54 protein-coding genes are annotated in these 54,731 nt (G+C 34.0%); 22 read left to right on the top strand and 32 right to left on the bottom strand.

The annotated features are described in order from the left end of the window. From IJL02_RS02690 to mcrB, 21 genes are all read right to left on the bottom strand, one after another. Positions 1-227 (bottom strand): nickel-dependent hydrogenase large subunit (locus IJL02_RS02690; protein WP_292808757.1); only part of this gene is annotated, 227 nt, incomplete at its 3' end. Between the two features lies 1 nt (position 228). Beyond that, on the bottom strand, positions 229-1,155 hold the full coding sequence (locus tag IJL02_RS02685; RefSeq protein ID WP_292808755.1) for a F420-nonreducing hydrogenase: 927 nt from the start codon (positions 1,153-1,155) through the stop codon (positions 229-231). A gap of 15 nt (positions 1,156-1,170) precedes the next feature. Next, the gene (locus tag IJL02_RS02680) at positions 1,171-1,596 is read right to left on the bottom strand and encodes a hydrogenase iron-sulfur subunit (RefSeq protein ID WP_292805691.1); all 426 of its coding nucleotides are present in this window, start codon (positions 1,594-1,596) and stop codon (positions 1,171-1,173) included. A gap of 320 nt (positions 1,597-1,916) precedes the next feature. Further along, the gene (locus tag IJL02_RS02675) at positions 1,917-3,167 is read right to left on the bottom strand and encodes a SufD family Fe-S cluster assembly protein (RefSeq protein WP_292808753.1); all 1,251 of its coding nucleotides are present in this window, start codon (positions 3,165-3,167) and stop codon (positions 1,917-1,919) included. Continuing rightward, on the bottom strand, positions 3,136-3,891 hold the full coding sequence (locus IJL02_RS02670) for an ABC transporter ATP-binding protein (protein ID WP_292808751.1): 756 nt from the start codon (positions 3,889-3,891) through the stop codon (positions 3,136-3,138). Before IJL02_RS02670 ends, IJL02_RS02675 begins: the two co-directional genes overlap by 32 nt. Positions 3,892-4,034: 143 nt before the next feature. Further along, on the bottom strand, positions 4,035-4,304 hold the full coding sequence (locus tag IJL02_RS02665; RefSeq protein WP_292808749.1) for a PRC-barrel domain-containing protein: 270 nt from the start codon (positions 4,302-4,304) through the stop codon (positions 4,035-4,037). A 55-nt stretch (positions 4,305-4,359) separates the two neighbouring features. After that, the gene (locus IJL02_RS02660; protein WP_292808747.1) at positions 4,360-4,968 is read right to left on the bottom strand and encodes an NTP transferase domain-containing protein; all 609 of its coding nucleotides are present in this window, start codon (positions 4,966-4,968) and stop codon (positions 4,360-4,362) included. Positions 4,969-4,986: 18 nt separating this feature from the next. Beyond that, positions 4,987-6,456 (bottom strand): methanogenesis marker 14 protein, encoded by a 1,470-nt coding sequence (locus IJL02_RS02655; RefSeq protein WP_292808745.1) that lies wholly within the window; start codon positions 6,454-6,456, stop codon positions 4,987-4,989. A 140-nt stretch (positions 6,457-6,596) separates the two neighbouring features. Then, positions 6,597-7,529, bottom strand: coding sequence for a tetrahydromethanopterin S-methyltransferase subunit H (gene mtrH / locus IJL02_RS02650; RefSeq protein ID WP_292808743.1), 933 nt, complete (start codon positions 7,527-7,529; stop codon positions 6,597-6,599). Positions 7,530-7,542: 13 nt separating this feature from the next. Next, positions 7,543-7,794 carry a tetrahydromethanopterin S-methyltransferase subunit MtrG gene (gene mtrG / locus IJL02_RS02645; RefSeq protein WP_292808741.1) on the bottom strand — a complete coding sequence of 84 codons (252 nt, stop codon included), beginning with the start codon at positions 7,792-7,794 and terminating at the stop codon, positions 7,543-7,545. Between the two features lie 10 nt (positions 7,795-7,804). Continuing rightward, positions 7,805-8,011 (bottom strand): tetrahydromethanopterin S-methyltransferase subunit F, encoded by a 207-nt coding sequence (locus IJL02_RS02640; RefSeq protein WP_292808739.1) that lies wholly within the window; start codon positions 8,009-8,011, stop codon positions 7,805-7,807. 13 nt (positions 8,012-8,024) lie between these two features. Next, a complete protein-coding gene (gene mtrA / locus IJL02_RS02635) occupies positions 8,025-8,744 on the bottom strand; it encodes a tetrahydromethanopterin S-methyltransferase subunit A (protein ID WP_292808737.1) in 720 nt (239 codons plus the stop codon). Beyond that, on the bottom strand, positions 8,745-9,074 hold the full coding sequence (mtrB, locus tag IJL02_RS02630; RefSeq protein WP_292808735.1) for a tetrahydromethanopterin S-methyltransferase subunit MtrB: 330 nt from the start codon (positions 9,072-9,074) through the stop codon (positions 8,745-8,747). It lies immediately after the preceding gene. A gap of 17 nt (positions 9,075-9,091) precedes the next feature. After that, positions 9,092-9,907, bottom strand: a complete 816-nt coding sequence (gene mtrC, locus IJL02_RS02625) for a tetrahydromethanopterin S-methyltransferase subunit MtrC (protein ID WP_292808733.1) — start codon at positions 9,905-9,907, stop codon at positions 9,092-9,094. Position 9,908: 1 nt separating this feature from the next. Next, positions 9,909-10,610, bottom strand: coding sequence for a tetrahydromethanopterin S-methyltransferase subunit D (gene mtrD / locus IJL02_RS02620; RefSeq protein WP_292808731.1), 702 nt, complete (start codon positions 10,608-10,610; stop codon positions 9,909-9,911). 13 nt (positions 10,611-10,623) lie between these two features. Then, a complete protein-coding gene (gene mtrE / locus IJL02_RS02615; protein ID WP_292808729.1) occupies positions 10,624-11,505 on the bottom strand; it encodes a tetrahydromethanopterin S-methyltransferase subunit E in 882 nt (293 codons plus the stop codon). Between the two features lie 222 nt (positions 11,506-11,727). Beyond that, complete coding sequence (gene mcrA / locus IJL02_RS02610) at positions 11,728-13,383, bottom strand: coenzyme-B sulfoethylthiotransferase subunit alpha (protein WP_292808727.1); 1,656 nt, start codon at positions 13,381-13,383, stop codon at positions 11,728-11,730. Between the two features lie 5 nt (positions 13,384-13,388). Beyond that, positions 13,389-14,147 (bottom strand): coenzyme-B sulfoethylthiotransferase subunit gamma, encoded by a 759-nt coding sequence (mcrG, locus tag IJL02_RS02605; protein ID WP_292808725.1) that lies wholly within the window; start codon positions 14,145-14,147, stop codon positions 13,389-13,391. Positions 14,148-14,149: 2 nt separating this feature from the next. Then, positions 14,150-14,749 (bottom strand): methyl-coenzyme M reductase I operon protein C, encoded by a 600-nt coding sequence (mcrC, locus tag IJL02_RS02600; RefSeq protein WP_292808759.1) that lies wholly within the window; start codon positions 14,747-14,749, stop codon positions 14,150-14,152. Between the two features lie 7 nt (positions 14,750-14,756). Next, entirely contained in the window at positions 14,757-15,206 is a 450-nt protein-coding gene (gene mcrD / locus IJL02_RS02595; RefSeq protein WP_292808723.1) for a methyl-coenzyme M reductase operon protein D, read from the bottom strand. 35 nt (positions 15,207-15,241) lie between these two features. Further along, complete coding sequence (mcrB, locus tag IJL02_RS02590; protein WP_292808721.1) at positions 15,242-16,573, bottom strand: coenzyme-B sulfoethylthiotransferase subunit beta; 1,332 nt, start codon at positions 16,571-16,573, stop codon at positions 15,242-15,244. Positions 16,574-17,058: 485 nt separating this feature from the next. Between mcrB and mmp10 the strand changes: the two genes are divergently transcribed. Next, positions 17,059-18,303 carry a methyl coenzyme M reductase-arginine methyltransferase Mmp10 gene (mmp10, locus tag IJL02_RS02585; RefSeq protein ID WP_292808719.1) on the top strand — a complete coding sequence of 415 codons (1,245 nt, stop codon included), beginning with the start codon at positions 17,059-17,061 and terminating at the stop codon, positions 18,301-18,303. A 12-nt stretch (positions 18,304-18,315) separates the two neighbouring features. Here mmp10 and IJL02_RS02580 read toward each other — a convergent pair whose 3' ends face one another. Next, entirely contained in the window at positions 18,316-19,239 is a 924-nt protein-coding gene (locus IJL02_RS02580; protein WP_292808716.1) for a methanogenesis marker 7 protein, read from the bottom strand. A 53-nt stretch (positions 19,240-19,292) separates the two neighbouring features. Next, positions 19,293-19,811 (bottom strand): hypothetical protein, encoded by a 519-nt coding sequence (locus IJL02_RS02575; protein ID WP_292808714.1) that lies wholly within the window; start codon positions 19,809-19,811, stop codon positions 19,293-19,295. Positions 19,812-19,849: 38 nt separating this feature from the next. Here IJL02_RS02575 and comB point away from each other — a divergent pair, with 38 nt between their 5' ends. From comB to IJL02_RS02550, 5 genes are all read left to right on the top strand, one after another. Continuing rightward, entirely contained in the window at positions 19,850-20,533 is a 684-nt protein-coding gene (comB, locus tag IJL02_RS02570; protein ID WP_292808712.1) for a 2-phosphosulfolactate phosphatase, read from the top strand. Between the two features lie 68 nt (positions 20,534-20,601). Next, positions 20,602-21,771 (top strand): TraB/GumN family protein, encoded by a 1,170-nt coding sequence (locus IJL02_RS02565; protein ID WP_292808710.1) that lies wholly within the window; start codon positions 20,602-20,604, stop codon positions 21,769-21,771. A 65-nt stretch (positions 21,772-21,836) separates the two neighbouring features. Next, complete coding sequence (locus IJL02_RS02560) at positions 21,837-22,049, top strand: DUF1922 domain-containing protein (protein ID WP_292808708.1); 213 nt, start codon at positions 21,837-21,839, stop codon at positions 22,047-22,049. A gap of 20 nt (positions 22,050-22,069) precedes the next feature. Continuing rightward, the gene (locus IJL02_RS02555) at positions 22,070-23,389 is read left to right on the top strand and encodes a hemolysin family protein (RefSeq protein ID WP_292808706.1); all 1,320 of its coding nucleotides are present in this window, start codon (positions 22,070-22,072) and stop codon (positions 23,387-23,389) included. Further along, positions 23,389-24,333, top strand: a complete 945-nt coding sequence (locus IJL02_RS02550; protein ID WP_292808704.1) for a calcium/sodium antiporter — start codon at positions 23,389-23,391, stop codon at positions 24,331-24,333. Before IJL02_RS02555 ends, IJL02_RS02550 begins: the two co-directional genes overlap by 1 nt. On the opposite strand, the gene IJL02_RS02545 is transcribed toward IJL02_RS02550, so the two are convergent. Next, positions 24,292-25,167: a TIGR00269 family protein gene (locus IJL02_RS02545; protein ID WP_292808702.1), complete on the bottom strand. Its 876-nt coding sequence runs from the start codon at positions 25,165-25,167 to the stop codon at positions 24,292-24,294. The two genes, IJL02_RS02550 and IJL02_RS02545, sit on opposite strands and share 42 nt — an antisense overlap. Positions 25,168-25,219: 52 nt before the next feature. Between IJL02_RS02545 and IJL02_RS02540 the strand changes: the two genes are divergently transcribed. Next, complete coding sequence (locus IJL02_RS02540) at positions 25,220-25,525, top strand: MTH1187 family thiamine-binding protein (protein ID WP_292808700.1); 306 nt, start codon at positions 25,220-25,222, stop codon at positions 25,523-25,525. Between the two features lie 18 nt (positions 25,526-25,543). On the opposite strand, the gene IJL02_RS02535 is transcribed toward IJL02_RS02540, so the two are convergent. Further along, positions 25,544-26,650, bottom strand: coding sequence for a DegT/DnrJ/EryC1/StrS aminotransferase family protein (locus IJL02_RS02535; RefSeq protein WP_292808698.1), 1,107 nt, complete (start codon positions 26,648-26,650; stop codon positions 25,544-25,546). A 99-nt stretch (positions 26,651-26,749) separates the two neighbouring features. Here IJL02_RS02535 and IJL02_RS02530 point away from each other — a divergent pair, with 99 nt between their 5' ends. The 5 genes from IJL02_RS02530 (at position 26,750) to cofG (ending at position 31,375) form a co-directional block, all read left to right on the top strand. Continuing rightward, positions 26,750-27,916, top strand: a complete 1,167-nt coding sequence (locus IJL02_RS02530; protein ID WP_292808696.1) for a tRNA (guanine(10)-N(2))-dimethyltransferase — start codon at positions 26,750-26,752, stop codon at positions 27,914-27,916. A gap of 281 nt (positions 27,917-28,197) precedes the next feature. Continuing rightward, the gene (locus tag IJL02_RS02525; RefSeq protein WP_292808694.1) at positions 28,198-28,674 is read left to right on the top strand and encodes an Lrp/AsnC family transcriptional regulator; all 477 of its coding nucleotides are present in this window, start codon (positions 28,198-28,200) and stop codon (positions 28,672-28,674) included. 216 nt (positions 28,675-28,890) lie between these two features. After that, positions 28,891-29,832, top strand: a complete 942-nt coding sequence (mptA, locus tag IJL02_RS02520; RefSeq protein WP_292808692.1) for a GTP cyclohydrolase MptA — start codon at positions 28,891-28,893, stop codon at positions 29,830-29,832. 11 nt (positions 29,833-29,843) lie between these two features. Continuing rightward, complete coding sequence (locus IJL02_RS02515) at positions 29,844-30,284, top strand: DUF2120 family protein (protein WP_292808689.1); 441 nt, start codon at positions 29,844-29,846, stop codon at positions 30,282-30,284. Between the two features lie 2 nt (positions 30,285-30,286). Next, positions 30,287-31,375, top strand: a complete 1,089-nt coding sequence (gene cofG, locus IJL02_RS02510) for a 7,8-didemethyl-8-hydroxy-5-deazariboflavin synthase subunit CofG (RefSeq protein WP_292808687.1) — start codon at positions 30,287-30,289, stop codon at positions 31,373-31,375. Here cofG and IJL02_RS02505 read toward each other — a convergent pair. Beyond that, on the bottom strand, positions 31,362-32,090 hold the full coding sequence (locus tag IJL02_RS02505; RefSeq protein ID WP_292808685.1) for a class I SAM-dependent methyltransferase family protein: 729 nt from the start codon (positions 32,088-32,090) through the stop codon (positions 31,362-31,364). The genes cofG and IJL02_RS02505 overlap by 14 nt on opposite strands. Positions 32,091-32,274: 184 nt before the next feature. On the opposite strand from IJL02_RS02505, the gene psmB reads away from it, so the two are divergent. The 5 genes from psmB to IJL02_RS02480 all read left to right on the top strand — a co-directional run bounded on the left by psmB (position 32,275) and on the right by IJL02_RS02480 (position 39,605). Continuing rightward, positions 32,275-32,889, top strand: a complete 615-nt coding sequence (gene psmB, locus IJL02_RS02500) for an archaeal proteasome endopeptidase complex subunit beta (RefSeq protein WP_292808683.1) — start codon at positions 32,275-32,277, stop codon at positions 32,887-32,889. Positions 32,890-33,024: 135 nt separating this feature from the next. Continuing rightward, entirely contained in the window at positions 33,025-34,938 is a 1,914-nt protein-coding gene (locus tag IJL02_RS02495) for a beta-CASP ribonuclease aCPSF1 (RefSeq protein ID WP_292808681.1), read from the top strand. A 101-nt stretch (positions 34,939-35,039) separates the two neighbouring features. Continuing rightward, on the top strand, positions 35,040-36,059 hold the full coding sequence (gene purM / locus IJL02_RS02490; RefSeq protein WP_292808679.1) for a phosphoribosylformylglycinamidine cyclo-ligase: 1,020 nt from the start codon (positions 35,040-35,042) through the stop codon (positions 36,057-36,059). Positions 36,060-36,085: 26 nt separating this feature from the next. Next, complete coding sequence (comC, locus tag IJL02_RS02485; protein ID WP_292808677.1) at positions 36,086-37,114, top strand: L-sulfolactate dehydrogenase; 1,029 nt, start codon at positions 36,086-36,088, stop codon at positions 37,112-37,114. 217 nt (positions 37,115-37,331) lie between these two features. Continuing rightward, positions 37,332-39,605 (top strand): hypothetical protein, encoded by a 2,274-nt coding sequence (locus IJL02_RS02480; RefSeq protein WP_292808675.1) that lies wholly within the window; start codon positions 37,332-37,334, stop codon positions 39,603-39,605. A gap of 21 nt (positions 39,606-39,626) precedes the next feature. Here the strand turns inward: IJL02_RS02480 and IJL02_RS02475 are convergent, their stop codons facing one another. From IJL02_RS02475 to IJL02_RS02455, 5 genes are read right to left on the bottom strand one after another with little or no spacing between them, the layout of a single operon-like run. Next, positions 39,627-41,417, bottom strand: coding sequence for a DNA-directed DNA polymerase (locus IJL02_RS02475; protein WP_292808673.1), 1,791 nt, complete (start codon positions 41,415-41,417; stop codon positions 39,627-39,629). Next, a complete protein-coding gene (locus IJL02_RS02470; RefSeq protein WP_292808671.1) occupies positions 41,418-42,422 on the bottom strand; it encodes an AI-2E family transporter in 1,005 nt (334 codons plus the stop codon). 13 nt (positions 42,423-42,435) lie between these two features. After that, positions 42,436-43,236 (bottom strand): dihydroorotate dehydrogenase electron transfer subunit, encoded by an 801-nt coding sequence (locus IJL02_RS02465; protein WP_292808669.1) that lies wholly within the window; start codon positions 43,234-43,236, stop codon positions 42,436-42,438. Between the two features lie 2 nt (positions 43,237-43,238). Beyond that, on the bottom strand, positions 43,239-44,150 hold the full coding sequence (locus tag IJL02_RS02460) for a dihydroorotate dehydrogenase (protein ID WP_292808667.1): 912 nt from the start codon (positions 44,148-44,150) through the stop codon (positions 43,239-43,241). Positions 44,151-44,174: 24 nt separating this feature from the next. Beyond that, positions 44,175-44,714: a glycosyl transferase gene (locus tag IJL02_RS02455; RefSeq protein ID WP_292808664.1), complete on the bottom strand. Its 540-nt coding sequence runs from the start codon at positions 44,712-44,714 to the stop codon at positions 44,175-44,177. Positions 44,715-44,821: 107 nt separating this feature from the next. On the opposite strand from IJL02_RS02455, the gene IJL02_RS02450 reads away from it, so the two are divergent. The 5 genes from IJL02_RS02450 to IJL02_RS02430 all read left to right on the top strand — a co-directional run bounded on the left by IJL02_RS02450 (position 44,822) and on the right by IJL02_RS02430 (position 53,843). Next, positions 44,822-45,973, top strand: coding sequence for an NOP5/NOP56 family protein (locus IJL02_RS02450; protein WP_292808662.1), 1,152 nt, complete (start codon positions 44,822-44,824; stop codon positions 45,971-45,973). Between the two features lie 3 nt (positions 45,974-45,976). Further along, positions 45,977-46,618 carry a fibrillarin-like rRNA/tRNA 2'-O-methyltransferase gene (locus IJL02_RS02445; RefSeq protein WP_292808660.1) on the top strand — a complete coding sequence of 214 codons (642 nt, stop codon included), beginning with the start codon at positions 45,977-45,979 and terminating at the stop codon, positions 46,616-46,618. Positions 46,619-47,021: 403 nt separating this feature from the next. Then, positions 47,022-52,907, top strand: a complete 5,886-nt coding sequence (locus IJL02_RS02440) for a right-handed parallel beta-helix repeat-containing protein (protein ID WP_292808659.1) — start codon at positions 47,022-47,024, stop codon at positions 52,905-52,907. Positions 52,908-53,134: 227 nt separating this feature from the next. Further along, positions 53,135-53,440: a hypothetical protein gene (locus IJL02_RS02435; protein WP_292808658.1), complete on the top strand. Its 306-nt coding sequence runs from the start codon at positions 53,135-53,137 to the stop codon at positions 53,438-53,440. Positions 53,441-53,585: 145 nt separating this feature from the next. Next, positions 53,586-53,843: a transposase gene (locus IJL02_RS02430; protein ID WP_292808656.1), complete on the top strand. Its 258-nt coding sequence runs from the start codon at positions 53,586-53,588 to the stop codon at positions 53,841-53,843. 345 nt (positions 53,844-54,188) lie between these two features. Here the strand turns inward: IJL02_RS02430 and IJL02_RS02425 are convergent. After that, positions 54,189-54,731: transposase (locus tag IJL02_RS02425; RefSeq protein ID WP_292808654.1), on the bottom strand; the 543-nt coding region annotated here is incomplete at its 5' end.

Genomic DNA, 54,731 nt, shown 5'->3' with positions numbered 1-54,731 from the left:
ACTGCTTTAGCAGCTGCTAAGTGGTGTTGTACATCACAAATACCACAAATACGAGGTACTAATCTTGGTAATTCTTCTACAGGACGACCTGTTAAGAATTTTTCGAAACCTCTGAATTCCATAACGTGTAATCTTGTTTCTTGTACATTTCCAGCATCGTCAAGATGTACTGTAATTTTAGCGTGTCCTTCAATACGAGTGACAGGCTCCATAGTAAGTTTAACCATTTTATTCTCCTCCTTTCTGCATTTTAATTGGTACTAAAGCAGCAGGTAATGTGTAAGTATAGAAAGTACCTACAATATCATCTAATTGATCTGCGACAGTTTCAGGGTCTACAGTTTTATCTTCTTGTACACCGTAGTCAGATGCAATCGCACTGATCATTTTTGCTCCTTGGTCTAATACTTTAGCAGTAGGACCGTAACATCCTCTACATTGGATACCAATGGAAGGACATTCTGCACCACATAATGATACGGTTGCAGGACCCATACATACTAAACCTTGAGTAATTAAACATAAATCAGGTTCAGGAGCACCTAATTCAAATTGTCTTTTAATGAAGTCCATAGCTAAACCTGCAGGTGGTTTTTCTCTAGGACATACTTCACAAAGGTTGGTTGAAGGTAATTCGATTGTTTCGCCTCTTAATAATGTTAAAATAGCTTCTGCTACAACATCAGAACGAGGTGGGCAACCTGGAATCATTAAGTCAATATCCATAACTTCACCAATAGGTCTTACTCTGCTTTCGAGATGAGGTACATCTTCGTGAGGAATAATTCCTTCAGGGTTTACAGTAGATACAGAGTTAATGTATGCTTCTTCTTCTAATTCTTCAACAGTCCATAAGTTTCCGAGACCTGGAATACCTCCGTAACATGAACAGGTTCCGTAAGCGATAACCATATTAGCTTTTTCGTTTAACATTTCGGCTAATTCTCTGTTTTCATCGTTTCTTACTCCACCTTCGACAATAATAATGTCTAATTCAGGTACTTCATCATATTTAGTATCCATGAGTACAGGGGAAAATTCAAAATCTGCAAATTCCATTACATCAATTAAGGATTCGTGGAAATCCGCAATGGATAAGTGGCAACCGGAACATCCGCCGAACCACATAGTTCCTATTTTTACTTTATCTGCCATATTCATTCCTCCAATCTATCTTTCAGCATCTAATTGTTGTTTTAATGGAGCTGGACCTAAATCTTTGATTCTGTTAACCATCATTTTAACAGATTCAGAGAATTTTTCACCTTCGGATGCGGAAATCCAGTCGTGGTGAACTCTTTCTTTTCCAATTCCCATATCTTCGACTAATTTATAAATTAATCTCATTCTACGATCTAATTTGTAGTTACCTGCATCATAGTGGCAGTCACCCATGTGACATCCAGCTACAAATACACCGTCAGCACCTTCTTGGAATGCTTTTAAAACAAATTGTGGATCAATTCTTCCAGAACACATTACACGAATAACTCTAATATTCGGTGGGTATTGCATCCTTGCAGTACCAGCTGTGTCTGCTCCTCCATAGGAACACCAGTTGCAACAAAACATTACAATTTTTACATCATCAGCCATAGAGTTTCTCCTCCTCTATAAATATTTTTTTCCGTCTTTAGAAAAATTTAAATCTTTCTAAATCCAATTTTAAAGTTTTTTAAAAAATTTTAAAATTTTTCTTTTAAGGAATACTGTTTAGGTATGCCTTAAAATCACAATTTATGTACTTAATGAGCTAGCTCAGCAGAACATTATGTACTGATTAATATATTTCATTAATAATTAATATAAAGGTTACTTAGAAACTAAAGCCAAAAGGTTTATATACTATAAAACAAGAATTCTTGAGAATGAAGTTAAATCAAAAAAACAAGAAAAAAAGGAAAAAATAGATGGAATTACATTCCATCAAGACTCATATCAATCATATTTTGAGTTTGTTGAGCTAATTCATCAGGAAGCCCAGTAATATCCATGTTTAAAAATCCTCTTACAATCATGGATTCCGCATCTTCTTCGGAAATACCCCTTGAAGTTAGGTAATTAATCTCATCTTCATCAATTTTACCTACAGCAGCCTCGTGAGATAATTCTAAGTTTGCAGAACTAGCTTCAAGTTCAGGAACTGCATAAATTAAACTGTCATCAGATAAAACTAATCCACTACATTCCAAGTGTCCCCTAACACCAGGAACAGCTCCGGACAAATGACCTCGGGCATAAATTTTAGATTCATCCTGAGCAACAGCTCTTGAAATAACTTCAGCACGGGCCCCTTCAGCATTAAGTAAAGCTCTAGAACCCACATCAATGATAGAATCTTTTTTACCGCCCTGAATAGATTGGAAAATAGCTCTTGAGTTTTTACCATCACAATAAGCAGTAGGATAAGATTGTAAAGTACTTACAGGACTGGTTAAAATATAATTATTGATATAAGTTGAGTTATCACCTAATTTGATTCCAGTTCTTGGGCGCACTTCAACTTGTTCAGCCCAATTATGAACCATAGTGAATGTTATTTTAGCACCAGGTTTTAAATACATCTCAGATACGCCAACGTGCATTGCAGAAGACACATCATCACCAGTTGCACAACCGGTAATCAAGTGAAGTTCAGAGTTTTCCTCAGCAATAATTACATTGTGTGCAGTTTGCATAATATCCTCATCACTGATAAACATACAAGCCTGAACAGGCATTACTTCACAGGTATTAGGAAGAGATCTTACAAAATAACCGCTTTTAACACCATCTTTTTGCTCTCTTAAAGCAGTTTTAGCAGTGTATTTATCAGCATCAGGTTTAACAACATTCCACAAGTAATCTTCAAGCCAATTATATTTTTCCAATGCAATTCCAATATTCATCACTTCAATGGAATCAGACATAGTGTTATTTGTAAAAATATTACTTTGGTCAACTTGTAAAAAGGAACCTGACCTGTTTTTTTCGTCAGTATCAACACCTACTTTTAAAAGATCTGATTTGGTCTGTTTATTTAAATCATTCAAATCATCAATCATGTCCAAAGCATTAACAGTTTCATCAGTGAAGTTTTCAATAGTTACATCAGCACCGATTGCTGCTTTTTTATCTTTTGCTCTTTCAGCATCTTCATAAACATTGCGCACACTCAACACATCCATTAAAACCGTTTTTTCTAATATCTTCTAAAATTTCAGACGGGTTTCCAGAACAGGAAATGACCCCATCAATTAAAACATGCGCTTTATCAGCACTAACAAAATTTAAAATATAACCTAAATGAGTAATTAAAAGTCCACTTCTTTTTCTACTGCGTTGTGGTTTATCTTTATCCAATAAAGTACCAATTTCAGAAGCTAATAATTCTACATTTTCAATATCCACACCGGAATCAGGTTCATCAAACATGGTGAAATCCGGCATTTGAGCAAGCAACTGCAAAATTTCGGAACGTTTAACTTCCCCTCCGGAAAATCCTAAATTGACATCACGATTTAAGAACTCATCACTGAATTTAAGTTGTCTAGCCAATTCTTGCATTCTAGGATTTAATTCATCACTAACATCCTGATTAGAAATGATTTTCAATAAATCTCCTACTGAAACTCCCCTAATTGCAGGAGGTGTTTGAAAACTTACTCCAATACCTAATTTAACTCTTTCTGCAGTGGATAACCCAGTAATATCCTGACCTTTAAATTTGATAGTGCCGTTAACAATTTTATAATTTGGAAAACCCAAAATTGTTAAAAATAAAGTACTTTTACCTGCACCATTAGGTCCTAAAAGAACATGAGTTTCTCCTTCAGCAATAGAGAGATTGATATCCTTTAAAACTTTTTTACCGGCCACTTCAACCGCCAAATTTTCTATTTCAAGCAACATATAATCACCTTAAAAAATAAAATATGAATTTGTTTTATAATAATATAATTATAATTAACTAACTATAAATAGTTAACAATGGTTCTGGTAGATGAAAATAATTTAAAAAAAATTAAATAAAATAAAAAGAGTAATAACTGAAATTATTCAGTTACAATAATGAATTCGCCGACTTTTTCAACTTTAGCAAAAGGAACTAATAACAAGTCACCATTTCTTTTAGCACCTTTTACATGGATATTACGGTCACTTTCAACCCTAATAGCAATATCCACAATTTTACCAGTTTTTTCATTGATAATTAGCTCATCCAATACACCGAGGATACGTGCATTGTTGGTAGCTACTTGATAATTTTTAATTTCACTCCATAATTTTTCTTCTCTTTTTGGAATTGGTTGTTTATTTTCCATTTAATCACCTAATAAATATTAAATCTAGTTATATAAATATTTAATTTCATTATATTTAAATATAATATTCTTTGTATAATTTTTCCGCAACCTGACTATCTAAAAGTGTATTAATATTTAATGCCAATTCTCTTTTAGGAATAATTAACTGATCTTCATCCTGCACAATATTAATGCTTCTTAAAACATTTAACCCTGAAGGAACATAACCGTTAAACTCATAAGAGTAATTTAAACCTAAATCCTTAAAGATTTCAACCGGAACTAAAGTAGATAATGCATCTTTATCTGATTTGGAATAGTACTCCAAAACATAATCAATAGTTTCAGTTGAAATAAACGGTAAATCTGCATTAATAAAAAGTAAGGTATCTTCACTGGATTTTTTTTCAAAGAAATCCAAAATAAAAGATAAGTCAGTGAGATAATCATCTCCTGATGTATCCAATATTTCAAAATCCTGATTTAGTGAATTCAAATATTTTGTAGTTTCACTAGTGTGATGGCTAACAGCGATAACAATTTTATCGATTAATTTGGATTCATTTAGATTGTCAATTACGTATTTAATTAAAGGTTTATCACATAATTTGAAAAGAGGTTTTTCGCAGGGAACTTCAAGACGAGTTCCCATACCTCCAGCCATCAAAATTGCATAAATCATGGATAACTCCATAATTAATTAAGCGAATTTTCCGCCAGCCATTTTCATACGGTCTTTAAGGATGCATCTTCCTCCTTGTTTACCTCCAATAGGAACTTTAGGAGTACCCATTGAATTCATACAACGAGCCATAATAGCAGAACCTAATGCAAGACCGTCTTCTACAAATACGATATTTTCAAACTTATCCTGAACCGCCTCTAAAATAAGTTGTGGTTTTCTTCCAGTAATACCTGCCCTACCAGTAATTCCTAAAGCGGAACCTGGAACGATAACATTTTCCTTAAACGCAACATCCAAACATCTTGTAACGATATTTGTACTTACATAATCAAGAGTTGAAAGCAATGTAGGAAGACCATAGTCACTATAGAATTGTGCACCCACTTCCATCAGTTCAGGTAATTTATCACCATTAAATCCAACATCACAACCAATCAAGGTTGTTCCGGCATTTTGAGCTGCTTCAGGATTTACAGGAACAGTACCGAATCTTTCAACATCCATAGGAACTTTAGTAATATTAATTAATTTATGAGCTTCAAGAGCATTGGCTTCAGCCTGCTTGTGGTCCGCTTTTTTCATTGCCTTATCAGAATAAATATCTAAAGCAGCACCGTTTTTCTTATCAATCAAACCTGAACCTCTAGCTAAAGAGTCACTTACAACACCTGCAAGACCTAAAAAGTTTCCAACAGTGTTTGCATAAGGTTCATTATCATTAACTATACGACCAGCCAATGTTGAACCGAAATCCAGTGAAACACAAGGATTTCTATAATCCACTTCAGTCCATTTAGCACCTAATTTAATTCCAGCAGTTACAAGTTCCCCCTCCATCTCATTTGCAACAGTTTCCTTACCTTCAGGAGGAACTACACTTACAACAGCACCGTCAAACATGATGTTTTCTAAAAGAGTGTGCTTGTGTAATTTCTCAGGAAGTTGTGATACACTCATTGCAGGAGACATTTTACGTGGAGGAATATCTGCTTCAAGACAACCATCTGCAAGTGCAATAATTAGTTGACCTGCCTCTTCAGCAGTTGCAAAACCTGCAGTTACCCCAGTTGACCTTACAACAAAGTCCAAATCCTTATCCTTATCAACATTACACTTTCTAAGAGATTCCAAAACAGTGTCTCTAATGAGTTCAGTAACAGCTTCTTTTGAAAGCTCAATTCCCCAAACTGTTTTACCAAATACATCTTCAGTTGGTTTAGGTGGCCTAATGTCCCTTGTCATTTTAACAGTTTTATTAAGCAAATAAGATTCACTAGTATTCAAATTTGTCGCCATGACAATACATTTGGTAGTAGTATTTCCCAACTCAACAGAAGCAGTAACATAAAAAACGTCCGGTTTTTTAACAGCACCAGGACTTGCAGGACCCGCTTGCTGTGCAGTTAAAGAACCTAAATTACCCTCCTTAGAATGAGCAATAATAGGTTTAGGACCTCTATTAAAAATTTTACTTAAAAAAGACATTTTATAACCTCAATTAAAACTTAGTTATAAATATCTTTTTATAATAATATAAATTTTATTAAATAATTTCAAAAAAAGTAGTTAAAAAAAATAGAAAAAAATGATTAGATGAATTAATCATCTAATCGGGACCCTTTTATCTATAATAAGTTGTTAATTGGGTGGTCTTCAACAGGTTCAGTACCGATATCTTTTGCTGCTTCAGCAATCATGATATCAGCCATACCACATGCAGGGAATGCAAGTTTGGAGTTTTCGATAGGTCCGAAAAGAACGAAGTCTCCACCAGCCATTTGTTGTACGATGTTTGAACCGATATCACAAACAGGCCATGCTTCTTTGTGTTCTTTTTTGTATCCTCTTAACCAGTCCCATGCAGATGGAACGTTGTGAATACCAGATCCTACTGGGTATCCCCATTTAGCTTTTACAGCGTAAGAGGTTCTTACAGCAGGTCCTGCACCTTGACCTAATGGAGTAACTGCTACGTCCATCCATGGTTTGGTAATTCCACATTCGTCAGCCATTTCAAGAATACCTTGGTCGATAACAGATCCACCAGTTTCCCAAATTTCGATTTTTCCTTCTACACCAGGAGTCATTGGGTTGAATCCTAAGAGAATGGATGCATCGATGTCGGAATTTTTAACTGCTTCAATTTCACCAGGTTCTGCAGCCATACTTAAAGAGTTGTAAACAGCCCTTTCAGCTAAACCTACTTCTTGTACATATTCTACACCTGCAATTTTTGCTGCAGCTGCGGTTGAATCTATAAGGAAAGGTTTGTCACAAACTTCACCTACAAATTCTAAGTATTTAACCATAGCAGTGTCAGTAGCACCGAAAGTTTGTACAACACAAGGGTTTCCAGTTACATCAGACATTTCTTCCATGGTTTTAATTCTTTCTTCAGCAGCATCTTTATCAAAGATACCTTCTTTTTCATCACTAATAATATTGTGTCCGCCGTAAAAGATGGTTCCTGCTAAAACGGTAGGGTATTCACCAGGTTGTCCTCCCATTTTTACTCCAGCAATATCTACGACGAGTTGTTCTTTATCAAATCTAAACATAAGTATAAACCTCCTATAATAGGGCAGCCAATAAGGTAGATAACATTGAAGTTATACCGAATTTAATAGCCATAATTAAAATTAATAATCCAATTATAATACCATACAATATACCAACATCTCTACCAGTTTGTTGGCCTAAACGTTGATAATATTCCCCAACAGTAAAATCAACTTTTTCTTCTGCATCGTCTAATTTTGCAAGAATTTGATTGACATCGTCTGCGGAGACCATTACTTGAGGTATTGAATTTTCATCACTCATAATAACACCTCTAAAATCCTGCTAATTTCGCAATAAATGGAATAATTACGATTAATAATAATGCAATAGCCATTCCATATGCAAAACCTTTAAATCTAGTTGCATGTAAACCGGCAAATAATTTACCTTCTCTTGCAAGGAGTTTTGAACTATATTCCGCATCATCAGCAGCATTTTTCATACTACTTATGTTTGGTTTGTTTGAAATTTGTACCATAATTATACCCCCTCTAGATCATAACCAAGAATAAAAATCCGACAACTAAAGTAAATGCTAGACCAATCATTATACCTTGAACTTTACCGGAATAATTTCCAGCCAAATTCCTTTGGACAGCACCAACCATATCGATTTTAGTGTTAATATCCCTGATTCTTGCTTCAATAAGAGCAGTTTCAGCAGATACCACTTTCATTTCTTCTCCATCGTCTTCGTCGCCACCGTCTTCATCGACAGAAATGACCATAGCTTCTTCTTCAAAAGCGCCCGGATCTTTTTCTACACATTCTTTGATTTTAGCATTAATCGCTCCAGTATCTTCAGTATCGATTAAATCTACAATTTCTAATTGGTTTTGGAATCTTTCAATACCGTCGAGTGGAATATTTTCTACAAAAGGAATAGCTCCTGTTGCTCCAATAATTTTCTTTTTATCTGGATCTGCACCGTTTTCATGTAATGCTTTAATACTTTGACCAGTAATGTGTCCTTGTACTTCAGCACCAGTAACGATTAAGAAACGGATGTTAGGATTTGAAATAATGTTTGCAACTACTTTTTCTATTCCTAAATTTTCTGTTTTACATGGACCTGCGATTGCTGCGCCAGATAATTCTGCTTCAATGTGAGAAGCAAGAGTTGTAACTGCAACAGGGCTTTCAGGATCACCTACAATGTAATCCCCACTAATAACCGGCCAGCCATCTGCAGGAGCTTTTTTATCAGCCATCTATAATACCCCCAATACGCTTAAGAAAGGTAATGCAGCAAATATGATGAAAGATGCTAATAAAAATCCATATACCATGTTAGTTAACAATCCTGCAGTAACATAAGAACCTTCCCTTCCAGGGAATGATCCAGCAGGACTTGTATATGGGTCTAATGAAGCCATTAATTCATCAGCAGCCAATTCCACTTTTGCTACTTGTTCATTTACATCATCCATAGATAGAAGTATAACTCCTCCACCTAAAGATGATCCGATGACCCCAGTTGCAGGGTCTAATGCGAAATTCATTTCAGGTATAACCTGTACCATAGGTAACATTTGAGCCATATTTAATTCCTCCTATTCTATTGCTCCACTTTAGGCCATAATCCAGCCCATCTAGTTGATGCTGCATCGTTGATAGAAGCCATTACGAATGCTCTGAATGATACAATCCATCCAATTAAACCTACGATGAAAACAACTGCACAACCTAATCCTCCACCAATAACAGATAAAAGACCGACAATAGTCATGGATAAGAATGCAGTAGAACATGCACATTTGAGAGTTCTTAATTGGTCTTCGTTAGGTCCTAAACATGCGTTGAATGGGTGTTGGATAGCCATAGTACACATGATAAATAATACAGCAATTAAACCAGTAGCAACAACATTTTCATATATTGCAAGCATTTCGTATGAACCTGCAATAGTAACAGCAAATCCTAAAATTGATAAGGTAGCAGCACCAGCAATCTCAACAGTACATTGAAGCATAATTGGGATTTTCATACCTACAATTTTGGTTGCGACAATAGCAATAATAGCACCAATTATTACAGCAATAACTAAACCAGCAACTGGTCCTATAATTGGCATGTCAAACTTAGCAGCTAAAGCAAGACCTGATAATGCTGCAATTACACCAACAGATAAAGACATATAACCAATAGAAGGTACACCAGTACCTAAACCGTAACTTGCTACTCTACGGATAGCATCTGCTCCCCAAATAATAGCGAGAACTGCTCCAATAGCAGCAAGAGTTGGGCCTACAATATTGCCTAAAAAGCCTGATAAGTAAATACAAAGTAATCCTCCAACGATACCGACAGCAAGTAACATAGTTGAGCTTACTGCACCTGCAGCTGCACCGTCAGCACTTCCACCAGCAGACATCTTAGATACCTCCAGTTAAAATAATACAAAATATTCCGACAACGATAGATGCGATAGCACAAGCAATAGCTCCAGTACCAATTCTTTTGAATTTTGGATCGTGCATACCTTCAATGGTACCACCAATGTTATATGAAGCAATTACAGAGTTGATAAAGAACACACCTACACCTAAAATAGCAGCTAAACCGATACAAATAGTAGGATCTAATGCAAGTATACTTTCTTGAAGAGCGTCGTAAATACCGTAGTAGACTAATCCACCACCAAAACCACCAAGAAGTCCTCCAATAAGACCACTTACAAATGAAGTGAGAGGTACACCGTGACCTTCGGTACCAGGGGTTTTGTAAGCTTCTTGATTACGTTTGGTAATCCAGTCTACAGGTACTTTGGATGCTGCTGGAACAATACCTACACCGAAGATGTAGATTATGTTTGCAATGAGCATGGTAATACCCATCATGATCATAGCACCAATAGCTCCACCTATACCTACTATATAGAATGGTTCACCTGTCATAGTTGCAGCAGTAATTAATCCTGTTAAACCTGCACCAGCAGCTAACATAGCAGTACCAGTACCTACACCAGTAGCTGTAGCCATAGCCGCAGGAGCTCCTCCTACAGGAATAAAGTGCACACCTGCACCAATCATAATACCGCCTATTGCGATGAATAAAATTAAGAATAGTGGACTCATAATCGAAACCTCCTTATTCTTCATCATATGGTCCATATTTGGTTCTTGCGAATACTTCTAATCTGTCATCTAATACAATTAATAAGATGATGATTATAATACCAACAATGATACCACCATAAACTCCAAAGACTACTGTATTCCAGAAACTAAAGAATACAACGAGACCGAAACAGAAACCAGTTAATGGTCCACCGAATTTAGCACAGAAGTTTACTACATCCATTGAGTTTTTAGCACCTAATGGAGCTTTAGTAACAATATCCCCTTGAATAGCTACAGGAGTTCCTCCACCAAATTCGAATTTTTGATACTCACTTTCAGCACCATAGTGAACGTCCCCAGTTGAAGAACCGATAGCACCTAAAGCAATACCCCAAAGCATTGCTAAGAGTGGTAATGGGAATACGTGTAACGGATCACTAAATCCTAATGGAATGGTCATTAAGTAAGAAATTCCAACAATACAAAAACTAGTTATAAATCCGTGACCTGCGATAGGTCCTAAAGATTGTGTTAATACATCCATAAATAATGGTTGTTCAAATTGGGATTGTCCGACAATCCTTCCCATGTGGGATGTAACAGTATAAATAGCGTGAACAAAAGCAGCGACACAAGCACCGATTGCAATAGCTACAACAGGTAAAATACCTAAAGACATTACTATGTATGCAATAGCACCAGCAACACCACACCAAACACCATAAGCGACTGGTTCACCAGAAGTCGCCTTGTTTATCATACGGTGTAAATGTCCCATTTGTGGAGCAAGTTGAACTTGAGAGTTAGGGTTACTTTGAGAACCGATATCTGATTCTAAGTCCTCTGCAGCCCCTCCGATAGTAGCAACTGCACCCATTAATGCAACAACACCTAATGTTACAGGGTCCATAATTTTTTTCCTCCATATTATTTTATTAAATTGATCATTTAATAAACGTGAAATTTTGATTTTTGTTCCATACAAAAATCAGTCATACTTGAATTATTACTGCTTTAATATATATTATTTTATTAATTTTTATATAAATGTTTTGGAATTTTTCAAGTAAACTTGAATTTATAAAAATATAGATAGGTGAAAATACACCTATCTACGTGTTTATCTATCTATCTATTTTGCTGGGGTAATAGCAGTTCTTTCACCAGCAGGTTCGAATTCTCTTAATGCACCTTTAGCAAATTCTTCACGTACTTTACTGAAGTCAAAGACTAAGTTTTTGTCAGCAAATGCGATTTTTACTAATGGGTTGAAAGCCCAAGCGTCTCCACGTGCGGAGTGAGGTGCTTGTGAAATACCAGCGTATTCACCTTGGTGACCTACGTTCATTGCGTAGTTAGGATAGTTTGGTCCTCTCATTTCGAGTGGTAATCCTTCATCGTTTCTGATGGAGAATACGTTAGCAGCACCACATTGGTCTTGTAAATCGAAACCGTAGAATCCTAATCTGGAGTGTTGTTCTTTGTGTAAGTACATGGATAAGTACCATGCGCTTAAACCAGTTTGTGCATTACCAGTAGCGAATGCAGTGGAACAACCAGCAGCTGCGGAAATAACGGATGCTCTTTGAGATCCACCGAAGTGAGTTTCGAGTAAAGCTGGGTATTCTTCGTATTGTTCTAATGCGTAGAATGCAACTTCAGTACCTACATCAAGAACAGTGTCCATGTTGTTAGGTGCTTCAGTTAATCCGCCATATTTGTCTTCGACGTAGTCTTTACCGTAGTAGGTGAAGTCGTCTAATACGTTATCAGTGTATGCAGCGGTAGCATATTGGGTGAATCCTACACCACCAGACATGTAAGAACCTAACCAAATTTGGTCGTATAAAGCAGCACCTAAAGCTACTACTTCTAAGGTTGATCTTACAGGGTCATCAGGGTAAGCTCTGGAACCTTGACAGATATCTGCCATGAATCCGAATGGAACTCCACCAAGTTCGTTTTCTGCTCTTGCTCTTCTTACAGGTAAGTAAGTACCCATGTGAATAACTTCTGCGTGTTTGGATGCGTATGCGAAGTCACCAGTAGCTCCTTCACCAGCACATTGGTTGTATGCAGAAATCATTGACATACCAATTTGCATAGCAGACCATCTTGAGGTGTTACCACCGTCACAGACTCTTCCTACAATGGATGGAATTCTTACAGCTTGCCAAATAGCTCCACCAACTTCAGCTTTTAAAGCTTCAGCTTGTTCTTCAGGGAACTCTTTGTTGATGTCTAATACAAATGCAGAGTCGATTTCGTCTGCTAATTCGTCGTCACCAGTGAAAACTTTTACGTAAGAATCTTGTACGATTAGAGGGTCAGTTTCTACCATGTGTTCTTGTACAACTGCAGCACCAGGCATAGCGTGGTTTACAGTTTCAAGGTAGTTAGTAATAGTTTCAGGAGTTACTTCAATACCTAATCTTTTTTCAAGAACATTGTGAGCAGTGTTTAATCCTACAATTACAGTTCTTCTGATATCATCCCAAGCTTGTTGGATAGCTGCGTTGTTGATGTAGTGTAAATCGTCACCTTCAACAAAGGTATCAGTAGTGGATAATTGGTAAGACATTAAAGCTCTTTGACCTAAAGGAGAACCAATGTCTGGGTTGTACATTGGGATTCCTCTTTTCTCAGCGATTTCTTTACCTTCGTTTACAAATGCAGTTTTTCTTTCGGATTGGGTCCAACCACCCATGTTATAGAATTGGGTTGTTTTTTCAGTTGGATCTTCAACGAATTTCTTTTTCATTGCATCTAAGAATTTTTTATCAGCCATGTTAATTACCATCCTATGATTGGATTGAATGCACCAAAGGATCTGGAAACGTGAATTCTTTGACAAACTTTTACAGCGTCTTCATCATCTTTGTATGCTTCACCATCTATTCTGTAAATAGTGGTTTTTGCTCTTAAAGTTTCTTCGTCTAATGGTTCACCTAAGACTACAGGTTCATCTAATTCTTTACCAATTTGGTCTTTAACCATTTCGACTTTACCGGTTTCTTTGTTGAATACTTGTCTTCTGAGCATATCGAACATTAAACCGTTTTCATCTAATCTTAAGGAGTGACCGTGTACACTTCCACCTCTAATACCGGTTCTTGCGGTATCGAAGTATTCAGTTTCTAAGAGATATTTTGAGATTTTTTCGATGTCTCTTTCTCTTGCTTCAACTACTTGTCTTCCGGATAATGTACCGGTATCGATTCCTCTAAATCTGCATAAGTAAGATCTAGCTCTTAAGAAAGGTTGAGCTGGAGCAAAGTACATGGAGTCTACGAATTGAATGTATCTAATTCTGTCTCCTGCTTTTGCACCGTCGATTGGTGCTACTAATTCTCTTACACTGTCATCTGGCTCATCCATTTCATCTAATGGTGGGTGAACTGATTTGTATTCTTCACCTGGAGCTTTATGACCTAATATTTTTACTACGTCTTCATCAGAAATTTCTCTTAACTTTTCTAACTCATATTCTGCGTTAGTGAAGTTTCTTCTGTTTTGAGCAACCTGAGAAGTACCTGGATAAATTTGTACCATAATTATGCATCTCCTAATGCTAATTTAACTTTTCTAATAATTTCATCTAATTTTTCTTGTGAAATTGTTTGACCTCGGATAACCCCTGTAACAATATCATCAATAGTCCCTTGGGTTTTAATATCTTCAAAATCTGGCATGACTTTAGAAGTTTTTACACCAATTTTAGCAAAATCTTCATGGTCAACCGGTGATTCACATATAATAATACAGTGTTTATTAACATTCCTTAGAATTAATCTTGCTTTGTAAATTAAATGATTGGCTACTCCGCCCAAGTGAACAACAAGCAATTTGAAATTTTGTAATTGTTCAACTTCTTTATCAGTGAGTCCGAATAAGGTACCCCCTGCAGCAGGAGCATCACTAGGAACACCAGCACCAGCATTTAAAACCATTGTACTTGTTAAAACATTTGCTTCACGTAAACCGAAAGTAATTTCACAAACTGGCTTAGTGATGTGTCTACGTCCAGGAGACATAGCTACCGCACATACGTCAGTACCACATTCAGCAAAAGTCCCTCTTTGAGCAAGACTTCCACCTTTACCCATACCGCTTGTTTCTCTACAATCTACTACGTGAGTACAGCGTCCTATCATATTAATCTTAGTCATCCTTTTTAATAATGTTCACATGGTCATCGAATGTTGAATATTGATCTGTCATCCCAACTAGTTCATCTGGTAAATCTGCATCACCATATTTAATCCTATCAGAAACTGTTTTTTGTTTTCTAATGTAATTAGATCTATCCTGATTAATATCAAAACCATATGGAATGTGTTTTTCGCAGATTTCTTCGACATCATCAATTGTAGATTCCAAGGTTATTTCAAGAAATATTCTAGCAGTTTTAACTTGTAAAACTACATCTTCCCCATTGACATTAATAACTCTACGTTCCCTATATTTTGGTGGTAAAGTTGCTTCGCCTTTTGGGAATCTTGGACCGTGAATAACAGTTCGTTTTACATCTTCAAGAGATTCCAAGTCATTTAACAACTTTTCAGTTGTGTCACTTCCAAGAACTCTGTGAGGAAATATTTCAATATCCATATTCTAACCTTCGAAAATTAGATAATTTAAATTAATTAGATGTCACCTTTAATTTCATCAGCAGCTTCTGCGACTGCTACGATAGGTTCTCTGAATTCGTCAATTTGACTGTATACTTCTTTAATTAAACCAGAAGTTGCTTCTGGTGAAAAGAGTTGTGTTCCTGCATCTAATGACATTGCAGCAGCTACACAAGGGATACAGAATCCTTTACTGTGTCTAGTTACAACGTGGTTTCCGTTGAAGAGACCAGGACCTCCACCACCGTAAATGGAGTGACTGAAGAAGGAGAATCCTACAGCTACACCTTCTGCTCTACCATAGTCGAGACCAGGTAAACCAGTAGCGAATTCGAGGTTGTCGTTGAAGTATAATAATGTAGATGGAATACCTTGAGCAGCACGAGCAGCACCGACGTTAACCATGGTTGCAGCTACAGCACCAGCAGCAGCATATGCGTTCCATTTAGCTGCATCTTCAGTGTTGTAAATAGCGAAATCAGTTAATTGTTCTCCAGGAGCAATTACACCGTCTGCTTCTGCACGAGCAATAGTTCCTTGTACTACACTACCAACAGTACCTTCTGCACCGTATTCTTTTACTAAGTCATAAACCATATTATCAGCGTTTAAACCTTGGTAAGCTAAACCTAATAAGTGTAATCTTTCAAAGGTACCTAATGCATCAGCCATTTCAAACATAGCAGTTTGTTCGAAAATAGCAGCTAAAGCAGTAGCTTGGAAAGTGTTTTTCAATGTAGCAGCAGCGAAGTCGTTTGCTTTTACATTTCTTAAACCGTAACCTGCACCTTCGAGTTTTTGTGGAATGTCTAACATGGTTGCAATGTTAGAACCTTTGTAGTCTACAGATTGTGGGTATCTACCTAATACTGCAGCTTTTACGAAGTTAGCATCGTAAATGTCCACATCACAAATGTCAATAACAGATTGTACCAAAGCGGAAGCGGATGATAATGGAGCTACAGAATATTCAGCAGCAACATCAATTCTTTGAGTTGGTACTTGTACTAATAACCTTTTTCCTCCAGAAATAGGTGTTACAACAGTATCATCGTCTTCAGAAATTTGGATAATTCCTTTCATTTTTTCTGCGATTGCTTCTGCATTGTCAACAATAGCGAGATCTAATTCTCTTCCTAAAATTCTGGATTTGTCTCCACCAACAGATGCTGTTTTTAAAGATTTTTCGAGTCCTTCTAAGTTTACTGCAACAGTTCTTTTTACACCTTTAACGATGCTTTGAATTGCAGGGTTTCTTAACGGACTGATAGCTTCGATTGGTACGTCAGATGCAATTTCATTGCCTCTATCATCGAATAAATCGATTTTATCATCAAACTTTGCCATTTTTTCCCTCCTAAATAAATAGAGTTTAACTAATATACCACGTCAATGGTAAAATTTTCTTACCAAATTGAGTAAAGCTACAAAGCAAGTTTTTGCAATAGCCATCCATATGGTATACAAATTTTATTTTATATTAGATATAATATAAAGATTACCTCTAAGAACATTTAGAAAAGTTTATAAAGTATAATAAAACGAAAAATTTTTAAGAAAAAAGTGGTCAAAAGTAATACTTTTTATTTTGATTTAAAAATTAAATCAAGGAATATTAATTAATAAAAAGTAGTTAATTATAAAATAAATTAAAATTTAATGTTCAAACAAAAAAATAAAGAATAATTAAATAATAAATCTATAAAAAAAGTAAAATAAAAAATTATTACTTTTAAGACCCAGAGTAATAAATATTACTAAAAGTAATACAAAAAATTAATCAAAAAAATATACTCTATTTATAAATAAAATGAAATAAAAAATAATAAATCATGCAAGTTGTAGCGGATGTAGGAGGAATACCTGGAAAAGATTGCAACGGATTTTGTAAGTATTGCTACTTTAGAAAGGTAAAAGATGTTAAAGAATTTGGCTGTGCTCATTGTTTACCTAATAAAATAGGTTGTGAAAGATGTAGTAAGGGAGTTAGTGAAACTCAAGGAAGGTTCAAGTCTCCTTTTGAAGTGATGAATGCCGTTCAGACTGCTCTAATGATGAGTATGAGGCAGGGTGAAATTATTGCAGACATCAGTGGCGGAGGAGATATAAGTTGTTATCCTCACCTTGAAACATTAACTGCTAATTTAAATCAGTACTCCATCAAATCACGTCTAAGCTACACCTGCGGAAAGGGAATAACTGATAGTGAAATAGCTCCAAGATTAATCAACAATAATGTTGAAGAGGTTTCATTTACTATTTTTTCATCAGACCCGAAACTTAGAAAAGAATGGGTTAAAGACCCAAATCCCACTGAAGCTCTTAAGGCATGCCAAATATTTTGTGAAAATATTAAATTAACCGGAGCTGCAGTAATTATTCCCGGCGTAAATGATGGAGATGTATTGAGACAAACTTGCAACTCTTTAGAAGAGTGGGGTGCAAAAGGAATGCTTTTAATGAGATTTGCCAATACATTTAATGAAGGATTAATATTGGGAAATGAACCCATCCTTAAAAACCATGAATCACAGCCTGTTGAAGAATTTGCAGAACTTGTAAAACAGATTAATAAGGAATATAACTTTAGAGTAAGCGGCACACCATTGTGTGATCCTGAAACTGGCGGACCGTTTGCAATAGCTAAAGACGAAAATGAAATATTTTTACAGTTTATCAAACCAGTAACCGGTGAGGCAACGATAATTACTTCAAAAATTGCAGAACCGTTTATTTCTAAAATATTTAACAAAATGGAAGTTGACAGCGTTAATGTTGTTGCTGTTGAAAAGGAAATTGCATGCCTAATAACAAAAGAAGATTTGGAACAACTGGATTTAAGTGAAATTAAAGAAGCTGTAATTATCCCCGGAAGGTCATTTGTTCACCAACTTGATGCAGAAAGAATATTAAGTGCAGACGGTGTTGACAGACTAGTTGGTCGTGGCCCGGACACATTATCTGTTGATGGGGAACTCAGCATAGACATGACTGATGAAAACGTCATAGAAAGAGAGTTAGAACAATTTAATGATTTGGTGGATGCAATTAATTTCTTCGGAATGAGAAGAATGTAACAAAAAAAAGGATTAGTTTGAATCCTCAACAAGAGAACTCTCACTATTAATTTTTACTAAAATATAATCATACATAAATGATTTTTTAATTTCAGCAAGTTCGGATAACTTTTTACCATCAATGATAACATTAGCAATTGTATCAGCATATTGGTCATAGTTTAATTTTACGCGAACGCCATCCAATTGAGATGTCACTGGCGCTGGAGAAATAACATCTTTAATTTCACGAACTTGATTTTCAATTGCATTTTTTACAACAATGGACGGAACTAATGGTGCATCAAGAGCCATTTCACGTTTTTTATCATTTAAAATTTGTTCAACAGTTTCAACTAATTTGTCTAAAGCCCTTATATCCGGACCTCTCCTGAGTCTTCTTGGAATCCTACCAAGATCTCCCACATAGGCATCAGCACCTGGAAGTTCATCAACATCAATATCCGGTGCTCCGGTTACAATTACTGGAATATCAATATCATCATATAAGAAAGCTTTTTCTTTAATACAATTTTCAAAACTGCCTAAAGCAAAAATTGCCACATCATGCTCTTCAATTAAGCTTTTTTCTTCTTCTGTAATACCTGAAGTTCCTTTACCATCACCACGAGCAAGACCAATCATATTGTCTTTTGCACCATACTCACGCAAATACTCTGAAATATCACATGCTGCATGAGGCAAATGGTGTCTTGCAAGAGTAGGTGAAACAATAGCTATTTCAGAACCTGCCATAGGAGCTACTGATAATTTTGCTAATAATTCTTTGGATTTTTCTTCGATTTTATCAACATCTTCCATTGGAACAGCCATGTTTAACACTAATTCCATTTGTTGAATGCTTTCTTGAAGAATAAATCCTCCCAAATCTTCAATTAGTTCTTTAATTTCTTCACTTTTGTGAACTCCACCATTAAATGTTAATGTTTCATACATATTAACAACTCTCAAAAAATGCAATTATAGTAATATAATATATTAATGTATATCTATATTAAATTTTCTAAAATAGCATATCTTACTTCAACACGTTCAAATGGGTTTCTTGAAATATCCCCATGAGAAGGTATTTCGATTAGGTTTTCACTCTCCAGTACCTTATTTTTTAGATAATCCGGATAGATTACATAATTAAAATCTTTTTGAGATATGTCGAATCCCATATCTACTGCAATATCCTTAAGAAATTCTGAATAAACTTTAACTTTAATATCTCTTTTAAAATTAGAATTCAGATATTTTTTTGAGAGTTTATACTCGCTGAAAAACACTAAAATATCCTCATCAGATAACTCGCATTGGGCAATTTTAGAAACTTTTTTAATACTTTCAAAGATTTGTGAAGGAGTATTGAGTTTTATAGGCAAAGAATCCATATCAACTTTACTTTCAGACAATAAAATAGCTAAATCCCCATCCTCTTTTTTAGGATGTTTATTGACAACATAATCATTAATACCTGCCAGCCTTACAACTTCTTCACACATCGGTGTTGTGACAATTTTCATAATATATTATATATTAAACAATTACTATAAATTACTTCATGAAAGTCACATTAAGTTTAGAAACTACAATGAGTGAAGACATATCAATAATGGTTGATGCCTTGCGTGCAAGCACCACAATAACATTAGCTCTAAATAATTTTGAAAAAATCATACCCTGTTTTACATCACAGGAAGCATTCGAGCTGAAAAATAAAAATGGAGGAGTTCTTGCAGGAGAGCGTGGCGGTGAAAAAATCGAAGGATTTGATATTGGAAATTCACCAACAATTGTGGAAAATTACAAAAGTGATGAAAAAATACTGATTTTAACAACAAGCAACGGTACAAGAATTCTTGAAAAAATGAACTCTACAGTACTTGTCGGATGTCTTGTTAATGCAAGGGCGGTAGCAATTAAATCCGCAAATCTTGCAGAAAGTCATATTGATGTTGTGATGGCAGGAGTTAAAGGAGAATTTGCTCTTGAAGATTTCCTAGCTTCAGGAGAAATTTTATATTGGATTTGTCAAAATTTAAGCGAATATGAATTAAATGACCTTGCAAAAGCAGCAATAATAGCAAGTAGAGATTACAATAAACTAAAAAATGGATTTTACAATTCCAAGTCCGCTAAACGATTAACTAAACTTAACTACAAAAAAGATATTGATTTGTGCTGTAAAAAAAATATCAGCGAAAATGTGGCAATATATCGCAATAATGAGTTGAAACTAATCTAAAGATTAACTTTATATATTTAAATTTCATAATATTAGATAATAAAATTTTAAAAAGAAGTGTTATTTTAATGAAAAGAGAATGTTTGACTATAATCGGCACTGCACACGTTTCTGCAAACAGTGTTGATGAAGTAAAAGATACTATATATGAACAACACCCGGAAGTAGTCGCTATTGAGTTAGATAGAGGCAGATATACCCGTCTTAAAAATGAAATGATGGGTATTGTAGAAGATGATACAATATCAGTTACTCAAATAATAAAAGACAATAAAGTAGGATTATTCTTCACAACAACACTTCTTAGTTACTTCCAATCAAAAATTGGAGAAGATGTTGATGTAAAACCGGGATCTGAAATGGTTGGTGCTATTGAAGCTGCTGAAGACCTGCAAATTCCAATAGCTCTTATCGACAGAGACATCGGCACAACATTACAAAGAGCTTTAAATAAAATGGGCGCTATTGAAAAGGCAAAATTTTTATATGGATTGCTCCTTTCCGTTTTAGGATTTGGTGATGAGGAAGAGGTTGATATTGAAGATTTGAAAAATCCTGAAAACATTGATGATTTAATGGAAATGTTTAAAGATGAAGCACCAAGTGTTTATGAAGTTTTGGTGCATGAACGTGATGCATATCTTGCAGGAAGAATACTTCAAATCCCTCAAGACCATGTAATCGCAGTTGTTGGCGCAGGTCATAAACCTGGAATTGAAAAGTATCTTGACAATCCCGAAACATTACCTCCATTAAGAGATTTGGAAAAAATTGATGAGAAAAACGGAATTCCATGGCTTAAAATATTATTGGCAATGATTCCTATTTTGTTTGTTGTGATATTTTTTCTGGCTTTTTTTAATGGGATAAACATAACCTGGAACATCTACGAATTTATCGCAATAAGTATGATAATGGGATTTATTGGTTCCATACTTTCCGGCTCAAAAATACAATCAGCGCTTGTTGGAGGATTAGTTGCTCCATTAACAATAATACATCCATTACTTGCTGCAGGATGGTTTTCAGGTTTAACTGAAGCCAAATATAGGAAAGTAAAGCAAAGTGATATTAAGAATTTGGCAAAAATCGAAAGTTTTAAAGATTTATGGCACAATAACATATTTAGAATATTATTGGTGGTAATAGGCACTAATTTAGGAGTCAGTATTGCCACATTAGTGATTTTACCATCTAAAGTTTTCATACCTTTATTTATGAAAATATTTGGCGGATAGGTGAAAATTTATATAATATACTGATTAAATAATAATTACTATTAATTTTAAATGGAAAAATTATCATGTATCTTATATTTCGTTGCGACTGCGGTCGAGTATTATATGCTAAAAAAGGAGTGGCAACCAGAAAATGCGTTTGTGGAAAAACATTAAAGGTTAAATCAAGAAGAATATTTAAGAAAGTTGCTACAAGAGAAGAAGCTTCCCTTGCAGTACAGCAAATGCAGGATGAGATATATGGAAATACTGACTTTCAGAGAGCCAGTGATTTATAAGTTTTAACGGTTTGTTAAAAATGATTGGAACGACACTCGAAATAATTATAATATTAATTTTAATAATATTTACAGGTTATTTGTCAATGGCTGAACTGGCTGTTGTATCAATTAGAAAAGCGAAAATGCAGAAATATTTAGAAGAAGGGAATAAAAATGCCCAAATTGTTTTTGATTTATTAGAAGACCCTAATGAATTTTTATCCACTGTTCAAATTGGAATTTCTCTTATTGGTGTTTTAACAGGGGCTTTCGGTGGAGTAACATTGGCCGAACCTCTTTCCAAACTAATCTCATTTATACCATACAGCGAACCAATAAGCGTGGCAATAGTTGTTATCGTAACTACCTATTTGACATTAGTTATCGGAGAAATCGTACCAAAAGTTATTGCATTAAATGACCCTGAAAGAATTTCACTAAAAGTTGCAAAAAGCATGTTGATTCTTGAAAAAGTTTCAAAACCTGTCAGTTTCATTTTAGCCAAATCAAGTAGTTTCCTTTTATGGTTAATGAGAATTGAAAACAGAAATGATGATGTTGTTACCGAAGAAGAAATCGAATTAATGATTAAAGAAGGAAGAGAAGACGGAACAATTGAAAAAGAAGAAGAAGACATTATTAAAAGGGTTTTCAAACTTGATGACCAAAAAGTCGAAAGTATAATGACTCCTAGAAATGAAATTATCTGGATTGATTTGGAAGACGACCGGGATGTCAACAAAGTTAAAATTATTGAAAGTAAAAGGTCAATCTTTCCAATTGCCTCCGGAGAACTTGATGACTTTATTGGAGTTGTTCAGGCAAAAGATATTCTCTCAGCAATGTTTAGTGAAGAAAAATTTGATGTTCATAAAATTGTAAAAGAACCCTTAGTAGTTTCAGAACATTTGGAAACATTAGAATTGCTTAAGGAATTTAAAGAAAACCAAGGATATGTTCATATGTCTCTTGTGGTTGATGAATTTGGAAGTGTTGAGGGATTAATCACTTTAAACGATTTGCTTGAAGGAATTGTAGGTGATATTCCCGGCATTGATGAAGAAGACGAACCTCAAGCAATTCAAAGAGATGACGGAACTTGGTTAATCGATGGAAGATATCCTATTGACAGATTCAAGGAACTGTTTGAATTTAAAGATTCCCTGCCTGATGAAGAAGAAGACAACTATACTACATTAGCTGGATTTATCTTAAGTATAAGCGGTACAATTCCTGATGAGGAAGATAAGTTCGAATGCGGAAGATTTATCTTTGAAATTGTAGATATGGACGGACATCAAATCGATAAAGTTATTGTTACTGATTTAGGACCGCAAGAAAAAGAGGATGAGGAATAATGGATGCATCAATTATCATTCAATTTGTATTATTAATAGTAGGATTTGTATTTCTGATTAAAGGATCTGATTTTTTTGTTGATGGGGCGAGCAGTATCGCTTCAATTTTAAAAATACCTACAATTATTGTCGGTTTAACAATAGTCGCATTTGGAACAAGTGCTCCAGAAGCAGCAGTTTCCATAACTTCCTCATTAACTGGCAGTAATGCGATGGCTGTCAGTAATGTTATAGGTAGTAACCTTTTTAACATGCTAATGGTTATTGGTATTTGCGCACTTCTTGGTGATTTATTAATAGAAAAAAATGTTCTCGAAAAAGATTTACCATTCCTTGTCGCAATTACAGTATTATTCGGTGTATTCATATTTCTGGGATGGAACATTTCATCTATTGAAGGAATTATACTGTTAATTATTTTAATAGGCTACATTATTTATCTTATTCGTAGCACAAAAAATTCAAATAACGCGAATTACGTTGAAAAACCAAAACTAACCCTTCCAAAAAGTATAATTTTTATTGTTATTGGACTTGCCGGAATCATACTTGGTGGAGATTTGGTTGTAAACAGTGCTTCAGATATAGCAATTGCATTCGGAATGAGTGAAACACTGGTTGGTTTAACAATTGTAGCAATAGGTACATCTTTACCAGAACTTGTCACATCACTTACTGCTCTAAAGAAAGGGGAAAATCAGTTAGTTATAGGAAATGTTATTGGTTCAAACATATTCAATATATTATTTGTGCTTGGAGCAAGTAGTGCCATAAGTGCAATTACATTAAGCTCACAAATGCTTATTGATGTTTGTTTCATGGTATTTGTTACAGTACTCTTCTTTATATTCGGTAAAACACAGGACAAATTTGACAGAAAAGAAGGAGCAGTTTTAGTTGCGCTATTCATAATTTATATGATTTTTGCAATCTTGAGAAATTGATTCTTTCATCTCACAAGCCTTGCAAATATTAGATGAAGTCGGCTCACCGCAAATTTCACATTCATTAAGGCTTGTGGATATATCATTTTCAAAAGTTAAAATCTTTTGAAATGATTCCATCACATTATTTTTTATTCCAGGATATTTATCTTCATTAACATTTAAAAATTCCTTAATTTTAGCTCTCAATGACAGATGAGAATATGGACATTCATCTAAATGGATATCTATATCATTCAATACAGCCCACATACCTACCTCTTTTTCAGGCGTATTCCACAGAGGTTTGATTCTTGGAACTAATTTTGGGTGAATTACATCAAGTTCAGGCCCGAACTTTGAAAATTTAATTGTATCTCCCCTTGCAAAACTCATTAAAAAAGATTGTATTTCATCATCCAAATTGTGTCCAGTAGCTATTTTACAAGCACCCAATTCATAAGCTGTTTTATTCAAAATATTTCTTCTAAATACTCCACAAGGAATACAGGCACTTTTAAAATTATGATAAATATCATCTAAACAGAATCCCTCTTCATCCTTAAATGATTTTTGAACCAGTTCGACATCTAGTTCACGGGCATTATTTATGGCAGAATCAATTCCGTGTTGTCTATACCCCTCAATTCCTTCATCAACACTTATTGCTATTAACTCAAAGTCTAAAAATTGCTGATAATTTTTTAATGCATGTAAAGTCAATACACTATCTTTTCCACCAGAAAGTGCAACAGCAATCAATTCATCTTTTTTAATTAAATCATAATCAGAAATTAAATTATTGATTCTTGTAAAAATCTTTTCATTGAATTCTTCTTTGTTTAATCTAACCATCAATAAAGTAATTTATACAATGATAAATAAATAATTTTACCAGGTGAAAAAAATGATAACATGTGATTTTGCAATATTGCCTGTCGGAACAGAAACAACAGAATGTAAAGATTATGTAACTGCTGCAGTCCAATCAATTAAAGATTCAGGACTCAATTATCAGCTAACAGGAATGGGAACTCAGATTGAAGCAGAAAATTTAACTGAACTTTATGAAGCGATAGCAAATGCACAGGAAGCAATATTTGAACTTGGAATCGGAAGAGTCTATACAGTGATAAAAGTAGATGACAGAAGAGACTTGGAAAATAGAACCTTAAACGCTAAAGTCGATACCGTTAATGAAATGTTGAAATAAAAAAAAGAAAGTTAGAATCTAATCTAACTCATTTGAAGCTTTTTTAACAGCTTCAATTACTAAATCTAAATCTTCTTTTGTTAAAGAAGGATGTACTGGAAGAGAAATTACATTGTCTGCTGCAAGTTCTGCATTAGGACAATTTCCTTCGATTCCTAAAGATCTGTAAACTGGCTGATTATATAATGGAATCGGATAATGAATTCCAGTTCCTACACCACAATCATTAATCAAATCAACCCATTCATCCCTATCACCTTTTTCTACTCTAATTGTATATTGGTGATATACATGCTTTGATCCGTCTGCGCAATAAGGAGTGATTACTCCATCAACGTCTTTTAAACCTTCATTTAAATATGCTGCATTTGCAATTCTCTTATCATTAAATTCATCAATTTTATCCAATTGTGCAAGTCCTATTGCTGCTGAAATATCAGTCATTCTGAAGTTATACCCAATTTCGTCATGATGATATCTGACACTTGCACCATGTGCTCTAAACACTCTAGCATTTTCAGCCAATTCTTCATCATTGGTTGTGATGATTCCACCTTCGGAAGTTGTCATATTCTTAGTTGGATAAAAACTGAAACATGCCATGTCCCCAATGCTTCCAACTTTTTCACCATTGCAAGTTGCGCCATGAGCCTGAGCTGCATCTTCAATGACAGTTAATCCATATTTTTCAGCAATATCATTGATTTTTTCCATATCAGCGGATTGACCATACAACTGAACCGGCAAAATTGCTTTAGTATTTTCAGTGATTAAGTCTTCAATAGAGTCTGGATTAATAGTATAAGTTTTTAAATCTATATCGGCAAATACCGGTTTGGCACCGGTGTATAAAATTGAATTTCCACTTGCAATAAATGTAAATGGAGTGGTAATTACCTCATCACCTTCCCCAATACCGCAGGAAAGCAATGCAACATGCAATGCAGCAGTTCCAGAGTTAACAGCTATTCCATATTCTGCTCCAACCCACTCTGCGAATCTTTCTTCAAATTCTTCCACTTTAGGACCTTGAGCAATCATACCTGATTTTAGAACTTCAACCACATTTTCTATTTCTTCGTCGCCGATTATTGGTTTTGCAATAGGAACTTTGATATTTGACACATTCATCACCAATTAGATTTAAATTTACTATACTAATATTTAAATCTAATAATATTTAAAACATTACTTAATTAATCAAAACAATTAAGAGTGAAACAAATGGATGAATATAAAATTAAAAGTATTGAAGAGGGATTGACAAAAATTGAATTTCCGGAATTTGATAAAATTTCATCTGATGCACCTGTATTTTACAATCCCCATATGGAACTAAACAGAGATTTGTCAATACTTGCAATTCAAGTATTCCAAAAACAAGAACAAAGAGAAATAAATATTTGCGATTTGTTTGGAGGTAGCGGAATACGAGGAATACGTTATAAAAATGAAATTGACGGCGTTGGAACTGTATCAATAAATGACATTAGCGAAACTGCAAATCATTATGAAAAGCACAACATTGAGTTGAATAATCTTGAAAATATAGATGTTTTTCAACATGACGCCAGCATGTTTTTAAGAATGAAAAGAGGAGAATTTGATGTTATAGATATTGATCCATTTGGAACACCATCTCCATTTCTTGACTCTGCAGGCTATTGTGCCCGTAGAAAATCACTGTTATGCGTAACTGCAACAGACACCTCTGCATTATGCGGCACTTATAAGGAACCATGTATCCGCAAATATAATGCAAAACCTTACAAAAGTGAATATTGCCATGAAACAGGAATAAGAATATTGGCAGGATTTGTTGCTCTCACACTTGCAAAGTATGCAAAATGCATTGAAGTGAAAATGTCACACAGTACTGAACATTATATGAGATTGTACATTTATGTTAAAAAAGGTTCAAAAAGGACTGACGAATCCTTAAAAAATATCGGTTATATAAGCCATTGTAAAAATTGTCTGCACAGACAGACCAGCAATGGTCTGGCTAGCTCAATTGAGGATACCTGCCCAATATGCGGTGAAAAATTAATTCATGCAGGCCCATTATGGTTAGGTGAAATCCAAGACGGAGAATTTATTCAGAAAATGATTGAAGAGACCGAACACAAAAAAATCAATACTGAAAAAGAAGCTTTGAAACTCCTCAATAGCTGTCTTGTTGAATCTAAAGCCCCTGCTACATTCTTTGATGTGCATAAAATCTGTAAATCCATTAAAGTCAGCGCTCCAAAATTAGATTTGATTTTTGATGAAATGAAAAAAGAAGGATTTGAAGCAATTAAAACACATTACAATCCACTGGGAATAAAAACAGATGCAAATATTAAAGAAATTCAGGAAATAATTTTAAGACTAAATATCTGTGAATGACCCCACATTTTGTTCAACCACACCTTCCATCATAAACCAAATATAAACTGAATAATTTCATAACACATGTTAATATATTTAATATTACTGACTTGAAAATCTGAAATAAAATTGAAAATATTACAATTACTTTACAATAAGTTGAGATTATTAAAAAAATTAAAAAAAATCTAAAAAAATCATAAATACTTTTAAATATTATAAACAATACAATATTTTTATATAAAATAATCCAAATATAATTTGGATATATTGACTAATAATAAATTAGGAGATAACATATGGTAAAAAGTAAAGACAATGTCATAAAACTTGACGATACAGACATTAACATACTCAAAATAATTAATGAAGACGTAAGAACATCATATAGACAAATTTCACGCAGTTTAGATGTATCTGTAGGAACTGTTCATAACCGTATTGACAAAATGGTTAAATCAGGAGTTATTAAAAAATTCTCACCAGTAATTGATCACGAAAAGTTAGGATTTGTCTTAACCACAATCATAGGCGTTAGAGTAAAAGGCGGAAAACTCAAAAACTGGGAGGAAAAAACATTCTTCAATAAAAATGTTGTAGGAATCTATGACGTTACCGGAGAATATGACGCATTTTTAATAGCTAAATTCAGAAACACCAATGAACTAAATTCATTTATTAAAGAGTTATTAAAAGACCCGATTATAGAAAGAACATATACACAAACTGTATTGGATGTTATCAAAGAAGACATGGGCTCTTCAAACATCTTATAAAAAAATCATCATTAAGCGGTTAAATTTAACTGCTTTAAACTATTTTTATTTTATTCGAATATTAAAATAATTCACTATTTTTTATATGAATTTATGTAAAAAACAAATTCCATTAAACAAACAATGAAAACCTGCTGATTTTGAAAATAATATAAATATATAAATAAAAAGATGCGAAAAATATACAATATAATAAAAAAATTTGAGGTAATTAAATTGGCAATATGCTTACCCGACACACAAGACGATGCTCCAAGTATACCTATTAAGTTAACCAGAGTAGGTGTGACCGGAGTTAAGAAATTATTACAATTAGAAAGAACAAATAAAAGACCTATAATACTATTACCTACTTTTGATGCATTTGTAGACTTACCAAATGACCAAAAAGGTGTGCACATGTCCAGAAATCCTGAAGCGATTAGTGAAGTCCTTGAAACTGTAGCTAAGGATTCAACAGTGGACGTCGAATCATTATGTGCAAAAATCGTTGACTGTATGATGACCAAACACGAATATGCAAAACGTGTTGAAATATCAATGACAACAGACTTTATGTTTATGAGAGAGTCTCCAGTAACTAAAAACAAAACTCAAGAAATGGCCAAATTGAAGGCTAAGGCTATAGGATTTAGAGATGAAAACGGCGAAGTTACTATCAGAAAAAGTATCGGCGCAGAAGTTATTGGAATGACTGTCTGTCCTTGTGCACAGGAATCTGTGCGAGAATCAGATAAAAATAAATTATTAGAATTTTTGGATGAAGAAACAACACAAAAAGTGTTGGATACCGTCACATTCGCTTCACATAACCAAAGAGGTGTTGGAACCTTATTAATTGAAGTTCCTGAAGATAAAAATGTTAAAGCGGAAGACATTATTGACATTATCGAAACATCCATGAGTTCTCCAGTATGTGAACTATTAAAAAGGCCTGATGAAAATGCAACAGTTATGAATGCTCACAGAAAACCAGTATTTGTTGAAGACTGTGTAAGAAACATGATGGAAATGATTGCAAACAAATACTCTGATTTCCCTGATGACACATTAATTACTTCCCGTCAGGAAAATCATGAAAGTATTCACAGACACAATGCATTTGCTGAAAAAGTAACTACAATGGGTGAACTTAAAGAAGAACTGAATATTAAATAGGATCTGATTTAATGAAAAAGACATATGAAATTGCAGGACAAGTTATGGGATTCTTTGATGCATTCAAAGGTTCAAGACCTGCAATAGATAATGATAAAATACTAATTGTTAGAGGAAGATCTAGAAAAGTTATCCCTCTTGATGATTTCGATGCTAAACTTACAGAAATTGGTGAAATCCTTGGAGGAACCGAATTAGAACCAAGTTCTGAGAAAATGGAAGAAATCTTAAAAGCAGGTGATAAAAATATCCAAGAAAGCAATATTTCCACCAATTCTGTGGATAATCAAGGATTCATGAGAGTAAAAGAAGAATTAGAATCCATGGGTCTTGTAGTAGAATACAAAATATTCGAACTTCCAAGTTTTGATGTAATTATTGCAATCTGGGAAGATAAAAATGAACTTCCCCCACTTTATGTAGAAGTAACTGTATCAGAACATAAAGGTTAAACATGACAAAAATAACTAAAGAGGATATTCTCCAAATATTAAATGCAAAAGACAGCGAAATAATTAAGTTCATGGCTGAAACTGCAAAGTATAGGGAGAATAATCTTATTACTTTTTCTAAAAATATTTTTATACCATTGACTGAAATCTGCAGAAATGACTGCGGATATTGCAATTTCAAAAAAAATCCAGAAGATCCACAAGCAATAATTCTTAAAACCAAAGAAGAAATTTTAGCTGATTTAAAAGAAGCTGAAAAATATGGTTGCACTGAAGCGTTGTTTGCTTTTGGTGAAGATGCCGACGAAGAAGAAATAGTCCAAATAAAACTTAAAGATTATGGTTACGACAAAATTATTGACTATATTGTTGATGTCTGTCAAATGACTTTAGACGAAACCACTCTTCTCCCACACACTAACGGTGGAAATTTTAGTTTTGATGATTTAAAAAGATTAAAAGAGGTTAATGCATCAATGGGACTTATGCTTGAAAATTCTTCAAAAAGGCTAATGGAATTACCTGCACATAATAAAAGTCCCGGAAAAAACCCTGATTTGAGAATAGAAACAATCGAAAATGCAGGAAAACTCAAAATTCCCTACACAACAGGAATACTGATTGGAATCGGAGAAACAAAAGAAGAAATAGCTGATTCACTATTGACAATCAGAGACATTTACGACAAATATGGGCATATTCAGGAAGTGATTATTCAAAACTTTACACCAATACCAGGTATTGAAATGGAAGATTGGGCAGAACCAAGCTTTTTGGATATGGTAAGAACAGTTATTGCTGGAACTTTACTGTTTAAAGACACTGACGTCAGCATCCAAGTTCCACCTAATTTAAATAACGATACTGCACAAATATTTTTGTTGTGCGGTGCTGATGACTGGGGCGGAGTATCTCCAGTCAGCCCTGATTTTGTAAACATCACATCACCATGGCCTGGGATTGATGAACTTGAAAAATTGACTGAAGATGCGGGATTTGAGTTAATCGAAAGATTATGCGTTTATGAAAAATACATTAACGATGAATGGCTAAACGACTATCTTTTAAATAAAATAGCTAATTTATCCTAACATCAACAACAACATGTTCAACACCAGGAGAATATTTTTTAATTTTAGTCATATTTAACAATTCGACATCCCGGTCTCCCGCTTGCGCCCTGATTCTTTCAAACGGTCTTTTGTTCATTAATTTTTCTGGAACTGTTTCATGATAGTGAAGAATTCCGCCTTTATTTAAACTATCGATTGCTACTTTTAGATAATGATGAGTGGTTTTTACATAACCCATAATGATGCGGTCAGCTTTATATTTTGGAGTGTGTTCCATGCAGTCTCCTAAAATAGGAGTAATATTGTCTAACTTATTCAATTCAATATTTTCACATAGGTAATGATAAGAGTTAGGATTGATTTCAATTGCATAAACCTGTTTGGCATTAGAATGAACTCCAATAGGGATTGAAAAATAACCTATCCCTGCAAACATGTCTATAACAGTTTCATTATCCTCAACCAATTTAGCAATTCTTAATCTTTCATTATTATTTCCTTTTGACCACATTACCTTAGATAAATCCAGTTTGAACAAACAACCATTCTCTTTATTTATTGTCTCAGTTTCGCCTCCAAAAAGAATTCTATAAACCGGTTCACGTTTTGTACCCTGAATGTGGTCTATTTTCATAATAGTTTTAACATTATGCTTTTTAGATAAATTTAAATAATCATCATCGGAATAATTGTTATCTAAAATTAGGATATCCCCAATTTTTTTATATTTCATGTACCCACCTTTGAAAGAAAAGTTTATATATTGAAATAGATAATATTAATATTGTTAGTTTATACTAATAATTGATTCTGATTTTAAATAAAATTTATATAAAAACTATAAATTGTATTTTAATATATTACCTATGAAGTAGTTGAAATAAGAATATTTTAAATACTATATGAGGTGTGTTTAAATGGATGACAAAATATTAGAAGGTACAACAACCGTCGGAATTACTTGTAAAGATGGCGTTGTATTTGCAAGCGAAAGAAGAGCTAGTATGGGAAACTTGGTAGCTCATAAAGTCGCAGAAAAAATATTTAAAATTGACGATCATATTGTAACAACCATAGCTGGTTCTGTTGGAGATGCACAAAGTTTAATGAAAGTCATTGAAGCAGAAGTATCATTATATCAAATGAGAAACAATGACAACATCAGCGTTAAAGCAGCTGCATCCCTAACAGCAAACATATTACGTTCCGGACCAATGTATGTTCAAACATTACTTGGAGGAATGGATGGAGACAAACCATCTCTTTACTCTTTGGACCCTGCGGGTGGTATGATTGAAGACACATACATTTCCACAGGTTCAGGTTCTATCGTTGCTTACGGAGTTCTTGAAGACAGATTTAGAGATGATTTGACAACTGACGAAGGAATTGAAATAGCTATAAGAGCTATCAGAGCTGCTGCTGAACGTGACACATACTCCGGTAACGGATATTTAGTTGCTAAAGTGGATAAAGACGGCTTTGAAATGTTAGATAATGAAAAAATTAATGAGATATTGGATAAGATATAAAGCAAAAGACTAATTTTTCATAACTAACTATTTTTTATATAAAAATGTGTAGATAGTTTATGAAATTCAACTAATTATAGCTAAATGCTTTTCATAAACTATAATAATACACATGACTTTTTTTGAAGGGATTATATGACTTCAGATATTTTAGAAGAAATTAAAAAAGAAATTTTGCAAAAACTACCTAATGAAATTCAGGTTTCCAAAGTGGAATTTGAAGGACCTGAAGTAGTAGTTTATACCAAAAATCCAGAAATTATAACCGAAAACGGCGATTTAATAAGATCACTTGCAAAAGACTTAAGAAAAAGGATTATTATTAGATCAGATAAAAGCGCATTACTTGAACCTGAAGAAACCATTAATAAAGTTCATGAAATAGTTCCTGATGGTGCTGAAATTACAGATATTTACTTTGACACCGTTACTGGCGAAGTGGTAATTACCGCTAAAAAACCAGGACTTGTTATTGGAAAGTATGGTGTTACATCAAGAAATATTGTAAAAAATACCGGTTGGGCTCCAAAAATATTAAGAACCCCACCAATTAGTTCAGACATTATTGGAAAAATAAGAACCATACAAAAGAACAGCAGCAAAGACAGGAAAAAATTATTACAACGTCTCGGACGTCAAATTCACCAAGGAAGCAAATACCCTAATGATTGGGCAAGAGTTACTTCAATGGGAGGATTTAAAGAAGTCGGACGTTCATCAATGCTTTTACAAACACCAAACAGTCGTGTTTTATTAGATTGTGGTGTTAATGTAGCAGCATCAGATAATAAAAATGCATTCCCTTATTTGAATGCACCAGAATTTTCAATTGAAGAATTGGATGCAGTTATTATCTCTCACGCTCACTTAGATCATTGCGGATTTGTACCATACCTTTTCCATTATGGATATGATGGACCGGTTTATTGTACAACTCCAACCAGAGATTTGACAACACTTTTACAATTCGACCATCTGGATATAGCTCACAGAGAGGGTAATCCATTGCCTTTTACATCCAAACATGTAAAACAGGCTATTAAGAATACCATTACTCTGGATTATGGTGAAGTAACAGATATTTCCCCAGACATCAGATTAACCCTACACAATGCAGGACATATCCTAGGTTCAGCAATATCCCATATGCATATTGGAGATGGAGCCCACAACCTAGTTTATACTGGAGACTTTAAATACGAACCATCCAGATTACTTGAACCTGCAACAATCAGATTCCCTCGTGCTGAAACCGTTATTATGGAAAGTACTTATGGTGGAAGAGAAGATGTGCAACCTTCTAGAAACAATGCGGAAAAAGAAATGATGAAAACCATCTACAAAACACTTAAACGTGGTGGAAAAGTATTGGTTCCAGTATTTGCAGTAGGAAGGGCGCAAGAATTAATGGTAGTGCTTGAAGAGTATATGAGACATGGATTGATTGAAGAAGTACCGATTTACATTGATGGAATGATTTGGGAAGCAACTGCAATCCACACTGCAAGACCTGAGTACTTAAGTAAAGATTTAAGAGATCAAATATTCCACATGGGAAGAAATCCGTTTGTATCAGAAATGTTTGAAAAAGTTCAAAACTACGACCAAAGAAAAGAAATTGTTGAAAGCAGAGACCCTGCAATCATCTTATCAACATCAGGTATGTTAACTGGAGGAAACTCCGTAGAATACTTCAAATGGCTATGTGAAGATGAAAGAAATACATTAATCTTTGTAGGTTACCAGTCTGAAGGTTCAATGGGAAGAAGAGTCCAAAAAGGTTGGAAAGAAATTCCTCTTGAAGATGATGACGGTAAGACCAGACAATTCTGCGTAAGAATGGAAGTAAAAACAATTAACGGATTTAGTGGACACTCCAACAGAAGACAATTAATGGAATATGTCAAAAGACTTAATCCTAGACCTGAAAAGGTTATCACATGTCATGGAGACCCATACAAGACTGTGGACTTGGCATCTTCAATCCATAGAAGTTATAAAATTGAAACTAAAACTCCAATTAATTTAGATTGTGTTAGAATACATTAAAAATAATTATATAGTAAATTAAATATAATTAATACTATGAAATGTTGCAAATATTGCAACATTAATTAATTTTATTCTTTAAATAGACAATAGGTGTAAATATGGTTACTTATTCAGAATCCGGTGTTGACATAGACCTTGAAGCAGTTACTGTTTCAAAATTAGCGGACAAACTTAAGTCAACATTATCATGTAGAGATATTATTACCGACAGTGGTCATTATGCTGCTTTAGTTAAATTAGGTGATAAAGCTATTGCAATGAGTACTGATGGTGTTGGAAGTAAAATTTTAATTGCTGAAATGATGAACAAATACGATACAGTTGGTATTGATTGTATTGCTATGGTTGTAAACGATATTTTATGTGTCGGAGCTGAACCAATAGCTTTAGTAGATTACCTTGCTGTTGAAAAACCTGACCCTGAAAGAGCTTCCGAAATAGCAGAAGGTCTCGTTAAAGGTGCTGAAGAATCTAAAATTGCAATAATTGGTGGAGAAACAGCATCCCTTCCAGGAATCATTAAAGATTTTGACCTTGCAGGAACAGGTATCGGATTTGTAGATATTGATAAAATCATTACCGGCGAAAACATCCAACCTGGAAACGTTTTGATTGGTATCGAAAGTAACGGAATTCATTCAAACGGATACAGTTTGGCAAGAAAAGCTTTATTTGATGATGCCGGATTTTCTGTAGATGACAAAATGCCTAATGGTGAAACCACCATTGGTGAAGAGTTAATAAGACCAACTGAACTATATGTTAAACCTATTGTAGCATTATTTGAAAAAGAATACAATATTAACGGACTTGCCCACATTACTGGAGGAGGTTTTACAAATCTCAGACGCTTGAAAAAAGGTGTCGGATATGATATTAACGATCTTCCAGAAGTTCCTGAAATATTTAAATTAATCTATGAACAGAATGTCGACATTAAAGAAATGTACAGAGTTTTCAATATGGGTGTCGGCTTTGTTGTCATTTGTGAAGAAAGTGAAGCTGAAAAAATAATGGATACTTTAAAAGAATACTGCAATTGCCAGATTATTGGTAAAGTAACTGATGATGAAAAAATCACCGTCAAGGCTTTTGAAGGATCTGAAATTGAATACTGATTTGATAAAAATTAAGAGGTGTGTAAATGAAGATAATGAAAGATAATGAAATAGCTCTTGTAAAGGAAATATTAAAGAAGTTAGGAGCTAGTGAAGAAGACAGCGAATTTGTAGCTGAAGCAACAATAGATGCTGATTTAAAAGGATTTACATCACATGGGCTCGGAAGATTCCCACAATACTTAATTAGTATCGAAGCAGGAACAATAAACTTAAAAGAAGATATTGTTATAGAAAAAGAAACCCCTGCAATTGCCCTAATCAATGGTAACAGCGGTTTTGGACAAGCAGTATCATATAAAGCAATGCAATTAGCTATTAAAAAAGCAAAAGAAGTTGGAATTGGATGTGTTGGAGTTCACAATACCAATCACTTCGGAGTTACCGGATTTTATTCTGATTTAGCATTAAGGGAAAACTGTATAGGTTTAGTGCTTGCAAATACTGACCCTGCAATTGCACCATTAGGAGGTAAGGAACCTTTAATTGGAACAAATCCTATTGCATTAGGTATCCCTTCTGAAACTTACATTACTGTTGATATGGCTACTTCTGTTACTGCACGTGGAAAAATTATTGAATCCAAAAGAAAAGGCCTAGATTTGCCTGATGGATGGGCATTAGATAAAGATGGAAATCCAACCAATGACCCTGAAGCTGCTCTTGAAGGATCAATATTGCCATTTGGAGGATTTAAAGGATATGCTCTTGCAGCATTAATTGAAATTTTAACTGGACCATTAGTACAGGCAGGATACGGTCATGGAGTAACTGGAACTGCATCACCAACAAAAGACTGTACAAAAGGAGACTTATATGTTGTAATTGACCCATCAAAATTTGGTGACTTTGGCGAATTTGTTGAACATACCGAAGACTTTGTTTCACAAATTAGAGCTACCGGAGAAACCGTTGCTATTCCAGGAGATTTGGAAGTCAAAAGAATTGCAGATGCTGAAGCAAATGGTATTGCAATTGATGAAAAATTATATGAACAATTAAAAGAAATCTGTGGTAATTTAGATATTGACATAGATTCTTACATGGAAGAATAGTCATTATTCTTCTCAAATTCCTTTTTTTTATAATTATTTAGACATATTATTTCATCTCGATTTGTATTAAACTTATGTTTAAAATTCATAAAATACAAATGATTTTATAATATATGAACAAAACTATATATGCTAAAAACAACTTAAATGTATAATACTAGAAAATTTAACTATTTTTTAAAAAAAATTTTCTTTTCTAATAGGAGGATTAAAAGTTATGAAACTTAAAAACTCTCATATCTTATTAATAGTAATGTCAATATTCCTATTGATAAGTATCGGATCTGTTTGTGCTAGCGATGCTGCAATGGATGCAGACATCCAATCAGCAAATTATGGATCCAATAGTGTTGTTTTAGGAGATGAAACTCTTAGTGCAGATACAACACAAAAAATAGACACTACTGTAGTTTCTAATGATGTTAGAATAAACGAAAAGGAAACTGCTAACATCACAGTGGCTGTAAAAGATAATGAATCTAATGACGTTTCATTTGTAAAAAATGACATTAAGGTTAGTGAAGCGAATAAAACTGTAAATTTCGAATTGAATAACTCACTTGTGACAATTACAGATAAATTAGCTGTTGGTAATCACAGTTTAATCATCAGTTATTTAGGAAATGACAATTATACTGCTTCTTCCACAAAAATAACCTTATCAGTTATTGGAAATTACACTATTACTGCACCTACATCTGTAAACGTAAATAGTACTAATAAAACCATTATTCCAATTAGTCTTTCAAATGGTGTGGATGTAAGTGAAATTAATAAAAATTACTTGAAATTATCTTTAATTTACAAAGATGGAAATGAAACCAAAACTAAAGAAATTGAAACATTTGAGCTTTCAAATGGAAAAATTATATTCAATTATGATTTAGCTTTAAATACTGCTACTTTAGTATTAAATTATACTGAAGAAGGCAAATTGGCTAGTGCAAATACAACATTGAATAGAGTTAGGAACATTAAAATAATTCCTATATCTACCGATTTGGATTATGCAACAGGTAATTTCACATTTAAAGTAATTGATGCAGACACTAATGAAACTTTAGCAAATAAAAGCATTAAAGTCAGCGGAAAGAAAAATTCCACAGACTTAAGTTGGATTAAACGTTCATCTGACTCAAGCTTCAGTATAAATTCAGACACTACAATTACAACAGATTCCAATGGTGTTGCAGCATTGCCAAACAAAGATTTCTACCCAGGTTTCGTTATATCCACATACACATTCGCCCCAATTGGAGATTATGTATTTAAAGTAACCGGAACCGGCATCAACGGCAGTGCAAGTTTTGATGCAACTATCTCAAAAGCTACAATCAACATTGAAATTGTTCCATATAAAGAACAGTACGGTAGCGAAAAGAAAGTTGTCATTAATGTAACAAACGCTAAAACAGGCACTCCAATGGCTGGAGTCATTCTCCATTTAAGTATGCCTAATACAGTTGGAAAAGATTACTACTTCCAGACTGATGATAATGGAATTAGCCAAATTAATGTTACTGGATTAATCAGCGGAACTTATTCAATGACTGTTAGTAACAATGAAACTGACAACATCAACTATAAAAATGTCAGCGGAAGCATCACAATTCTTAAAATTCCTGCTAAAATTGTTACAAAAAATTATTCCATTACTTACAACAGTGACAATACCGCAACCGTTACTGTAACTGACAGTAAAGGTAAAGGCATTTCAGGAGCATATGTATTTGTCCAGCTTTATACCGGTTCAAAAAGTGCTAACTATGTTTTACAAACAAACAATAAAGGAGCAGTCACATTTGCTGTACCTCTAGCTGTTGGAACACATAAAATGGTTGTCAGCTTAGCAGATAACAGATATGATGCTCCTACAGTTACTAAAACCATAACTGTTAAAAAGGCTAGTGCTAAAATCAGTGCTTCAAAAACTACAGCATACTACAAACAAGGAAAGAACTTTATTGTTAAACTAACCAACAGTAAAAACAATAAAGCGATTTTCGGTGGTAAACTTAACATCAAAGTTTATATTACCAAATATAAATACTACAGTTACACTGGTCAAACTGGATCCGACGGTAAATTAAGACTCCAAATCGACTATAACCCTGGAACTTACAAGGTTGTCGTTTCTAAAGGAGAATCTAAAAACTTTACAGCCAGTTCAGTTACAACCAAAATAATTGTCAATAAAGCTCCAACTAAATTGTCTCCTGCAAAATTAACCGCTAAAAAAGGTAAAAACACATACTTTAAAGTTACTGTGAAAAACACAAAAACCAATAAAGTAATTTCAGGAGTAAATGTAAAAATTAAAGTTTACACAGGTAAATCCTTTAAGACTTACACTGTAAAAACTAACTCAAAAGGAATTGCACAACTTAATGTAAAATCCTTAAAAGTTGGAACTCACAAAGTTGTAGTGACATCTGGAAATAAATACTGCACAGCAAAAACTGCTACATCCAGTATTAAAATTACAAAATAAATTAAAGAGAATTAAAATCTCTTACCTTTTTTCTTTTTTATACTTAGCATAAAAACCATCAGTATCAGCGTATATTGTATAAAACCCATATTCTTCCGCTTTTTTTATGGATGATTTAATATACTGCCTTCCCCAAGAAGTAATTGCTTTTGCACATTCAAATGAATACCATCTGAAACGTGGGAAACCATAAATACCATACATCGTATTAGCAAGCCGTTTAATAGCTTGTTGCTGTACATCTAAAGCTTTTTTCTCCTGAGCATCCTCTGATGCTTTCATTTCACGCTTGATTCTGAAACGTTCCTGCAAGATTTTATCAATAACCGATGGAATGAAACCTTGAGGATTTTTCTTGAATTTCAAGCCATGTTCAGGTGAAATATTGTAGTCATCTTCATTTTCCACATCTCCCAAAACCATAACATCAGGAGATATATTTTTTGAGATAATAATGCTGGGATACAGGCTTCTAAAATCGAATTGAACCAGATTCTCATGAAGCCCGGTTTCAGGCTCTTTAACATATCCGCCTTCATTGTCTTCGGCATTAGCTCTATCAGCAAAATTAGATCCTTGTTTATTAGGTACAACTTCATCATCAAAATAAGCCTGCTTTACTAAAAACCATTCTGCCTGTTGGCCTGTAGCCATACGGGAAACATCGAATAATGGTTGTCCGATGATACGGGTAAGTTCTAAATTTAAAGGCAATGTCTGTTCAGCAATTTTTAAAGTGGATATTACATCATCAAGAGAATAATCAAATAGATTATCTAACTCTTCACCGCCGTTGTCCCAAAATTCCCAAATTCTCTCTCCGGGAACATCAATTTTTTCTTCACCGAACAATTCATAATAAACTCTTTCCAATGTATATCTCTCAAGAGTCATATACCTCCTCATGACAAGGTATAAATCTACATGGATTAACCCTTTAAGAGATGCGGCATTGGCATAGCCTCTTCTAATATACTTGACCTCAGATTCATCCATTCCAATATCTAAATCCACACCTAAAATCTTTGCACGGTCTTTAAGATATGGGAAATCAAAATTATCTGAATTGTAACCCACAATAATATCAACATTATTGTCTTTGATAATCTTTACAAATTCCTGAATCATCTCTCGTTCTGATGAAACCTGATTTACAAAATCATCTCTATCTTCAGAGTTAGTTTTAGTTGAAATAACCTGGTTTACGCCAAAATTGCTGGCCACACCAATCATGATGATTTCATCTTCTTCAGAATTTGGCATCCCGTGAGGGTTTCTAACTTCCAAATCAAAACTCAAAATTCTGAATTTTTGAGGATATTCCTTTACACGTTTCAAATCTTCTGTTAACTTAATAATTGTCAAGTCTTGTTTTTTACTATCCAAATTTAAAAAGGAATCGACTTGCTCACCGACAGCCACAACTTCAGTCATAGGAATTACATCACGGTCCATCAGATATCTTCTATAAAATGGAATATCAAACTCTCTTATTTGAACAACACTGGACAAATCCCTTAAAGCATCCCTATTTTTAGCAAGATCCTGAGGATGTTTAAATGTGACTTTTAAGAATTCCTTTTCTATTTGAAAATCTTTTTTGATAACTTTTTCTACACGAACAACATCAAGATTTTCATTAATTTCGCAAATGCATTCCTCTAAATCATCAGATACCACATATAAATATGGTTCAAATGTATCATCAAGCAAAATTATGTTTTTATCTCCCTCTTTGGAAAATAATCTAATTACTGGTTTTTCTTCAAAGGTAACATAATCAATATCTAAAATAACAACATTCTTTTGCATTCATTCATCTCCAATGAGATATTCTTTTCTGTAATTGTCTAAAACAGTGTATGTTATTCCTAAAATTAGAGGCCCTACAATAAAACCAACAATACCATACACTAAAGGACCTGATAAAAAGCCAATTAGTAAAATTAATGGATGTATCTCAGCATAATGGCTTGATAGTGCTGGCCTTATGTACATATCTATAGTGCTTAAGAAAAATCCAAACAGCAGAACAACAATTGCTCTTGGATAATTACCTGTTGCAATATCAACAAAGAACAATGTCCAGTATATTGGCCAAGGCCCGAATATTGGAATCAATTGGAAAATGCCTGTTAAAACACCTAAAAATATTCCATGAGGAAAACCTAAAAGAGAGTATCCTATTGCTCCAAAAATACCAATAATAACTGATGTTAAGAAGTGTCCGTAAAAAATGCTTCTTAGGACATCTTCTATAGATTCAAGTGTATTATCAAAAAAGTTTTTAGAATCGTCTGGAACGAAATCTCTTATGAAACTTATACATTTGTCTCCATCACGAACAAAATAAAATACTGAACAAATCAGTATAAACAAGTCTAAAGTAATATTAATGAATTTGCTTAAAAATTTAACAATATAACTCAATACATATTTAGCAATTTCATTTATAGAAGAATTTATTGAGTTATTAACAGAATCAAGACTGAACGGCAACTGTGAAATAATGCTGTCCATATCCAAATAATAATGGCTTGCAAACATTGAAGTAATTATTGAGGATATCTCAAATGAAATATACGCTATGAGAATTATCAAGGGTATTAAAACAACGATCATTGCCAGAATAATTGAAAGGGATGAAAAATTTAATTTTGACTGAATTTTATCGGCAACCGGCTTAATCGGATAAGCCAAAATAGCCCCTAAAAGAATCATGTTTAAAACTGGGAATATGAACATTAATGAAACTACAATTAAAAATATAACCAGCAATACTGGTGGATTTAAGTAACTTTTAATATCTACTCCCATAATATCATCCGGATTAGTATTTTACACCGCAGGCATCTCTTCTATATTTTCCAAATTCAGAAATTTGATATATCTTATCATTTTCAAATACTGGCCCTTCAACACAAATTCTCCAACCCTCACCGTCAACACAGCACTGGCCGCATACTCCCAGAGCACATTTCATATATCTTTCAAGTGAATACTGGCCAGGAATAGAAGCATCTTCAAGAATATCGAAAACGCCTTTCATCATTATCTCAGGACCACAGACAAATGCGTAATCATAAGAGGAATCTTCAAGCAAACTTAAAGTGCAGTCAGTTGCAAATCCTTTAAACCCGAAACTTCCGTCATCAGTACACGGATGAACATTCGCACCTAATTCCTCTAAAGAATCGGCGTATAATAATTCATCCTTATTAACTGCAGCCGCAACAACATCAACCACATTTCCCTTTTTAACCAAATCACCGGCTATTGCATTAATAGGAGCCATTCCAACACCGCCCCCAATAGCCAATATTTTCTTGTCTTCAAATGAATTGTTAAATCCATTACCATAGCTACCTCTGACACCTATTTCATCACCAATTTTCAAATCATGCAATTGGGAAGTGAATTCACCAATATTTTTTACGCTGATAGCCAATTCATTATCATTGATTTGAGAAATGGACATAGGTTTTTCATTTTTAAAATTCCAAACCATTACAAATTCGCCTGGATTCGGACGACCTAATGTTTCCATATCCCAATTAAATTTAAAAGTTTTAATAGTAGGAGTTTCATCAATAATTTCTTTAATTTCAACAATTTTTGGTTCATTTATCATGTTTACAACTCCCTATGTGCCAGACCGACCATTTCATCAATAGATGAAAATCCTTTTTCGCTCATGAATTTTTCCAAACCTTTATTGATATTGTCAAATACTTCAACACCTTCATCCATGATGGCTGTACCTATTTGAACAGCTCTTGCACCGGCATAAATAAATTCTACAACATCTTCAAAAGAATATATTCCTCCAACACCAATTAAAGGAATTTCAACAGCTTCAAAAACTGAATAAACATTGCTAATTGCAATCGGTTTAATGGCACGACCACTCATTCCACCTGATTTATGGAATAAAACCGGTCTTGCAACATCAATATTAATCTTCATTCCAGGACCTAATGTGTTGATTAATGATAAAGCATCGGCTCCCGCATCTTCACAAGTTTTTGCAATTTCAGTGATATCAGTTACATTTGGAGTTAATTTTGCAATAATTGGAACATCAGAAGCATCTTTCGCTGCAGCCACAATAGTATGGCTTAAATTACAATCCTGACCAATTGACGCACCAAAACCTTCCATAGCATGAGGACATGATATGTTCAGTTCTATCATATCAACATATTCCTGAACATCTTCAACTAATTTAGAGAATTCATCAGGGGTTGCTCCATAAATTGAAGCTATAACAACATTATTTTCCCGTTCTATTTTTTTTAATTCCTCTTTAAAATTATCTACCCCAGGATTTGAAAGTCCGATTGCATTCAAAATGCCTCCATCAACAGCAACAGTTGTTGGATTTGGATAACCCGGATGAGGATTTAGAGAAAAAGATTTTGAAACTACTCCACCGGCACCTGATTTTAAAATCCAGTTCATAGATGATGCATTGCTGCCCATTATGCCCGCAGCCAGCATCAGAGGATTTCTAAATTCTACTCCACAAACATTTGTCTTTAACATAATATCTACTTTGTAATTAATTGTTTAATTAGTTTTTGTTAATTTATCAATAATTTCTTGGTATTTTTCATTTTGTAGTTTTAAGCTAATAACATTAGTTTTATTGGATTTGATTATTTCTTCTTTGGATTTAATTAAATTTGCAATTTGTTCGTCCTGTTTTTGAATTATCATGTCCTTTTGTTTTAGCAAATCTTCATAAGACTTAGAAATTTTTCTTATTTGAACTTCCAGGTTTTCTGTATTTGCAGTTATCTGATTTCGATAATCGTCAATCAATGACCTGAGATATTTTACCTGATCCTGTTTGTCTTCAATGATTTCTTCCTTTTCCTTGATTTTTTCAGACAAATCATCAAGTTCCTTCATTGTCGCCTTGTCATAATCTATTTTCGTATCCAGTTTATCTTCCAGATTCTTGTTTTGATACTTTAATTTAGTGGAATAAAGTTTTAATTTGTTGATTTCTTCTATTTTTTGTTGAAGTTCCATATTAAGTTCATCAATTTCGGCTTCCTTTAGTTCAATTTCATTTTTTAAATCTCTGATACTTTCATTTGACATGCTTACAAATCCAAAAAAATAGTATTTTGTATAGAATTTAATTTAACTTTTTAATAAATTAAAGCTTTTCATAATATTTATTAAAAATAAAAAGAATATGTTAAAACATGGAATGTTATATAACTTACTCAATTAAGGGATTTTTAGCGTTTAATAATGAAAATAAATTAATTGCTGAAGAATTATTTCCCGAAAATGAAATAATTAACCGATTGGCTGAAATTGAAGAAAAACAAATTGTTGATGAAGAAGCTAAAATAATCGAAAAAGTTTCAAAAGATTATGATGAGATTATTATTGAATCCAATAAAAGGCTTTCAGACTATAACAATGATAAGATAAAAATACAGACTCCAAATCAGGGAGGAGAGTATTTAAGGAATAATTACTCTGAATTTGGCCTTAATCATGAAGAAATAACAGAGATTTATCAGAGATTGGCCATTTATAAAATCAAGAAAGAATCAGCAAGTGAAGATAAACATTTAATTCAGGCCATAAATTCCATAGATGAAATCGATGAGACAATTTCAAAGCTAATTGAACGTATCAGAGAATGGTATGCACTATATTTCCCGGAAATGGATGTCATAAGAAGCAACGAGACATACATCAAATTGATTTCTCAAAATAAAACTAAAGAAAATATTATTGAAGCCAAACCCGAAGCATTCCCAACCAATGTTCTTGACTTGGAAGACGACATTAATCCGCAAGACCTGGAGATAATGAACAAATATGCCCAATCCATTTATGAACTTCAAAAAACAAGAAAGGAAATTGAAGAATATATTGACAATAAAATGGAAGCCATTGCACCAAATTTAAGACTGTTAGTTGGCTCATCACTAGGTGCCAAACTGATTTCACATGCAGGAGGCATAAAACGCCTGGCAATTTATCCGTCAAGTACCGTTCAGATAATGGGAGCTGAAAAAGCATTATTCAGACATTTAAAAAGTGGCGACAGACCACCAAAATATGGATTAATATACCAGCATCCTCAGGTAAGAGGTGCCAACTGGTGGAATCGAGGAAAAATTGCGCGAATGCTTGCAGGTAAAATTTCATTGGCCGTTAGAAGAGATGTGTTTACAAAAACATTCGATGAAAATGCATTTAACGATTTTGTTTTAAAAGTAGAGGAAATTGAAAAAAATAATCCTTTCCCAACAAAAACCACTAAAAAAAGAAAAGAAGAAAAATCCAAATCTAAAAACAAGAAGAGGAAAAATAAAAAAAGAAAGAAAAGGAGGTAAAAAATGAACGTTTATTTCAAAGATGGCAGTGTTGCCACAAAAAATTTAACTCCTGGAATTTCAGTATATGGAGAAGAGTTAATAAAAGAAGACGTCGAATATAGGATATGGAATCCTAGAAGGTCAAAATTGGCTGCAGCTCTTTTAAACGGATTGGAAAATTTAGATATTCAAGATAATTCAAAGATAATGTATTTAGGTGCATCAACAGGAACAACTGTTTCACACATTTCAGACATTGCAGTCAATGGAAGAGTTTATGCTGTTGAGTTTTCACCTACAACAGCTAAAAAATTAGTTCAACTTTCTCGCCAAAGACCAAATATCGCTCCGATTTTAGGAGATGCTACAAAACCGAAGGAATATTTGAATATTGTCGAAAAAGCAGATTTGGTATACTGTGACGTTGCACAACCGACACAAAGCGAACTATTCATGAGAAATATGAACCTGTTTGCAAAAGATGACGGCATCGGTTTTTTAATGATTAAAGCCAGAAGTATTGATGTAGTGCAAAAACCTAAAAAGATTTTTAAGGAACAGGAAAAGAAATTAAAGGAAAAAGGTTTTAGAATTATAGAAAAAGTTAAACTTGAACCTTATGAAAAAGATCATATTGCTTTTTTAGTAGAAAAAAATTTTTAACAAAAAGGTTTGAAATTTAGAATTATTTCAACCTATCCAATTTTTATTTTAACGATTAATTTAACATGTATTTGATTGCAAAAATACTTATTTAATTGCACATATATGAAATTATTTTTAATGGAATGCTTTAAACTGGAGTATTTTATTATGACATATAGATGCAACCCCACATCCACTACCATTCTTTTTATTTTTACAATTCATCCATTAGAAACATGACAAAAAAGATATGATTGTAAGAATCTGTTAAAAAAAATAAATTTCATATCATTAAATAAAAAACAATGAATTTTCCTAAAAAAAATAAGTTTTTATATATTCTATTTAAAAAATTAATATTATATAATCTATTTATACAATAGGAGGAATTTTTATTAAACATAAAATTATTGTATCTACGATGATTTTATTTGCTTTAATCACTTTATCTTGCATAAGCGCAGCAGATAATACATCTGAGGGAATAATAGCACAAGATAATGGTATGAATGCAAATGAAATAGTAGCACAAACTAATTTATATTCTGAAGAAAAATTAACGGATGGAGAAAATGAGATTAGTGATTTTTCAGCTTTGAATGAAGAAATTGCCAACTCAACAACAGGCACAATACAATTAACAAAAAATTATACTTATAACCCTGAAAAGGATTCAAATTATACTGATGGAATTGTAATTGACAAGCCAAATTTCATTATTGACGGACAAGGACACACAATCAATGGAGCAGGACTTGCAAGAATATTCAATATTACAGCAAACACTGTTACATTAAAAAATATTAACTTCATAAATGGTAATGCTACTGATAATGGTGGTACAATCTACTGGTATGGAGCTAATGGAACAATAAACAACTGTAACTTCACCAACAACCTTGCAAAACTAAGGGGAGGTGCAGTCTTCTGGTGCGGAGTTAATGGAACAATAAACGACTCCAATTTCATAAACAACACCGCAACAAAATTTAGTGGTGGTGCAATCCAATGGGATTCAAATTCTGCTAATGGAACAATAAACAACTGTAACTTCACCAACAACCAAGGATCACAAAGAGGAGGTGCAGTTTACTTGAATGGAGTTAATGGAAGAATTAACAACTCCAATTTTGTAAATAACACCTCAATTAATGGCGGTGCACTTTTCTGTGACCTTAATGCTCTTGATTGTTCTGTAAATAATAGTAGTTTCATTAAAAATAATGGAAACGACGGTGGTGCAGTCTATTGGGAAGGAGAAAATGGAATAATGAACAACTCCAAGTTCATAAACAACACAGGATCCAATGGTGCTGCAATTAGCTGGCAAAAAAGATATGGATTATTGAAGAACTGTAATTTCATGAACAATCAGGCAGATAATGGTGGTGCAGTCTATTGGGAAGGAAGCAATAGTACGCTAGTTAATTGTAATTTCACTAACAACCAAGCATCCAATGGTGGTGCAATATACTGGTATGCATATAATGGAATAACAAACAACTCTAGCTTCGCCAATAACCAAGCAGATAATGGTGGTGCCGTCTACTGGAATGCATATAATGGAACAATTAACGACTCTCACTTTACCAACAATACAGCAGAATCTAATGGCGGTGCAGTCTACTGGCAAGGAACTGATGGGGAAGTAACTACTTGTAAATTCTCCAACAATACAGCAGAATCTGATGGCGGTGCGATTTACTGGCAAGGAACTGATGACAATATTTCTAATTGTGAAATCAACTCTACTTTTATTAATAACAGTGCTACCAGGGGTGGTGCAATATTCTTTAACAATGAAACAGATAACGTCATAATTGCTGGTTATTTTGAAGGTAATGCGGCTGAAAGAACCGGTGGAGCATTATGCTTCCAAGCCAAATCTTCCAATAACATAATTTCTGCCGACTTTTATAATAATAGTGCAAGAAAAGCCAGTGGAGGAGCAATATTTTTCAACAGTTTGGCTGAAAACAATAGTTTAGAAAGCATTTTCGAGAACAATTACGCACTCTACGGCGGCGCAATCTTTTTTTACAAAAAGGCAAATGACAATAAATTCGACTCAAACTTCACATCCAATGTTGCCAAATCATGCGGAGGAGCAATATTTTTCTACAACACTACCAATAACAATAACTTTACCGGTTATTTCACAAACAACAGTGCTTTAGGAAAAGTTGATCCATCTGTTGGAAACGGTGGAGCAATAACATTTAAGGATGTGTCAACAAATTGCGCATTCACCGCTGAGTTTATAAACAATACTGCAGCCCTGAATGGTGGGGGCGTAAACTATCGCCAAACTCCTCATAACATTACATTCAACAGCAATTTCATCAACAATAATGCTTCTAGAGGCGGAGGAGTTAACTTCTTTGAAAGCTTTGAAAACGTGATATTCAATGGCGAATTTATTAGTAATTCTGCAATTAACGGCGGTGCAATAGCTGCTGGTGAGGGCATTATTAAAGAAGTTTCATTTAAGAACAATCACGCGGAAAATGGTGGTGCAATTTACTTTAATAGTAATGGAGAAGTAACAAATTGTAATTTTACTGATAACCATGCAAATTATGGTGGCGCAGTTTACTTCATTAGTAATGGTGAAGTGACAAGTTGTAATTTTGCTGATAACACCGCAAACCGTAGTGGTGGTGCTATCTGGATGTCTTCAGGCAATGTAACAAAGTGTAATTTTGCTAATAACACCGCAACCCGTGATGGTGGAGCTATCAAGATGTATTTCGGTACTTTGACAGATTGTAATTTTGCTGATAACGCAGCAACCCGCGATGGCGGTGCAGTTTACTTTAAAGAAAATGGTACTGTAGAAAATTGTAATTATACTGGTAACACTGCTTCACGCCATGGTGGTGCAGTTTACTTTAATAATACTAGTAATGTAGAAAATTGTAATTTTAGTGATAACACCGCAACCAGTGGAAATGGTGGTGCTGTCTGGATTAGATCAGGCGGTTTTGAAAACTGTTACTTTACCAACAACAACGCTTCCAATCGTGGAGGAGCAATCTACCTCTTTGATGAAGGCACCATAACAAAATGTAATTTTACAGACAACAAAGCTTCTGGCCGTGGAGGAGCAGCTTACTTCTATGCAGGAGGTGCAGTAGATAATTGTAATTTTGCCGATAACACAGTATCCAATGACGGAGGCGCACTTTACATATATGATATGAGTACTGTAAAAAATTGTAATTTCATCAATAACACTGCATCCAGATATGGTGGTGCAATTTACTTTAATAGCGAAAGTAATGTAGAACACTGCGATTTTACTGATAACACTGCTTCCGATAGTGGTGCTGCAATCTACCTTAATGGTGGGGGCTTTGTAGAAAGTTGTAATTTTAGTGATAACACCGCAACCAATGGAAATGGTGGTGCTGTCTGGATTAGATCAGGCGATTTTGAAAACTGTTACTTTACCAACAACAACGCTTCCAATCGTGGAGGAGCAATCTACTTCCTTGATGAAGGCACCATAACAAAATGTAATTTTACAGACAACAAAGCTTCTGACCGGGGAGGAGCAGCTTACTTCTATATGGGAGGTACAGTAGATAATTGTAATTTTGCTAATCACACTGGATCCAATGACGGAGGCGCACTTTTCATCTATGATATGAGTACTGTAAAAAATTGTAATTTCATCAATAACACTGCTTCTGAATGGGGCGGTGCTATAAGGATGTCATCAGGTAGTGTTGAAAATTGTAATTTCACAAACAATAAAGCAAACGGGAATAAAGGACGTGGAGGCGCTATTAATTCTGCAAGTGGTGAATTAGCAATTTCCAACTCCAAATTCACAGACAATTCCGCCAGTTTATATGGTGGTGCAATTTACTTCAATAATACTGGTAATGTAGAAAATTGTAATTTTATTAATAACACTGCTTCTGATTATGGTGGAGCCATTGACTTTGAAGGAGATGCTACTGTGACAAATTGTAATTTCACAAACAACAAAGCAAGTGAAAAGGGCGGTGCAATATATGTTAAAGAAAGTTTTGCAAATATTGCGAATACTTCATTTACACAAAACAATGCTCCAACCGGAGGTGCCATCTATGCTGATGTATGTAACTTAAATATAGACACCTCCAAATTTGCACAAAACAATGCATTCGAAGGAGGAGCAATTTATAATGAAGAAATTGCTAAAATTAGCATAACAAACACCCAATTTACAGAAAACAATGCAAAATACGGTGGAGCAATCCGTAATGAAGGAGGCAGTTTAACCCTAACAGACGACGAGTTCACGGGCAATCATGCAGACTACAATGGAGGAGTAATCTACAACTCCGGATATATAGAAATTTTTAACTCTTCATTTGCAAACAACAGCGCCAAATATGGTGGAGTCATAAGCCATTATGATCATGAAATAATTATAAAAGACTCCCAATTTTCAAACAACACTGCAAAAGAATACGGCGGAGCAATCAACAACGATAATGGTGAAATAGAAATAACAAACACCAACTTCACACAAAACACCGCAAGATACGGAGGAGCAATCGAAAACAGGTATTATCTGGATATGAATAATTGTAGACTGGAAAACAACAATGCACCATATGGTGGAGCAATCGATAATGACCGGGGCGAAGCAAATATTGAAAACAGCCAATTTGTAAACAACACCGCATCAAGAAGTGGTGGAGCAATCTATAATGATTATGGTAAAACAAGCATTACAAACTCGAACTTCACACAGAACACCGCAAGATACGGCGGAACAATCTATGGGGATGATGGTGAAATTGAAATAACAAACTCAAACTTCACACAAAACACTGCAAAGTACAGTGGTGGAGCAATCTATACTTATGGAAGTGACATGACAATAACAGACTCCAAATTTGCAAACAACACTGCAAAAGAATATGGTGGAGCACTAGACAATGACGGTGAAACAACTATAACAAACTCCCAATTTACAAACAACAATGCAGGATATGGCGGAGCAATCAATAATGACGAATCATTAACAATAAGAAACACATTACTGGAAAACAACACCGCAATAGAATCAGGCAAAGCAATTGAAACCACTAACGATATGACCATCAGCGATTCTGAATTCAAAGGCAATGGTGAAGATTGCATTAATGCCGAATATGGAGCCAAATTAACTTTAAACAACGTTTCAAGCGATAAACCATTAGTAAACGATACAATAAGCATGGAAATCCTTGAAGCTGAAGATGTTGTCTACGGCAATGACGTCAACATTAAAGTTCAGGTAAACAGCAGCATCATAGCCCCATTGAACAACGGCAAAGCAGTTGTTAATGTCAATGATGTTGAATATGATGCTGATGTGAAAGATGGAATCGCAACACTTGTCATTCCAAACCTGGATGTTGGGTCTTACAATGTCAATGTTACATACATTGACTACAACATCACAAGAGCAGAAATTCCGGTCAATTTCACCGTCAGCATGAGAAATATTACTGTAATTCTCAAGGACAGATATGGAAAACCAATTCCAAATGCAAATCTGACATATTCACTTGATGGTAAAACCTTTGGTGCTGTCACCAACGATGAAGGAGTTGCTGTAATTAACATCACCAAAAACAGCACAATTGAGCTGAACTATGCCGGCAACGATGTGATTTTATCAACAAATGCCACAATCACATTAAAGGATATGACACCTATAAGAAGTGAAACAAACATCCTGGGTGAGGATTTCACACAATACGCCATTGACTATCATGCAGGCGAAAGAGGAGGTTACTTCAAGGTTCAACTCGTCGACAATAACGGCAAGGCACTGACCAACAAGTCTGTAAAAATAGGATTCAACGGCAAAGTATACAATACCACAACCGATGATGCAGGATGGGCTCAGCTTCAAATCAACCTGGCAAATGCAGGAACATACACATTTGCTGTAGGATTTTTAGGAGATGACGACAACCTTGGAGCATTTAATGTATACAAAATTACCGTAAACAAGAAAACTACAAGCATATCTGCTTCCGACAAATCCTATAAAGCATCTGCAAAAACCAAATCATATACAGTAACCCTTAAAACAATAAAAGGTTCATCCCTTGACGGTAAAACATACCTCCGAGATGGTAAAACAGTTAAACTTACTGTAAACGGTAAAACCTACACAGCAAAAACCAACACAAAAGGTCAAGCTACCTTCAAATTAGATATCACTAAGAAAGGCACTTACAACGCTGCTGTAAACTTTGCAGGCGACAATACCTACAGCGGATCAAACAAATCTGTAAAAATAACAATTAACTAAGTGAGATTACTTTTTTCTCACATTTTTTTCTTTTTTTGGCTTTGTAGAAATCCTATTTGATTTTCGCAAAAATTTTTTAAAAATCTATTTTTATTTCTATTTTTATTTAAAATCTCTTGAAATGAGTTGTTTATTTTTTATTCGAATTTACAGTTGAAATTTCACATCGATTAGAAAAAATAAGCAATATATAATTATATATAGTAAAACGGAGAATAAATATTAATATGAACAAAGAAAATACCTATTCTCCAGTTAGTAGTATGTTTTCAAAGCAATTAAATCTTTCGGATTTTGGTTTTGAAAAACCAGCAATTAAAAAAATTAAAGAAATTAACAAGGATATTAAGCCAAACAAACTGTTAAAATTCATCAAATATGTATTTAAATACTCAAAAATTGTGTTAAATAAATATTCAAGTCATTTTTCAAAGCATGACTTCACACAACCTGCATTATTCACACTTTTAGCAGTAAAAATCTACACCAGAAGCACATACAGACAAAATAACAGATTTATTAGAATTATCTGATAAAATACAAAAATATCTGCACTTAAAAAAGGTTCCACATTACACAACACTCCAGAAATTCTTTCAAAGACTACCCACATCAATATTAGAAGAATTAAACAAACAAATATTAATCAATCATCAAATCAATGGTAAAATAATTGCTTTGGACGGAAGTGGATTCACCAACGACTACGCAGACAAATATTACGCCATAATCAGACAAAAAGAAAGAAAAAGCTACATAAAAAACCATATTTCAATCGATGTAGAAAGCAGATTAATACTCCATTTCGCAGCTCAAAGAGGCCCAAGATTCGACACACGATTCGCAATAGCAGCAATAAGAAACATGAAGAAATACAATCCAAAATACATCCTAGCCGACAGAGCATACGACACAGAACCCATCAAAAATGCATAAACGAAGAAGCAAAAGCACAAGACCAAATACCACTAAAAACCAGAGCAAAAACAGGACATTATCGATTAAAAAGCAAAAACAAATTCAACCAAGAAATCTACTCAAGAAGAAACAATGTAGAATCAATATTTAGCGTAATAAAAAGGATATTCAACGGAACAAACAGAAGTAGAAGCCTACAATTATCAAACAAAGAAATAAAACTCAAAAATACAATCTACAACATCTATCGATCAACTCAAATTCAATAAAAATGAGGATTTCTACAAAGCCCTTTTTTTAAATTTAAAACTATGGAACAATCATGTGAATCATCATGACATCAAGTACCACCATTTAATTGAACTACCTCGAGCTGTGGAGCTCGAGGATTCTTACTTCACGGGCTGTAGATGCTAATGCATCTAGATTTACCGTGCTATCCCCCCCGTCCCGGAGGTTCTTTATTATTTTTTCTTGAAGAATCATTATTCCTTCATGTAGTATGTTTTTGCTGGCGTTAATATCTCTGTTATGATGTTTTCCGCATTGCGGACAAATCCATTCTTTTTCATATTCCAATTCATGGTTGTAGTATCCGCAGTGGTGGCAATTTTTACTTGATGGATACCACCGGCTTACTTGTATGAATTCTTTGTTGTGCCATTGTGCTTTGTAGCGGATTTTTTCCACCAGCGAGTATAATGCTATTCTTTGAAGCTTAGGGCTCCAGTATTTATTTTTGAACATGCTTTTAATGTTTAGATTTTCCATACATATTAAATCATAAGCTTTAACTAGGTCGTGGCTTATTTTGTGGTATGTGTCTTTGATTTTGTTTGTTTTTTTATCTTGCCATTTCCAGTATGTTCGAAGGGTCTTTTGGTATCTTTTGCTCATGTATTTTTT

Source organism: Methanobrevibacter sp., assembly GCF_017427765.1.
Taxonomy (GTDB): Archaea; Methanobacteriota; Methanobacteria; order Methanobacteriales; family Methanobacteriaceae; genus Methanocatella.
The sequence above is the reverse complement of the archived record's forward strand: the minus strand, read 5'-3'. Positions and strand labels throughout refer to the sequence as shown.

What these genes read in the sequence shown, in the direction of transcription:
- IJL02_RS02560 (WP_292808708.1), top strand. Translation starts at nt 21,837, where the DNA reads ATGTATCTTATATTTCGTTGCGACTGCGGTCGAGTATTATATGCTAAA.
- mtrE (WP_292808729.1), bottom strand. Translation starts at nt 11,505, where the DNA reads ATGGACCCTGTAACATTAGGTGTTGTTGCATTAATGGGTGCAGTTGCT.
- mcrD (WP_292808723.1), bottom strand. Translation starts at nt 15,206, where the DNA reads ATGGATATTGAAATATTTCCTCACAGAGTTCTTGGAAGTGACACAACT.
- mtrC (WP_292808733.1), bottom strand. Translation starts at nt 9,907, where the DNA reads ATGTCTGCTGGTGGAAGTGCTGACGGTGCAGCTGCAGGTGCAGTAAGC.
- IJL02_RS02450 (WP_292808662.1), top strand. Translation starts at nt 44,822, where the DNA reads ATGGAATGTTATATAACTTACTCAATTAAGGGATTTTTAGCGTTTAAT.
- IJL02_RS02470 (WP_292808671.1), bottom strand. Translation starts at nt 42,422, where the DNA reads ATGGGAGTAGATATTAAAAGTTACTTAAATCCACCAGTATTGCTGGTT.
- mcrA (WP_292808727.1), bottom strand. Translation starts at nt 13,383, where the DNA reads ATGGCTGATAAAAAATTCTTAGATGCAATGAAAAAGAAATTCGTTGAA.
- IJL02_RS02555 (WP_292808706.1), top strand. Translation starts at nt 22,070, where the DNA reads ATGATTGGAACGACACTCGAAATAATTATAATATTAATTTTAATAATA.
- IJL02_RS02660 (WP_292808747.1), bottom strand. Translation starts at nt 4,968, where the DNA reads ATGATTTATGCAATTTTGATGGCTGGAGGTATGGGAACTCGTCTTGAA.
- IJL02_RS02575 (WP_292808714.1), bottom strand. Translation starts at nt 19,811, where the DNA reads ATGAAAATTGTCACAACACCGATGTGTGAAGAAGTTGTAAGGCTGGCA.
- mmp10 (WP_292808719.1), top strand. Translation starts at nt 17,059, where the DNA reads ATGCAAGTTGTAGCGGATGTAGGAGGAATACCTGGAAAAGATTGCAAC.
- IJL02_RS02505 (WP_292808685.1), bottom strand. Translation starts at nt 32,090, where the DNA reads ATGAAATATAAAAAAATTGGGGATATCCTAATTTTAGATAACAATTAT.
- IJL02_RS02655 (WP_292808745.1), bottom strand. Translation starts at nt 6,456, where the DNA reads ATGTCTTTTTTAAGTAAAATTTTTAATAGAGGTCCTAAACCTATTATT.
- psmB (WP_292808683.1), top strand. Translation starts at nt 32,275, where the DNA reads ATGGATGACAAAATATTAGAAGGTACAACAACCGTCGGAATTACTTGT.
- IJL02_RS02440 (WP_292808659.1), top strand. Translation starts at nt 47,022, where the DNA reads ATGATTTTATTTGCTTTAATCACTTTATCTTGCATAAGCGCAGCAGAT.
- IJL02_RS02445 (WP_292808660.1), top strand. Translation starts at nt 45,977, where the DNA reads ATGAACGTTTATTTCAAAGATGGCAGTGTTGCCACAAAAAATTTAACT.
- mtrH (WP_292808743.1), bottom strand. Translation starts at nt 7,529, where the DNA reads ATGTTTAGATTTGATAAAGAACAACTCGTCGTAGATATTGCTGGAGTA.
- IJL02_RS02495 (WP_292808681.1), top strand. Translation starts at nt 33,025, where the DNA reads ATGACTTCAGATATTTTAGAAGAAATTAAAAAAGAAATTTTGCAAAAA.
- IJL02_RS02480 (WP_292808675.1), top strand. Translation starts at nt 37,332, where the DNA reads ATGAAACTTAAAAACTCTCATATCTTATTAATAGTAATGTCAATATTC.
- mcrC (WP_292808759.1), bottom strand. Translation starts at nt 14,749, where the DNA reads ATGATAGGACGCTGTACTCACGTAGTAGATTGTAGAGAAACAAGCGGT.
- IJL02_RS02515 (WP_292808689.1), top strand. Translation starts at nt 29,844, where the DNA reads ATGAAAAAGACATATGAAATTGCAGGACAAGTTATGGGATTCTTTGAT.
- IJL02_RS02435 (WP_292808658.1), top strand. Translation starts at nt 53,135, where the DNA reads ATGAACAAAGAAAATACCTATTCTCCAGTTAGTAGTATGTTTTCAAAG.
- IJL02_RS02525 (WP_292808694.1), top strand. Translation starts at nt 28,198, where the DNA reads ATGGTAAAAAGTAAAGACAATGTCATAAAACTTGACGATACAGACATT.
- IJL02_RS02665 (WP_292808749.1), bottom strand. Translation starts at nt 4,304, where the DNA reads ATGGAAAATAAACAACCAATTCCAAAAAGAGAAGAAAAATTATGGAGT.
- IJL02_RS02670 (WP_292808751.1), bottom strand. Translation starts at nt 3,891, where the DNA reads ATGTTGCTTGAAATAGAAAATTTGGCGGTTGAAGTGGCCGGTAAAAAA.
- comB (WP_292808712.1), top strand. Translation starts at nt 19,850, where the DNA reads ATGAAAGTCACATTAAGTTTAGAAACTACAATGAGTGAAGACATATCA.
- IJL02_RS02530 (WP_292808696.1), top strand. Translation starts at nt 26,750, where the DNA reads ATGGATGAATATAAAATTAAAAGTATTGAAGAGGGATTGACAAAAATT.
- IJL02_RS02565 (WP_292808710.1), top strand. Translation starts at nt 20,602, where the DNA reads ATGAAAAGAGAATGTTTGACTATAATCGGCACTGCACACGTTTCTGCA.
- mtrG (WP_292808741.1), bottom strand. Translation starts at nt 7,794, where the DNA reads ATGAGTGATGAAAATTCAATACCTCAAGTAATGGTCTCCGCAGACGAT.
- cofG (WP_292808687.1), top strand. Translation starts at nt 30,287, where the DNA reads ATGACAAAAATAACTAAAGAGGATATTCTCCAAATATTAAATGCAAAA.
- mtrA (WP_292808737.1), bottom strand. Translation starts at nt 8,744, where the DNA reads ATGGCTGATAAAAAAGCTCCTGCAGATGGCTGGCCGGTTATTAGTGGG.
- IJL02_RS02685 (WP_292808755.1), bottom strand. Translation starts at nt 1,155, where the DNA reads ATGGCAGATAAAGTAAAAATAGGAACTATGTGGTTCGGCGGATGTTCC.
- comC (WP_292808677.1), top strand. Translation starts at nt 36,086, where the DNA reads ATGAAGATAATGAAAGATAATGAAATAGCTCTTGTAAAGGAAATATTA.
- IJL02_RS02640 (WP_292808739.1), bottom strand. Translation starts at nt 8,011, where the DNA reads ATGGTACAAATTTCAAACAAACCAAACATAAGTAGTATGAAAAATGCT.
- mcrG (WP_292808725.1), bottom strand. Translation starts at nt 14,147, where the DNA reads ATGGTACAAATTTATCCAGGTACTTCTCAGGTTGCTCAAAACAGAAGA.
- IJL02_RS02545 (WP_292808702.1), bottom strand. Translation starts at nt 25,167, where the DNA reads ATGGTTAGATTAAACAAAGAAGAATTCAATGAAAAGATTTTTACAAGA.
- IJL02_RS02465 (WP_292808669.1), bottom strand. Translation starts at nt 43,236, where the DNA reads ATGATAAATGAACCAAAAATTGTTGAAATTAAAGAAATTATTGATGAA.
- IJL02_RS02455 (WP_292808664.1), bottom strand. Translation starts at nt 44,714, where the DNA reads ATGTCAAATGAAAGTATCAGAGATTTAAAAAATGAAATTGAACTAAAG.
- IJL02_RS02580 (WP_292808716.1), bottom strand. Translation starts at nt 19,239, where the DNA reads ATGTATGAAACATTAACATTTAATGGTGGAGTTCACAAAAGTGAAGAA.
- IJL02_RS02475 (WP_292808673.1), bottom strand. Translation starts at nt 41,417, where the DNA reads ATGCAAAAGAATGTTGTTATTTTAGATATTGATTATGTTACCTTTGAA.
- mtrD (WP_292808731.1), bottom strand. Translation starts at nt 10,610, where the DNA reads ATGAGTCCACTATTCTTAATTTTATTCATCGCAATAGGCGGTATTATG.
- mcrB (WP_292808721.1), bottom strand. Translation starts at nt 16,573, where the DNA reads ATGGCAAAGTTTGATGATAAAATCGATTTATTCGATGATAGAGGCAAT.
- mtrB (WP_292808735.1), bottom strand. Translation starts at nt 9,074, where the DNA reads ATGGCTCAAATGTTACCTATGGTACAGGTTATACCTGAAATGAATTTC.
- IJL02_RS02680 (WP_292805691.1), bottom strand. Translation starts at nt 1,596, where the DNA reads ATGGCTGATGATGTAAAAATTGTAATGTTTTGTTGCAACTGGTGTTCC.
- IJL02_RS02460 (WP_292808667.1), bottom strand. Translation starts at nt 44,150, where the DNA reads ATGTTAAAGACAAATGTTTGTGGAGTAGAATTTAGAAATCCTCTGATG.
- IJL02_RS02550 (WP_292808704.1), top strand. Translation starts at nt 23,389, where the DNA reads ATGGATGCATCAATTATCATTCAATTTGTATTATTAATAGTAGGATTT.
- IJL02_RS02540 (WP_292808700.1), top strand. Translation starts at nt 25,220, where the DNA reads ATGATAACATGTGATTTTGCAATATTGCCTGTCGGAACAGAAACAACA.
- IJL02_RS02675 (WP_292808753.1), bottom strand. Translation starts at nt 3,167, where the DNA reads ATGGATGTGTTGAGTGTGCGCAATGTTTATGAAGATGCTGAAAGAGCA.
- purM (WP_292808679.1), top strand. Translation starts at nt 35,040, where the DNA reads ATGGTTACTTATTCAGAATCCGGTGTTGACATAGACCTTGAAGCAGTT.